54 protein-coding genes (1 of these 54 cut by a window edge) are annotated in these 56758 nt (G+C 68.1%); 16 read left to right on the top strand and 38 right to left on the bottom strand.

Translation table 11 applies throughout. The annotated features are described in order from the left end of the window. On the top strand, positions 1 to 666 hold the 3' portion of the coding sequence (locus ABD116_RS39470) for an FAD-binding oxidoreductase (RefSeq protein ID WP_343983174.1). The gene continues 618 nt to the left of window position 1, outside the view; 666 of the gene's 1284 nt are visible here — the last part of the coding sequence; the start codon falls outside the window, past its left edge; it ends in the stop codon at positions 664 to 666. On the opposite strand, the gene ABD116_RS39465 is transcribed toward ABD116_RS39470, so the two are convergent. Continuing rightward, positions 653 to 1600: a helix-turn-helix transcriptional regulator gene (locus ABD116_RS39465; RefSeq protein ID WP_343983171.1), complete on the bottom strand. Its 948-nt coding sequence runs from the start codon at positions 1598 to 1600 to the stop codon at positions 653 to 655. The two genes, ABD116_RS39470 and ABD116_RS39465, sit on opposite strands and share 14 nt — an antisense overlap. Positions 1601 to 1663: 63 nt before the next feature. Here ABD116_RS39465 and ABD116_RS39460 point away from each other — a divergent pair, with 63 nt between their 5' ends. Then, positions 1664 to 2800, top strand: a complete 1137-nt coding sequence (locus ABD116_RS39460) for an epoxide hydrolase family protein (protein WP_343983168.1) — start codon at positions 1664 to 1666, stop codon at positions 2798 to 2800. A 10-nt stretch (positions 2801 to 2810) separates the two neighbouring features. On the opposite strand, the gene ABD116_RS39455 is transcribed toward ABD116_RS39460, so the two are convergent. The 4 genes from ABD116_RS39455 to ABD116_RS39440 all read right to left on the bottom strand — a co-directional run bounded on the left by ABD116_RS39455 (position 2811) and on the right by ABD116_RS39440 (position 5526). Continuing rightward, the gene (locus tag ABD116_RS39455; RefSeq protein ID WP_343983165.1) at positions 2811 to 3059 is read right to left on the bottom strand and encodes a hypothetical protein; all 249 of its coding nucleotides are present in this window, start codon (positions 3057 to 3059) and stop codon (positions 2811 to 2813) included. Between the two features lie 74 nt (positions 3060 to 3133). Beyond that, positions 3134 to 3541: a nitroreductase family deazaflavin-dependent oxidoreductase gene (locus ABD116_RS39450; protein ID WP_343983161.1), complete on the bottom strand. Its 408-nt coding sequence runs from the start codon at positions 3539 to 3541 to the stop codon at positions 3134 to 3136. Positions 3542 to 3632: 91 nt separating this feature from the next. Continuing rightward, a complete protein-coding gene (locus ABD116_RS39445) occupies positions 3633 to 4541 on the bottom strand; it encodes a ribonuclease Z (RefSeq protein WP_343983157.1) in 909 nt (302 codons plus the stop codon). Positions 4542 to 4545: 4 nt separating this feature from the next. Continuing rightward, complete coding sequence (locus tag ABD116_RS39440; RefSeq protein WP_343983154.1) at positions 4546 to 5526, bottom strand: pyridoxal-phosphate dependent enzyme; 981 nt, start codon at positions 5524 to 5526, stop codon at positions 4546 to 4548. Positions 5527 to 5658: 132 nt separating this feature from the next. Here ABD116_RS39440 and ABD116_RS39435 point away from each other — a divergent pair, with 132 nt between their 5' ends. The 4 genes from ABD116_RS39435 to ABD116_RS39420 all read left to right on the top strand — a co-directional run bounded on the left by ABD116_RS39435 (position 5659) and on the right by ABD116_RS39420 (position 8954). After that, complete coding sequence (locus tag ABD116_RS39435) at positions 5659 to 6528, top strand: LLM class flavin-dependent oxidoreductase (protein ID WP_343983151.1); 870 nt, start codon at positions 5659 to 5661, stop codon at positions 6526 to 6528. Between the two features lie 68 nt (positions 6529 to 6596). Continuing rightward, the gene (locus ABD116_RS39430) at positions 6597 to 7595 is read left to right on the top strand and encodes a GDSL-type esterase/lipase family protein (protein ID WP_343983147.1); all 999 of its coding nucleotides are present in this window, start codon (positions 6597 to 6599) and stop codon (positions 7593 to 7595) included. 37 nt (positions 7596 to 7632) lie between these two features. Then, entirely contained in the window at positions 7633 to 8025 is a 393-nt protein-coding gene (locus ABD116_RS39425; RefSeq protein WP_343983144.1) for a hypothetical protein, read from the top strand. Next, positions 8022 to 8954, top strand: coding sequence for a hypothetical protein (locus ABD116_RS39420; protein WP_343983141.1), 933 nt, complete (start codon positions 8022 to 8024; stop codon positions 8952 to 8954). The genes ABD116_RS39425 and ABD116_RS39420 overlap by 4 nt, the downstream gene beginning before the upstream one ends. Here the strand turns inward: ABD116_RS39420 and ABD116_RS39415 are convergent. The 5 genes from ABD116_RS39415 to ABD116_RS39395 form a co-directional block, all read right to left on the bottom strand. Further along, entirely contained in the window at positions 8939 to 12331 is a 3393-nt protein-coding gene (locus ABD116_RS39415) for a CHAT domain-containing protein (RefSeq protein WP_343983138.1), read from the bottom strand. The genes ABD116_RS39420 and ABD116_RS39415 overlap by 16 nt on opposite strands. A gap of 50 nt (positions 12332 to 12381) precedes the next feature. Beyond that, positions 12382 to 13494 (bottom strand): hypothetical protein, encoded by a 1113-nt coding sequence (locus tag ABD116_RS39410; RefSeq protein ID WP_343983135.1) that lies wholly within the window; start codon positions 13492 to 13494, stop codon positions 12382 to 12384. A gap of 50 nt (positions 13495 to 13544) precedes the next feature. Continuing rightward, a complete protein-coding gene (locus tag ABD116_RS39405) occupies positions 13545 to 14714 on the bottom strand; it encodes an InlB B-repeat-containing protein (RefSeq protein ID WP_343983132.1) in 1170 nt (389 codons plus the stop codon). A 146-nt stretch (positions 14715 to 14860) separates the two neighbouring features. Next, on the bottom strand, positions 14861 to 17848 hold the full coding sequence (locus ABD116_RS39400) for a glycine--tRNA ligase (protein ID WP_343983193.1): 2988 nt from the start codon (positions 17846 to 17848) through the stop codon (positions 14861 to 14863). Between the two features lie 184 nt (positions 17849 to 18032). Further along, a complete protein-coding gene (locus tag ABD116_RS39395) occupies positions 18033 to 18389 on the bottom strand; it encodes a winged helix-turn-helix transcriptional regulator (RefSeq protein WP_343983129.1) in 357 nt (118 codons plus the stop codon). Positions 18390 to 18473: 84 nt separating this feature from the next. Here ABD116_RS39395 and ABD116_RS39390 point away from each other — a divergent pair, with 84 nt between their 5' ends. Further along, the gene (locus tag ABD116_RS39390) at positions 18474 to 19421 is read left to right on the top strand and encodes an NADP-dependent oxidoreductase (RefSeq protein ID WP_343983126.1); all 948 of its coding nucleotides are present in this window, start codon (positions 18474 to 18476) and stop codon (positions 19419 to 19421) included. Here the strand turns inward: ABD116_RS39390 and ABD116_RS39385 are convergent. After that, positions 19411 to 20364 carry a LysR family transcriptional regulator gene (locus ABD116_RS39385; protein WP_343983123.1) on the bottom strand — a complete coding sequence of 318 codons (954 nt, stop codon included), beginning with the start codon at positions 20362 to 20364 and terminating at the stop codon, positions 19411 to 19413. The two genes, ABD116_RS39390 and ABD116_RS39385, sit on opposite strands and share 11 nt — an antisense overlap. An 84-nt stretch (positions 20365 to 20448) precedes the next feature. Here ABD116_RS39385 and ABD116_RS39380 point away from each other — a divergent pair, with 84 nt between their 5' ends. Both ABD116_RS39380 and ABD116_RS39375 read left to right on the top strand, forming a co-directional pair. Beyond that, positions 20449 to 21267 (top strand): alpha/beta fold hydrolase, encoded by an 819-nt coding sequence (locus ABD116_RS39380; protein WP_343983120.1) that lies wholly within the window; start codon positions 20449 to 20451, stop codon positions 21265 to 21267. Positions 21268 to 21443: 176 nt separating this feature from the next. Then, positions 21444 to 22073: a superoxide dismutase gene (locus ABD116_RS39375; RefSeq protein ID WP_343983117.1), complete on the top strand. Its 630-nt coding sequence runs from the start codon at positions 21444 to 21446 to the stop codon at positions 22071 to 22073. A 126-nt stretch (positions 22074 to 22199) separates the two neighbouring features. Here the strand turns inward: ABD116_RS39375 and ABD116_RS41895 are convergent, their stop codons facing one another. The 10 genes from ABD116_RS41895 to ABD116_RS39320 form a co-directional block, all read right to left on the bottom strand. Next, complete coding sequence (locus ABD116_RS41895) at positions 22200 to 22544, bottom strand: DUF1905 domain-containing protein (protein WP_425552251.1); 345 nt, start codon at positions 22542 to 22544, stop codon at positions 22200 to 22202. 1 nt (position 22545) lies between these two features. Then, the gene (locus ABD116_RS39360; protein ID WP_343983114.1) at positions 22546 to 23340 is read right to left on the bottom strand and encodes an alpha/beta fold hydrolase; all 795 of its coding nucleotides are present in this window, start codon (positions 23338 to 23340) and stop codon (positions 22546 to 22548) included. After that, entirely contained in the window at positions 23337 to 24113 is a 777-nt protein-coding gene (locus ABD116_RS39355) for an alpha/beta fold hydrolase (protein ID WP_343983111.1), read from the bottom strand. Before ABD116_RS39355 ends, ABD116_RS39360 begins: the two co-directional genes overlap by 4 nt. Positions 24114 to 24209: 96 nt before the next feature. Further along, positions 24210 to 25460, bottom strand: a complete 1251-nt coding sequence (locus tag ABD116_RS39350; RefSeq protein ID WP_343983109.1) for an RNA polymerase sigma factor — start codon at positions 25458 to 25460, stop codon at positions 24210 to 24212. A 136-nt stretch (positions 25461 to 25596) separates the two neighbouring features. Beyond that, positions 25597 to 25974: a YciI family protein gene (locus tag ABD116_RS39345; protein ID WP_343983107.1), complete on the bottom strand. Its 378-nt coding sequence runs from the start codon at positions 25972 to 25974 to the stop codon at positions 25597 to 25599. An 84-nt stretch (positions 25975 to 26058) separates the two neighbouring features. Further along, positions 26059 to 27606 carry an LCP family protein gene (locus tag ABD116_RS39340; protein WP_343983105.1) on the bottom strand — a complete coding sequence of 516 codons (1548 nt, stop codon included), beginning with the start codon at positions 27604 to 27606 and terminating at the stop codon, positions 26059 to 26061. Positions 27607 to 27944: 338 nt separating this feature from the next. Then, positions 27945 to 28217, bottom strand: a complete 273-nt coding sequence (locus ABD116_RS39335; protein ID WP_343983101.1) for a hypothetical protein — start codon at positions 28215 to 28217, stop codon at positions 27945 to 27947. Between the two features lie 52 nt (positions 28218 to 28269). Further along, the gene (locus tag ABD116_RS39330; protein ID WP_343983098.1) at positions 28270 to 28944 is read right to left on the bottom strand and encodes an SDR family NAD(P)-dependent oxidoreductase; all 675 of its coding nucleotides are present in this window, start codon (positions 28942 to 28944) and stop codon (positions 28270 to 28272) included. Between the two features lie 10 nt (positions 28945 to 28954). After that, entirely contained in the window at positions 28955 to 29836 is an 882-nt protein-coding gene (locus ABD116_RS39325) for a magnesium transporter CorA family protein (RefSeq protein WP_343983094.1), read from the bottom strand. Positions 29837 to 29900: 64 nt separating this feature from the next. Beyond that, the gene (locus tag ABD116_RS39320) at positions 29901 to 30857 is read right to left on the bottom strand and encodes a GntR family transcriptional regulator (RefSeq protein WP_343983091.1); all 957 of its coding nucleotides are present in this window, start codon (positions 30855 to 30857) and stop codon (positions 29901 to 29903) included. 98 nt (positions 30858 to 30955) lie between these two features. On the opposite strand from ABD116_RS39320, the gene ABD116_RS39315 reads away from it, so the two are divergent. Further along, on the top strand, positions 30956 to 32164 hold the full coding sequence (locus ABD116_RS39315; RefSeq protein ID WP_343983088.1) for an FAD-dependent monooxygenase: 1209 nt from the start codon (positions 30956 to 30958) through the stop codon (positions 32162 to 32164). Here the strand turns inward: ABD116_RS39315 and ABD116_RS39310 are convergent. Continuing rightward, positions 32136 to 32765 carry an HD domain-containing protein gene (locus tag ABD116_RS39310; protein WP_343983085.1) on the bottom strand — a complete coding sequence of 210 codons (630 nt, stop codon included), beginning with the start codon at positions 32763 to 32765 and terminating at the stop codon, positions 32136 to 32138. The two genes, ABD116_RS39315 and ABD116_RS39310, sit on opposite strands and share 29 nt — an antisense overlap. Before the next feature lie 133 nt (positions 32766 to 32898). Between ABD116_RS39310 and ABD116_RS39305 the strand changes: the two genes are divergently transcribed. Then, positions 32899 to 33861: a GlxA family transcriptional regulator gene (locus ABD116_RS39305; RefSeq protein WP_343983082.1), complete on the top strand. Its 963-nt coding sequence runs from the start codon at positions 32899 to 32901 to the stop codon at positions 33859 to 33861. An 84-nt stretch (positions 33862 to 33945) separates the two neighbouring features. Here the strand turns inward: ABD116_RS39305 and ABD116_RS39300 are convergent, their stop codons facing one another. Next, a complete protein-coding gene (locus ABD116_RS39300; RefSeq protein ID WP_343983080.1) occupies positions 33946 to 34536 on the bottom strand; it encodes a TIGR03086 family metal-binding protein in 591 nt (196 codons plus the stop codon). Between the two features lie 124 nt (positions 34537 to 34660). Between ABD116_RS39300 and ABD116_RS39295 the strand changes: the two genes are divergently transcribed. After that, positions 34661 to 35248 (top strand): HhH-GPD-type base excision DNA repair protein, encoded by a 588-nt coding sequence (locus ABD116_RS39295; protein ID WP_343983077.1) that lies wholly within the window; start codon positions 34661 to 34663, stop codon positions 35246 to 35248. Between the two features lie 811 nt (positions 35249 to 36059). Here the strand turns inward: ABD116_RS39295 and ABD116_RS39290 are convergent. The 9 genes from ABD116_RS39290 to ABD116_RS39250 all read right to left on the bottom strand — a co-directional run bounded on the left by ABD116_RS39290 (position 36060) and on the right by ABD116_RS39250 (position 46255). Beyond that, on the bottom strand, positions 36060 to 37268 hold the full coding sequence (locus ABD116_RS39290; protein WP_343983075.1) for a YibE/F family protein: 1209 nt from the start codon (positions 37266 to 37268) through the stop codon (positions 36060 to 36062). 53 nt (positions 37269 to 37321) lie between these two features. Then, entirely contained in the window at positions 37322 to 38293 is a 972-nt protein-coding gene (locus ABD116_RS39285; protein WP_343983072.1) for a hypothetical protein, read from the bottom strand. After that, on the bottom strand, positions 38290 to 38526 hold the full coding sequence (locus ABD116_RS39280; protein WP_343983069.1) for a hypothetical protein: 237 nt from the start codon (positions 38524 to 38526) through the stop codon (positions 38290 to 38292). The genes ABD116_RS39285 and ABD116_RS39280 overlap by 4 nt, the downstream gene beginning before the upstream one ends. 59 nt (positions 38527 to 38585) lie before the next feature. Further along, positions 38586 to 39437 (bottom strand): MFS transporter, encoded by an 852-nt coding sequence (locus ABD116_RS39275; RefSeq protein WP_343983066.1) that lies wholly within the window; start codon positions 39435 to 39437, stop codon positions 38586 to 38588. Positions 39438 to 39580: 143 nt separating this feature from the next. Further along, positions 39581 to 40864: a metallophosphoesterase family protein gene (locus ABD116_RS39270; protein ID WP_343983063.1), complete on the bottom strand. Its 1284-nt coding sequence runs from the start codon at positions 40862 to 40864 to the stop codon at positions 39581 to 39583. Positions 40865 to 41006: 142 nt separating this feature from the next. Then, on the bottom strand, positions 41007 to 43103 hold the full coding sequence (locus tag ABD116_RS39265; protein ID WP_343983060.1) for an iron ABC transporter permease: 2097 nt from the start codon (positions 43101 to 43103) through the stop codon (positions 41007 to 41009). Then, positions 43100 to 44074 (bottom strand): ABC transporter substrate-binding protein, encoded by a 975-nt coding sequence (locus ABD116_RS39260; RefSeq protein WP_343983057.1) that lies wholly within the window; start codon positions 44072 to 44074, stop codon positions 43100 to 43102. The genes ABD116_RS39265 and ABD116_RS39260 overlap by 4 nt, the downstream gene beginning before the upstream one ends. Then, the gene (locus ABD116_RS39255; protein WP_343983054.1) at positions 44075 to 44899 is read right to left on the bottom strand and encodes an ABC transporter ATP-binding protein; all 825 of its coding nucleotides are present in this window, start codon (positions 44897 to 44899) and stop codon (positions 44075 to 44077) included. Positions 44900 to 44959: 60 nt separating this feature from the next. Further along, positions 44960 to 46255 (bottom strand): alpha/beta hydrolase, encoded by a 1296-nt coding sequence (locus ABD116_RS39250; protein WP_343983050.1) that lies wholly within the window; start codon positions 46253 to 46255, stop codon positions 44960 to 44962. A gap of 106 nt (positions 46256 to 46361) precedes the next feature. On the opposite strand from ABD116_RS39250, the gene ABD116_RS39245 reads away from it, so the two are divergent. Further along, positions 46362 to 47774 (top strand): M1 family metallopeptidase, encoded by a 1413-nt coding sequence (locus tag ABD116_RS39245; protein WP_343983047.1) that lies wholly within the window; start codon positions 46362 to 46364, stop codon positions 47772 to 47774. Between the two features lie 145 nt (positions 47775 to 47919). Here ABD116_RS39245 and ABD116_RS39240 read toward each other — a convergent pair whose 3' ends face one another. Continuing rightward, the gene (locus tag ABD116_RS39240; RefSeq protein WP_343983044.1) at positions 47920 to 49923 is read right to left on the bottom strand and encodes an oxidoreductase; all 2004 of its coding nucleotides are present in this window, start codon (positions 49921 to 49923) and stop codon (positions 47920 to 47922) included. Beyond that, entirely contained in the window at positions 49920 to 50465 is a 546-nt protein-coding gene (locus tag ABD116_RS39235) for a PadR family transcriptional regulator (protein ID WP_343983042.1), read from the bottom strand. Before ABD116_RS39235 ends, ABD116_RS39240 begins: the two co-directional genes overlap by 4 nt. A 148-nt stretch (positions 50466 to 50613) precedes the next feature. On the opposite strand from ABD116_RS39235, the gene ABD116_RS39230 reads away from it, so the two are divergent. Continuing rightward, the gene (locus ABD116_RS39230; RefSeq protein ID WP_343983039.1) at positions 50614 to 51090 is read left to right on the top strand and encodes a cation:proton antiporter regulatory subunit; all 477 of its coding nucleotides are present in this window, start codon (positions 50614 to 50616) and stop codon (positions 51088 to 51090) included. Between the two features lies 1 nt (position 51091). After that, positions 51092 to 52312: a cation:proton antiporter gene (locus tag ABD116_RS39225; RefSeq protein ID WP_343983036.1), complete on the top strand. Its 1221-nt coding sequence runs from the start codon at positions 51092 to 51094 to the stop codon at positions 52310 to 52312. A gap of 279 nt (positions 52313 to 52591) precedes the next feature. On the opposite strand, the gene ABD116_RS39220 is transcribed toward ABD116_RS39225, so the two are convergent. From ABD116_RS39220 to ABD116_RS39205, 4 genes are read right to left on the bottom strand one after another with little or no spacing between them, the layout of a single operon-like run. Further along, complete coding sequence (locus ABD116_RS39220; RefSeq protein ID WP_343983033.1) at positions 52592 to 53179, bottom strand: YdeI/OmpD-associated family protein; 588 nt, start codon at positions 53177 to 53179, stop codon at positions 52592 to 52594. Between the two features lie 47 nt (positions 53180 to 53226). Then, entirely contained in the window at positions 53227 to 53712 is a 486-nt protein-coding gene (locus ABD116_RS39215) for a methylated-DNA--[protein]-cysteine S-methyltransferase (RefSeq protein ID WP_343983031.1), read from the bottom strand. A gap of 2 nt (positions 53713 to 53714) precedes the next feature. After that, positions 53715 to 54257 (bottom strand): GNAT family N-acetyltransferase, encoded by a 543-nt coding sequence (locus tag ABD116_RS39210; protein ID WP_343983028.1) that lies wholly within the window; start codon positions 54255 to 54257, stop codon positions 53715 to 53717. 1 nt (position 54258) lies between these two features. Continuing rightward, a complete protein-coding gene (locus tag ABD116_RS39205) occupies positions 54259 to 55746 on the bottom strand; it encodes an AlkA N-terminal domain-containing protein (RefSeq protein WP_343983025.1) in 1488 nt (495 codons plus the stop codon). Between the two features lie 118 nt (positions 55747 to 55864). Between ABD116_RS39205 and ABD116_RS39200 the strand changes: the two genes are divergently transcribed. Beyond that, positions 55865 to 56605 carry an SDR family NAD(P)-dependent oxidoreductase gene (locus ABD116_RS39200; RefSeq protein ID WP_343983022.1) on the top strand — a complete coding sequence of 247 codons (741 nt, stop codon included), beginning with the start codon at positions 55865 to 55867 and terminating at the stop codon, positions 56603 to 56605. Positions 56606 to 56758 lie beyond the last annotated feature (153 nt).

The following is a 56758-nucleotide window of genomic DNA, read 5'->3' as shown; positions in this document are numbered from 1 at the left end:
TTCACCTACCCCACCGCCGAGGCCTTCGAAATCCTGCAGGCCTGGCGCGACCTGAACGCCACCGCCCCGCGCCAAGCAACCTTCACGGCGAGCATCAACGGCGATCGGGTCACCGTCGGCTTCGTCTGGGTCGGCGCCCCCGGCAACCCCGACGCACTGCTCGACGCCTTCCGGGCAATGGGCAACGCCACGAGCGAGTCCGTCGAGGAGATGTCCTACCTGACCCTGCAGACCCGCGACGACAACGTCCAGGGTCACCGCTTCCGCCGCTACTGGAAGGGCCACTACTTCAAGAGCCTGCCCGACGAGGCGATCCGCGCGCTGCTCCGCAACCCCGGCATCGGCGCGAGCCTGCAGGCCTACGGCGGCGCGATCTCCGAAGTACCGGACGAGGACGCGGCCTTCAGCCACCGCGACACCCTCTTCGAGTTCGTCACCGCCACGCGCTGGGAGGACGCCAAGGATGACGACGAGCGCATCGCCACCATTCGCGCGTACGCCGCCACCCTCGACCAGTACGCCGGTGGCGCCTACCTCAACACCTTGAACGGCGAGACCGTCAACCGCGCCTTCCCGCCCGCCAAGCTGGCCCGCCTGACCACGCTGAAGACCATCTGGGACCAGGCGAACATCTTCCACCTGAACCAGAACATCAAGCCGGCCTGACGGTTGCCGCGGTCAGCCGAGCGGCGAGCAGGTGTGAGCGCTCGATGAGTTCTGACGGCTCCAGGATCGTGAAGTCGTAGCCGAGGGAGCCGGTGTGCATCAGGAGGTCGTCGAGGGAGTTCGAGCCGACCTTGAGCAGGCAACTGCTGTCGTCGATCGACTCGACTGCGCCGACGGTGCTGGGGATTCGGTCGGCGATCTGCTCGGCGGGGGCCTGGATGACGAATTCGGCCTGGTAGCGGTAGCCGCCTGAGGCCACGCCCTGCATTGTGCGGTCGAGTTCGGGGGCGTCGCGTGGGGTGAAGCGGGGACCGGTGGGGATGCGCGGCTCGAGGCGGTCGAGGCGGAAGGTCCGCCAGTCGTCGCGGTCCAGGTCCCAGGCGACCAGGTACCACCTTCGCCCGGTGTGGACGAGTCGGTGCGGTTCCGTAGTACGGACTGTGGAGGTGCCGTCGTGGCTGCGGTAGTCGAAGCGGAGGCGTTGATGGTCGCGAGCGGCCGTCGCGACCGCCATCACCACCTCGGGTGAGACGGCGGCGCCGACCGATGGGGCGACGGCGACCGATTGCAGGAGTCGCACTCGGTGGCGCAGCCGCGACGGCAGGACCTGTTCGAGCTTGGTCAGTGCGCGGACCGACGACTCCTCGATGCCCGCCACGCTTCCGGTCGCGGCCGCGCGCAACCCGATGGCGACGGCGACCGCTTCCTCGTCGTCGAGCAGGAGCGGTGGCAGGGCCGCTCCGGCGCCGAGCCGGTAGCCGGCGACCCCCGGTACGGCGTCGACCGGGTAGCCGAGGTTGCGGAGCTTGTCGACGTCGCGGCGGACGGTCCGTACGCCGACGCCCAGCTCCTCGGCGAGCGCAGTACCGCTCCAGTCGCGCGGGGACTGCAGCAAGGAGAGCAGCTTGAGGAGGCGTGCCGAGGTTTCCAACATGTTCTGAAGTCTGTCATCCAGCTAGGACACAGGCTGACCTAACTGGGTGAGAGAGTCGGAGACATGAAGCCTTTCACCATCGACATCCCGCAGAGTGCCCTCGACGACCTCAAGTACCGGCTCGACCACGGCCGGCTGCCCGCGCCGCTGCCCGGTGACGGCTGGGACACCGGCGTACCGGTCAGTTGGCTGAGTGAGCTGGTCGAGTACTGGCGGACCGAGTACGACTGGCGCGCGGCGGAGAAGCAGCTGAACAGCTTCCCGCAGTACACGACCGAGATCGACGGTCAACTGATCCACTTCCTGCACGTGAAGTCGCCCAACCCGGACGCCTTGCCGTTGGTACTCACCCACGGCTGGCCGGGTTCGATCGCGGAGTTCCTGGACATCATCGGGCCGCTGACCGATCCCGAGGCTCATGGTGGCGACGCAGCGGATGCCTTTCATCTGGTGATTCCGTCGCTGCCGGGGTTCGGGTTCTCGGGGCCGGTGCACGAGAGCGGCTGGACCCGGGCCGGGATCGGGCGGGCCTGGGCGAAGTTGATGGCCGAGCTCGGGTACGAGCGGTACGGCGTACAGGGTGGTGACATCGGTGGGGCGGTCTCGCCGGAGGTCGCTCGATCGGCGCCGGAGCATGTCGTCGGCGTTCACACGAATGGTGGGCCGAACCTGCCGCCGATGCAGATGTCGGCGGAGGAGCTCGCGACGCTGACTCCGCTGGAGCAGGATCGGATGGCGCGGATCCAGGCGTTCCAGCGCGAGGAGTTCGGCTACATCCAGATCCAGATGACCCGGCCGCAGACGATCGGGTACGGGCTGGTCGACTCACCGGTCGGGCAGCTCGCCTGGATCATGGACAAGTTCCGCGAGTGGACGCATCCGCGCAGCGCGCTGCCGGACACGATCATCGACCGGGACCGGCTGCTGACCAACGTGATGATCTACTGGCTGACCGGTACGGCGAGCTCGGCGGCGTACGTCGGGTACGCGCAGAACTCGTGGGGCGAGCAGCCGGTCAATTCCGGCGTACCGACGGCCGTGCTCGCTTTTGCGCACGACGTCTGCATCCGGAAGTACTGCGAACCCACCAACAACATCACGCGCTGGACCGACGTGGACCGCGGTGGGCACTTCGCGGCGCTGGAGGAGCCCGAGATCCTGGTCGGCGACGTCCGTGAGTTCTTCCGCGACCTGCGGTGAGATTCTTCAGCTAGGCCGCTGGATCCGGATTGATGCCGAGGGCACGCAGAATGTACGTGCCCTCGGCAAGCTGTTGCAGTCCCCTGCGCTCGTCGCCCAGAGCCAGCGCGGCCCGGCCGAGCGCGAGGTGGCTGTAGCCCTGCGACATCCAGTCCCCGAGCCGGACCGCCATCGCGAGCGCGACCTTCTCCCTGGCCAGCACCGCCAGCCAGTCGACGGGCCCAGTTTCGACCCGGTTCTCCAGAACACTCAGTGACACAGCTGAAGCTTAGAGCCACGGCATCTCGATCACTTCACGGCCGCCGCTCGACGTCGGCGGCCGCGGTGCTGTTGCTACTGGCGCTCGAGGATGACGATCGGGATCACCCGGTCGGTCTTCTTGGTGTATTCGTTGTAGTCCGGCCAGACCTCGGCCATCTTCGGCCAGATGGCGGCGCGCTCCTCGTCGGAAGCGATCCGTGCCTTGGCGGCGAACTTGTCGCCCTTGATCTGGACCTTCACGTTCGGGTCCGCCACGAGGTTGAAGTGCCAGCCCGGGTGCGCCTGCGCGCCACCAGCGGAGGAGACGACCGCGTAGCCACCGTCGACCTCACGGAAGATCAGTGCGTTCTTGCGCTCCTCGCCCGACTTCCGGCCGACCGTGGTCAGAATGAGGATCTCCGCGCCGTGGTCGCCGAAGTCGTATCCTTCGGCGCCATCAGTGGCTTCGTAGCGCTCGATGTGCTCTGCTCCGTACAGCATTCAGTTCTCCTTGCTCGCGCGGGTAATAGAACTTAGAACCATCATCCGGCACCGGTTGTTCCCGGTCAGCCACCGGGGGTCAGCAGGCGGATCAGCGGCGGGCCGGTACCGGCGTACGGGCCAGGTCCGTGGCGACGACGATCTCGCCGTCGAACTCCTCGGCCGCCTCCGCGTGGAACGGGGTGAGATCGGTGTACCGCTGGGAGAAATGGGTGAGCACGAGCTTGCGTACGCCGCACTCCTGCGCGACCCGGGCCGCCTGGCGCGCGGTCAGGTGGCCGAAGTTCCTGGCCAGCTCGGCCTCCGACGACAGGTAAGTCGACTCGATCACCAGCAGGTCGGCCCGGTCGGCGAGCCGGAAGACGCCGTCGCAGAGTCGGGTGTCCATCACGAACGCGAACCGCTGACCGGCACGGGGTTCACTCACTTGCTCGATGGTGACCGTGCGGCCGTCGACGACCAGCGATCCGGCCTGTTGAAGACGGCCTACGGCGGGTCCGCTTACGCCGTACCGGCTGAGCTCGCCGGGCAGCATCCGGCGGCCGTCGGGCTCGATCAGCTGGTAGCCGAAGGACTCGACGGGGTGCTCCAGCCTGCGCGCCCAGAGTTGGCCGAAGCTGCCGACGGAGAGCAACCCGTCCTCCTCCACCGGCTCCTCCCGCAATTCGGCCCGCTCGTAGAACGAAGCGGCGTACCGGAGCCGGGTGAAGTACTCCTGCCCGGACTGCGGGTAGTGCGCGTGGACGGGGTGCTGCACGTCGTCGAGCGACAACCGCTGGATGACACCCGGTACGCCGAGGCAGTGGTCGCCGTGGAAGTGGGTGACGCAGAGTCGCGTGATGGCGGTCGCGGACACACCGGCGTACAGCATCTGCCGTTGCGTACCCTCGCCCGGATCGAACAGGAAGCCTTCGGAGTCCCAGCGCAGGAAGTAGCCGTTCTGGTTCCGCTCCCGCGACGCCACCTGACTACTGGTGCCCAGCACAACCAGTTCTCGCACTTGGTCAGGCTAGTGCCTTGATGAGCGTTGTCGAGGAGATATTTCCGCCGCAACTGACGACGGCTACTCGTTTGCCTTGGAGTTGGTGCTGTCGGGCTTTGGCGGCTGCGAAGGCCATCGCGGCTGAGCCTTCGACGAGCTGATGCTCGGTGTCGATCACCATTCTCAGGGCGTTCCTGATCGCGTCCTCGCTGACCAGGACCCAGTCGTCGACCAGCCGGCTGCAGAGGTCGAAGGTGATGCTGCCCGGTTCGACGCTGCCCGCCGTACCGTCCGAGAGTGTTTCCCCGCCCTCGATCGCGATGATCTGGCCGGCCGCGACCGACGCTGCCATTGCTGCGTCGACCTCGGGCGAGGCGCCGTAGACCTTGATGCCGGGCAGGTGCTTCTTGAGCACTGCCGCGACGCCGCTGACCAGGCCGCCGCCACCGACCGCTACCACTACCGCGTCAATTGGCTTGTCTGCTATCTGTTGGAGGATCTCCAGTGCCGCCGTGCCTTGGCCTGCGATGATGTCCGGGTCGTTGTAGGGCGAGACGTAGGTCAGGTCGTGCTCTGCCGCGTAGGCGCGAGCCTTCGGTTCGAGTACGCCGGAATCGTTGCCTTCGGCCCGGATTTCCAGACCGAACCGCTTGAGCGCGCTGACCTTGCTGGGCGACGCGTTCTCCGGCAGATACACGATCCCGCGACCACCGAGCGCCGCCAGCGCGTTCCCGACACCGAGCGCGTGATTACCGGTCGACGCGGTCACCACCCCACGCTCCCGCTGCTCATCGGTCAGCGTGAGGATCTTCGCCATCGACCCCCGCGCCTTGAACGACCCGGTCCGCTGCCGATGCTCACTCTTCACCAGCACCTCGGCGCCGAGCTCGTCACTGAACGCGTCGAAGGTGACCAGCGGGGTGGGCGGCAGATGCTCGCGCAGCCTCGGCGCGAACTCCTCGGCCTTGGCCGCGATCTCGGCGGGCGACGGCGCCTGAGTCATCCGGATCTCCTCACATCAGCGGGGGTACGTCGGAACTCTCGCCACGCTATCCGGCTCGGCCCAGCCGCCGCTCGACCGGCCGGGGACACGGCTTCGGGGGAAACTGTCGGTGGGGTCGGCGAGGGTGGAGCGATGACTGGTTCATTGCGTATCGGACTCGTGTTCCCTCCGTCTTTGCCGCCGGAGACGCTCCGGTCGGTCGCGGTGTCGGTGGACGCCGCCGGGCTGGACGACTTCTGGGTGTCAGAGGACTGCTTCAAGGAGAGCGCCGTCGCGAGCGCAGTGGTCGCCTTGGCTGCCACTGAGCGGGTGCGAGTGGGGATCGCGCTCCTACCGGTGGCGCTGCGCTCGGTGGCCCAGGCGGCAATGGAGTTGGCGACGATCGACCGACTGTTCCCCGGGCGGTTCGTGGGCGGGATCGGGCACGGCGTACAGATGTGGATGGGGCAATCCGGCGTACAGGCCGACGCGCCCCTGACCTTGCTGCGGGAGTTTGCTCTTGCGTTGCGGCGATTGCTGGATGGCGAGTCCGTGACGGTGTCGGGGCGGTACGTGAATCTGAGTGAAGTGGAGCTGGCGTATCCCCCGCTGCAACCGCCGCCGCTGCTGATCGGCGCCGCCGGCCCCCGTTCCCTCGCCGCCGCAGGCGAACTAGGCACCGGCACCCTCCTCTCCCTCGGCCTACCGCCCACCGCCGTGAAGGAGTCAGCCGAAATCACCCTGGCCGCAGCGGACGGCCGACCGCATGAGGTGTTCGCCAGCCTGCCCGTTGCAACAGGGCCGGACGCGCGTGCCCGGGTGGATGCCGAGCTGGCGAACTACGGCATCCCCGGCGGCCCCGACACAGGCGCCGCCGGCTCCCCGACCGCCATCGCCGACCGCTTCCTGGAACTGGCCGCCGCCGGCGCAACCGGTATCTCCATCCAACCCTGCGCCGACGAACCCGACATCGCCGCCTTCGCCCGCTTCATCGCCGAGGAGGTCAGACCACTCCTCGGCTGACCTTGCCGCCACCGCGCCGGGATAGGCGAGAATGCGGGAACTGTCGGTTCGACTCGAGGTGGTGCGCAGTGGGCAGTGATCCGCTTTGGACCGGCTACCGATACCGAGCCGTTGACGACGACGGCTGGCTGACCTTCTGGCGCCTGGACCCCCGCGACCAGCCCTTCGAACTCCACGACTGGCTAGGCCGCCCCGACCGCCCCGGCCACCGCCTCTGGCTACGCGCCGCCACACCCGCCGGAGTACGAGCCTCCTGGCGTACGTCGGCAACCTCCGTAACCCTGGAGATCCGCAACACCCCCACCATCTACGCGGAGTCCGCCCCCGTCGACTTCCTCCTCAACGGCGAGCTCCACTACCGCCAACCCTTGGACTTCGGCGAACAACAAATCACGGTCCCCCTCCCCGGCTCGGGCGATCTCGAGATCTGGCTACCGCAGGCCGGCGCCATCAGCGTACGAACCGTCTCCTTCACCGGGGAAGCCGAACCACTCCCACCAACTGGCCCCCGCTGGATCACCTACGGCAGCTCCATCACCCAATGCACCGGCGCGAACGGCCCCTCCGAAACCTGGCCCGCCCTGGTAGCCCGCCAACACGGCTGGGACCTGGTCTCCCTAGGCCTAGCCGGCGAATGCCACCTGGACCCCATCGCCGCCCGCACCATCCGCGACACCCCCGCCCGCCTGATCTCCCTCTGCCTAGGCATCAACATCTACGGCGGCGAAACCTACAACGGCCGAACCCTCCCCGGCCAAGTAGAAGCCTTCCTCCGCACAGTCCGAGAAGGCCACCCCCACACCCCCATGGTCGTCATCACTCCCCTGGTAGCCCCCACCCTCGAAGGCAAACCCAACGCCGTAGGCCTAACCCTCGACGACATCCGAGCCTGCGTATCCCTAGGCGCCCGCACCCTCGCCGACCCCGACCTCCATTTGGTCGACGGCCGCACCATCCTCACCCCCGAAGAAGCCCGAACCCTGTACGCCGACGATGTCCACCCCACCCCCGATGGCTACCACCTGATAGCGACCCGCCTGGCCCCACTCCTGACCCTCCCGCTCTGACCACCCGGCGATGGCTGCTGACGGAGATAATGCGGGCATGGCTGGGGACGAGTACAGAATTCTGCGCGACCAGAGGGACGCGCCGGATCGGGTGCCGCGGGTGGAGTTGCCGATGGGTTTCGAGGTGTTGCGGGCGGCCGACGTACTCGAGGAACTGTTCACGACGGAGAGCCGGTTGGACGCGGTCGCGCTGGTGGTCGGAGATGAGGTGGTCGGCGGTACGAGCCGAGATCACGTCTTGGTGCCGGTCGAGGAGGAGCGTTCGGTCGGTACCGGTGACGGAGCGACCTTGCCGGGCTACTCGGCGACGTACGACTTGCTGAAGTTCGTCTGTGCGGAGTGCGGGCGGGTGACGTACCGGCTTCAGGTCGATCCGCGGGACGAGCCGCGGTGCGTGGACGGACACGGAGCATTGGAGCTGGAGCGATGAACCTGGACGCCGCGGCCAAGCCCTTGGGGGACGTGTTCGGCGGCAGATTCGGGCTCGTGAACTACCTTCCGTTCTATGGCGCCGCCTTGTTCCTGTTGGTGGTGATCTGGGCCGGCGCACCAGGTGAGTTGCGGTTCGGTCGGGCCTGGTCCATCGCCGGTGGGCTCGGGCTGGGCGAAGTACTGCTGCTGACCGTTGCGCTCACCGTGATCGGGGCAGCGACGCAGCCCTTGCAGTTGGGGTTGGTCCGACTGGTGGAGGGATATTGGCCGCGGCGGCTCGACCGGCTGGGTGGCCGGCTGCGGAGGCGGCACGAGGAGCGCCGGGAGGCGATGGTCAGGGCTGCCGCGTTGCCGGAGCGGCCCGAGGCACTCACCCAGGACGACCTCAATCGGATCGGAATCGCCGCGACCACGTTGGCCAAGCGTTACCCGGCGAAGGACGCCGTCCGGGCGACGGCGTTCGGCAACGCGTTGGCGGCAGCCGAGGCGTGCGCCGGAGCACGGTTCGGGTGGGATGCGGTGGTTGCCTGGCCACGGCTTTACCCGGTGCTCGGTGAGCGGGTCCGTGAGATCGTCGACGACCGGCGCAACACGATGGACTTCTCCGTGCGACTGTGTGCGGTCTCGCTGGTGACCGGTGCGCCTGGGCTGGTGCTGCTGCTCAGCTCAGGATGGTGGCTCTTCCTGGCGCTGGTGCCGGTCGCCATCGGCCTGTTGGCCTACCGCGGCGCTGTGGAGTCGGCGATGGCGTACGGCGAAGCGATCGAGGCAGCGTTCGATCTGCACCGGTTCGACCTGCTCGCCGCACTGCACCTGCCATTGCCCGCCGATCAGGAAGCAGAACGGAAGCTGGCCGCCGAACTGTGCGCGTCCTGGCGACAGGGCGCGACCGTGTCGACCGCGTACGAGCATCAAGGACCGAAGTGAACGTGCGATGCCCACCGCATCGGGTCGTCCGGGAAGCGGCGGCGCACGGTCGCAACGGCGGCATGCAGAGCTGACGCCGGGTCCACCGCCGGTACGGCGTCGTACACCTCGGCCACGAGGTCGACTGACCGGGCATCGCTGACCGGCCAGACGGTTCCGATGACCTGCGGGCAGCCTGCGAGGAAGAGCGCACCTGCAAGGTGCAGAGACTCATCCGGAACGCCGACGTCGCCACGGGCGGTCTCGCAGGCAGACAGGAAGGCGAACCTCGGCACGACCCCGATCCGGATGAGCTCGACGACCGTGAGTGGATCGTCAGCCAGGATGAGCCGCCCATCGGACGGTACGTCGGCGTCCTGCCTGCCGTGGCAGGCGAAATGCACGACGTCGGCCTGCTCCATCGCCGCCACCACCTCCCGCCAGGTTGCGTCCGGCCCGGACAGCACCCGAGGTGCCGGCAACCGGCCCGCGGCCACCTCGCTCTCCCGCTCGGCATGCGGGAGAGCCGACAGGCCCGGCGTTTCGGGCATCGCCACGATCAACGCGGACCGCCACTCCCGGACCAGGCGGCCCCGCGCGGCGACCAGCGCCGTCAGCGTCGGGGTGTACGACGAGATCACCCGATCTGGGACCTCGCCCGCCGCGTGCAGTGGGAGCGCCATCATCGGCCCCGTCAAACACCACCACAGCCGGCCTACCCGCGTCGGCTCCAACGCCGCCAGCACCGGCCCGGCAATCGTCTCCCACAGCCAGTCACAGGTCTGCAGTACGACGACCCGCGACCTCAGCCGGCCGGGCTCGCGGATCGCACAGTCGAAATCCTCCGCGTGCCGGGTCACCTCGGGCAGATCGATGGCAGGCAGTGGTACCACGGTGAGACCTGTATCGGTCACGATCAACGCATCGCACCGGTAGCGGCTCACGTTGACCACGACGACCGGTCCGTCGACCGCCACGTCGCGAAATTCCCCGTACTTCGATCCGCCGGCGGCCCGCAGGCGCGCAGTCAGTTCGTCCCAGCGCCGAGCGAGTTCGCGGCGTCGCGGGCCGGCCCAGTACTCCCGTCTGTCGGTCAGCCCGTTCAGCTGGTCATGCAGTTCCGCGAGTTCGGGGTCCGCCTCGGCGCCCGGAGACATCAGCAGTACGCCGCGACCGGTCTCCAGGAGCTCGATCGCCAACTCCGGTCGGCCTTGGTTCAGAGCGGCAGCCGCGGCCTGGGACGGCAACCCGGCCAGCTCGGCGAGCAGCCGACGTCGCTCCCGGTGCTCGAGACCGCGCCAAACCAGCTCAGGCAGTAGCCCGACCGCCGCGCTGAAGCCCTCGAGCGCCGTGCTCCAGTCGCCCAGGTCGGCCGCCAGCTCACCCCACAGCTTCGCGATCTGGGCCCGGAGGAAGGTCGGGACAGCACTGTCGGCGACGACGTTCCGGCTATGGCCGATGGCTGCCCGAGCGGCCTCGTGGTCGCCGTTGGTTCGGAACTCACGTACTCGGACGCTGGCGAGACCGATCACATACCGGTGGAGCTGTGGGTCGTCGGCGGCTGCTGTGTCCAGCGACTCGCGACAGGCCCGCTCGGCCTCGGCCAGGTCCGCGGGATCGAGGCTCACGTCGTACCTGGCGAGCAGGCTGGTGGCCAGCAAGCTCAGCGAACGCGGGCGGCCCGAGTGGTCCCGGGAGAGCGCGCTGACCGATTCCTCTGCCGCACTGATGACCCGATCCAGCTCAGCCTGGCCGGTACCGGGAGATGGTTGGGCTCTCAGGTACGCGGTGACGTAGTTGTGCAGGTAGACCACTCGATCCGGATGGCCGGTATCGACGGCGTCCAAGCCTCTCCGCGCGACCGCGATCGCCTCGGCGGCCAACTGCTGATCGTCGGCGTCCTTGAGGGACTGGCCGAGCTCGAGGCCGTAGTCGGCCAGCCGCTCGATGCGGTCCCGTCCGCTGTCGGTGTTCGGATCGGCCGCCATCGCACCGTAGTAGATCGCGTTGTACAGGTCGGACCGCTCGCCGAAACGGGCGAACCGGCGCTGGTGCGCGAGGCCGAGGTCGCGCGCACCCTCACGATGACGTGCGCTGTCCTCGTAGAGCAGGTCGAGGGCGCCGCGGTACAGCAGGATCGCTGAGTCCAGGTCTTCGGCATCGTTGCGCCACTCATACCTCCGCAACAGCACCCGGGCGAGTTGCTGCATCCGGCTCGGGCTCTGCCCGGCCCGCACTGCCTGTTCCGCCGCGTCGTACGCGTCGTCCAGGTCAGCCACGCTGCCGGTGCGGTCCAGACGCGAGATGAGGGCCGCCGAGAGGTTCACCCGCGGCCCCGGTTGCTGGTCCGGTGGCGCGAAGCGAATCGCGATGTGCGCGATCTCGACGGCCTCGTCCAGCCGTGTCAGGTCCCCTGTGGCCAGGGCAAGGTCGCGCAACGCGACGGCGCGTCCCTCGAGGTACATCCACCGGCGCTCATTGTTCGGTGCGGCTCGTTGGGTGGCCTGGAAGAAGGCCGCGACGCTCTCGGCCAGATCGTGGGAGCTGGATTGCTGCACACCACGGGCCAGCAGTGCACGGCCGAGGACGTAGGACGCCTCCGCCTCGAGCGCCGGGTACGGGTCGGCCAGGACCTGCGCGGTTCGGCCGGCCTCGATCGCCGCGTCGATGTCGGCCGGCACACCGAAGCGTTCGAACCGGGTGCGGAGGACCACTGCGATGTTCGCCGCCATCTGGCTGCGGTCAGCAGGATCGGGCTTGATCGCTGCGATCTCCGAGAACAGGGCTTCGGCGACGTCGAGCCCCAGGCGCCGGGCACGCGGCTCTTCCATGAACATCGCGGCGACCGTACCGGCTAGTTCGTCCGCCTCTTCGAGGCTGCGATGGAGGTACAGACGAGGAACGAGGTTGGCGGCAGCAGCATCTGGGCCGTGCTCCGCGGCAAACGGCAAAAGCTCCTCGACCAGCTCGGCGGCGGTGGCGTCGACGGCCCAGCGGGCGTCACGTTCCGCACCGGCGTCCTCGTTGTGCGTCTCTGGCGGCGGCTCGCGGTTGAGCATCGGGTCATACGCTTCCCAGGTCAACTCGCCGCGACTCGCCAGACCGTCGAACTCCAAGGCGATCCCCCGGTCGACGTCATCAGCTCCGGCCTCGTACCGGCACCAGTAGTACTCCGCGATCGCCTTCGCCAGCTCGACGTCCACCCCAGAAGTCCACACAGGAAGGGCGAAGTCACTCCGGAGAACGTCGCCCATCGCGTCCTGCACCCGGCCGTCGACCTCCTCGGACAACAGCTCGCCTGGGTCTTGCGACCGCTCGTACCGGGAGATGACCCCGCGGATGAACCGCAGCGAGCGATCACGACCGCTCCTCGATCTCCGCCCCCGACGCCCGACCACACGGCAAGTATGTCGGCCCACTGCCGAGCCGGGGAATGGCCAGCGACCGGCTAGCTCAGTTTCTTGGTGAGGGCGGCCAACGTGCTGGCGACTCGGGCCCGGTTGCCGATGGCGACGTACAGGTCGTAGGTAAGGCGGTCACCGGCGTCGAGGGCAGTGGTGGTCTGGTAGGTGACCTGCAGGTTCGCTTCGCCGAGCATGGCGTTGTACGGGGCGGGTGGGCGGGTTTGGGCATAGTAGTAGGCACCGGCCTCGCGGGCCGCGGGTGGGAGGAGCATGCCCAGGCAGTAGCCGCCGTCTGCGGTGCAGCGCATCAATGGCAGGTTGCTTGCGTACGACTCGGGTGCTCGTTTGACCAGCTTGTTGGTAGCTGGGTCGTACGAGTAGACGTTTACGAAGTCGCGTTGCAGGTAGGCGACCAGCACGCCGTCGAAGTTGTCCTGCACCGTGTCCTCGGAGGTGAGGTCGGCCGACAGACGGATCACGTTGGTGGCGAGGCCGTGGTCGGGTGCCAGGGCGACTCGAGTCCGCAGCCAGTACGGCGACAAGCCTTGCGTGTACGGCGATCTGGCCGGCTGCAGGTCGGCGCCGTGGCAGCCGTCGTAGCCGGCGTGCTGGTCGGCCCAGGTCATGTACATGGCCGGCCGCTGCTCGGTACGGATCGTCGCCGCGCCCTCCTGCTCGAAGGTGTACAACGCGCTCGTACTCGACTTCGCATGGAACGGCGGCGCCTGCCCGTCGGAATCGATCCGCGCCCCGGCCTGCGTCGGGTTGTAGCACTCACTCGCCTGCTTGCCGTTCCCCCACCCGTGGAAGGCGTACTGGAACGCCGACCCGTACCCACCACTGGCAATGAATTCCTTGCCATTCACAGAAACCGAAGCGACCGCCCCGGCCAACGCCGCCGACGACGTCACCGCCAACCGGTTGCGCCCATCAACCAAACTCGAAACGGTCACGTCGTCGAAGGCACGATCCCAGTTCTGCCGCGTCGCACAAGCAGCCCGATACGTCGACACGAAGTCGTAGTACGCCGGACTGCTCGCCGGCGGCGGAGTGCACCGACCATCCTGCGCCGCTACGGAATCCACCCGCGGCACCACCACCCCAGCCATCGCCACCGCCCCAACAGCCACCACCACAACCGGCTTCCACCAACGCATCGAACACCCCTTCCCGAGACTCGCTTCAGGTTTCCTTGGTGAGGCTGGTACTACGTCGCGCGCCAGACTGCGGTGAGTGCGACGGCCCCGCGTGGGGTGGTGTGCAGGACGGTCGCGCTGTTCTTGTAGAGGTACGGCTTCCAGCCGCTCGGCTGGTGGCCGGCGGCGTACCAGCCGGTCTTGCTGGTGTCCTTCGGGTTCTGGTACCGGGTCTTGTCGTCGAAGGATCGCTTCGCGGTCCAGCCGGCGAAGGTGTGGCCGGAGCGGGTGAAGGTGTTCTTCCGCAGCGCCGTCGACCGGCCGTAGAGCACCACGGTGGGTGACATCGATCCGGTGCCGCCCGCGGCGGCGTACGTCACCGTGAACTGGAAGTTCTCGAGGCGGTAGAGCCGGCCCGCGCCGATGTTGAACCCCAGGTAGTAGGTGCCGCGCTGGTGGGTGAGGTGTTCGCTCTCGGAGCCGGAGGTGTGCTCATAGGTGCGCACCAGCTTGAAGGACCAGTTGTAGACGAAGATGCGGTTGGTCTTCTGCGTGCCCTTGGGGCTGGTGATCACGTAGACGTAGCTCTGGTCGCAGTCGATACCTTGCCCGAGGCCGGTCATCGCCAGCTTCGCCGACTTCCCGGTCTCCTTGAACGCGCTGTTGTAGGCGTAGTACTGGTTCAGCGTGCCGCCGGCGTACCGATTGTTGACCGCGTCGTAGCACAGACCGGTCGTTGTATGCGGCAACTGTATGGTCTTCTCGATCGCGAGCGTGCCGGGGTTGATGATCCGAACCGCCCGTGCCTGGGTGGCGCCCTGGACCGAGTCGTCGTTGGTCCACGCCGGGATCATCAACCGCTTGGTGTCGGCGTTGTAGGCGATGTCGTTGCCGTGGCCGAGCAGGTTCGTGTGGTGACCGGAGCGGATCCGGAAGGTCGCGATCTTGGTCGGCGTCGACGCGTACAGCTTGGTCTTGATCAGCTGGGTGGAGTCGTAGACCTTGGTGCCGGACTTGGCGTGCTCCGACACGACGCTGTACCAGTACGTGCCGTCGGTGACCCCGCCGTTGAGCGCCGTGTACTTCGCCGAGGTCGGTTTGGCGGTCCCTGCCGGCGTCGGCCCGGTAACCTTCGGCAAGGCAGCACTCGCGGTCACTGCGCCACCGATGGTGAGCGCGCTGACAGCGCCGAGCGCAACCACCGTCCGCGCCAGCCGTCCGTTCCCATACCAAGCAAACATGAAGTCCCCTTCGCCGGTGCAGCACTTCCCAGCGAAGCCGCACATGCCCGAACGATAAGGGCCGACGAAGGTCAACAGCAGTCAGTTTCTTTGTCGCGCGGGCCCGAGCCGGCGTGGGGAGTACTTCGCCCACGCCGGCTGTTCGGTCAGTTTTCTTTGGTGAGGCTGGTGCCTAGGGCTTGCCAGTCGAGGACGGGGGATGCGAGGTCTCGGATGGTGGCCAGTAGGCCTAGGCGGGCGGCCTTCAGGTCTGGGTCTTCGGCCATTACCAGGATTTCTTCGAAGAAGGTGGTGATGGGGGCTACCAGGGGCTGGGTGGCGGTGACGAAGTCGGCCAGGTTGGTGGGGGCGGTGCCTACCTTTTGGACGGCTTCGTGGAGGGCTACCTCGGCCGGCTCGGTGAGTTTGGTGGAGTCGTACGACGCGGTGACGTCGGCGGGGACGATGCGGCGGGCTCGCTGGAGGACGGCGACCAGGTTGGCGAAGTTGTCGTTGGTTACCTGGCGTTGTAGTTCGGCGAGGGTTTCGTCGGCTGCCGCGGGAGCCTCGGCCAACGGTAGTACAGCAGCGACCTGGAGGTGGTCGTCGCCGCGGTCGATCAGTTGCTGCTCGTAGCGGCGGACGGTGAAGTCCGCGGCGTCGGCCAGCACGGCATCGGACACCTCGATTCCCTGCGCGGTGATCTGGGCTGCAGCAGCGGCCAGACCGGTCGACAGGGTGATCGCCCGCAGCGAGGGGTGCTCGCGCAGGATGGCGACGACGCCGGCGGCGGCGCGGCGCAGGGCGAAGGGGTCGGAGCTGCCGGTGGGCTTGGCGCCGATGGCGAACAGGCCGGCCAGCAGGTCGAAGCGATCCGCCAACGCCAGCAGGGCGCCTGGGACAGTGGACGGGACCGGGTCGCCGGCGGAGCGTGGGAGTTCCATGTCGAAGAGAGCCTGAGCGACGGCTTCGGTTTCGCCGCTGCGGCGGGCGTACTCGCGAGCCATCGTGCCGGCCAGGCTGGTCAGTTCGACGACCATCTGCGAGCCGAGGTCGAACTTCGCCAGCTCCGCAGCCCGCTGCAAGGCCACCAGGTCGTCACCGGACAGCTTCACGACAGACGCAAGAGACAAAGCAACAGCAGCGATTCGGCCCGCGCGCTGAGCCATCGAGCCGAGCCGCTCCTCGAAGGCCAGTTTCTCCAGGCCCTTCTTCATCGCCTCGGGCGTGCTCTGCAGGTCCGCGCGCCAGAAGAAGGCAGCGTCCTCGTAGCGAGCACGCAGTACACCCTCGTTGCCGTTCCGGACGATCGCCTCGTTGACCGAACCGTTGGCCACGGCAACGAAGTGCGGCAGCAGCTCACCCGAGGCGCCACGCACCGGCAGGTAGCGCTGGTGCTTGCGCATCACGGTGGTGAGGATCTCGGCCGGCAGGTCCAGGTAGTCGGCCGAGAAGTTGCCGAGGATCGGCGTCGGCTCCTCGATCAGGTTGACGATCTGGTCCAGCAGGGCCGACTCGGCCTCGAAGTCGATGCTGCCGTTGACCTCACGAGCCAGCAGCTCCGAGGCCTCGACGATCCGCTGACGCCGCTTGGCCGGGTCGGCCTCGATGCCGTGGATCCGCAGCAGGTCGAGGTATCCCTCGGCCGACGCGATCTCGACGGTCGGCTGCGCGGCGGTACGAAGTACGCGCGTCGTACGCCCCGCCGACAGCGACGAGACGGACACCGGTACGACCTGGTCACCGAGCACCGCGACCAGCCAGCGGACCGGCCGGGTGAACGACAGCTTGGCGTCGTTCCAGCGCATGTTCTTGTCCGACCGCAGCCCGCTGACGATGTCGGCCAGTACGCCGCTCAGCACCTCAGCGGCCCCACGCCCCGGATCGGGCTTGGTCACCGCCACATACTCGACCCCGTCGACGACAAGCTCGTGCAGCTCGGAAGGCTCGACCTTCTGCCCCCGGGCAAATCCCAAGGCCGCCTTCGTAAGGTTGCCCTCGGCATCAAACGCCGCGGCCTTCTTAGGCCCGCGGGAAACCTTCTCCGCATCCGGCTCACTCGCCTGGACCGCGGCCACGAAAGCAACCACCCGGCGCGGCGTCGCGTAGGTGGTGACCTCGCCATGCCCGAGCCGAGTCGCGGCAAGCTTCTCTTCCAATGCCTTACGAACGGCGGCGGCGGTCTTGGTGACCTCCGACGGCGGCATCTCCTCGGTACCGATCTCGAACAGCAGCTGCCGAGTCCCACTCATCACCGGGAACTCAGCCGGCGCCGGGACCGCCGGAGGCAACGAGGCGATACCCAGCGGGTGCTCGAGCTCGGTACGCCGCTCCGCCCACAACTGAGCCACCTCGCGCGCCAGCGTCCGCATCCGGCCGAACGCCTTCGCGCGCTCCGTAGTACTGACGGCACCGCGGGCGTCCAGCACGTTGAACGTGTGCGAACACCGCAGCACGTGGATGTGCGCCGGCACCGGGAGCCGCGCGTCGAGCATCCGGCGGGCCTCGGCGGCGTACTCCTCGAAGAGCCGCTTCTGCGACTCCACGTCGGCGTCGTCGAGGTAGAAGCGGGACATCTCGTACTCCGCCTGGCCGAACGCCTCGCCGTACGAGATGCCCGGCGCGTAGGCGATGTCCTTGAAGTGCGAGACGCCCTGCAGCGCCATCATGATCCGCTCGATGCCGTAGGTGATCTCCACCGACACCGGGTCCAGCGTCATCCCGCCGGCCTGCTGGAAGTAGGTGAACTGGGTGATCTCCAGCCCGTCCAGCCACACCTCCCAGCCGAGTCCCCACGAACCGGTCGCCGGGTTGGCCCAGTTGTCCTCGACGAACCGGACGTCGTGCGCGTCGATGTCGATACCGAGTGCCTCGAGGCTGCTCAGGAACAGCTCCTGCGGGTTGCCCGGGTCCGGCTTGAGCACGACCTGGAACTGGGTGTGCGTCTGCAGCCGGTTCGGGTTCTCGCCGTACCGGGCGTCGTCCGGCCGGACCGACGGCTCGACGTAGGCGACCCGCCACGGCTCCGGACCGAGGACGCGCAGGATGGTCGCCGGGTTCAGCGTGCCGGCCCCCACCTCGGTGTTGAACGGCTGCACCACCATGCAACCGCGTTCGGTCCAGTACTTCGTCAGCGCGAGCAGCGCGTCCTGCATCGTGAGCACGAACAACTTCCTCAGGTTCGGTCGAGATTCGGGGGGATCGAGAGCCGCAGTCTATGAGACCGCGACGAGAGTCACATCACGGATGACCCCCACGGGGTGACTTCGCCCAGGCAAGCTGCCGTACTTCGGTAGTGCTCGTTCCTGCCGGGTGCGATCGCGCGCTGGCGGTTGAAGGTCAGCTGATCTCGTGGAGGTGGGCTTCGACCCAGCTGCGGAGGCCGCTGAGGGGGGCCGAGACGCTGTGGCCGAGGTCGGTCAGTGAGTACTCGACGCGGAGCGGGACCTCGGCGTAGATCTCGCGGTTGATGAAGCCGCTGTCCTCGAGCCGGCGCAGGGTGTTGGTCAGGACCTTCGGACTGATGCCCTGCAGCCGGCGCTGGAGCTCGCCGAACCGGACCGGACCGTCCTCGAGCGCGCCGATCGCGAGGGCGGCCCACTTGTTCGCGAGCAGGTCGAGGACGTCGCGGCAGGGACACTGGAGGGCATACACATCGTGCTTGTCGTGCACTCCGGTCGAGCAGATGACGGTCACGGCTACCCTCCTGAGCTGGTCACTTTCCAGAAGATAGTAGCAGCCCTTGCGGGAAAGTACGGTCGCGCAGATAGCGTCCGCGGCATGCGAGCCATCACACAGAACACACTGGGCGGACCCGAGGTCCTGCACGTCGCCGAGGTCGAGCGACCCGAACCACTACTAACCGAAGTCCTGGTCCGCGTGCACGCGGCCGGGGTGAATCCGGTCGACTACAAGACCCGCGAGGGCGGCGGCATGCAGGGCGTGCTCGGCACGCCGCCGTTCATCCTCGGCTGGGACGTGTCCGGCGTGGTCGAAGAGATCGGGTTCGGCGTGCACACGCTGGAAGTCGGCGACGAGGTCTACGGCATGCCGTGGTTCCCGCGGGCGGCTTCGGCGTACGCCGAGTACGTCACCGCTCCGGCCCGTCAGTTCGCGAAGAAGCCTGCCAACCTCAGTCATGCCGAGGCGGCCGCGCTTCCGCTGGCCGGACTGACGGCTTGGCAGATCCTCACTGCGGCGGCTGAGCTTCAGCACGGGCAACGAGTGCTGATCCACGCAGCGGGTGGTGGCGTCGGGCACCTGGCGGTTCAGTTGGCGAAGAACCTCGGTGCGCACGTGATCGGGACGGCGAGCAAGGCCAAGCACGATTGGCTGCTGTCGATCGGCGCCGACGAGGTGATCGACTACCAGACGACCGCTGTCGAGACGGCGACCGGTGACCTGGACCTGGTGGTCGACCTGATCGGTAGCGAGACCACGCTCGACCAGTCGATCAAGGTGCTCAAGCCGGGTGGGCTGCTGGTCGCAGTACCGTCCGGTACTTCACCTGAGCTGCTCGCCAAGGCTGCGACGGCCGGTGTGCGGGTGCGGCCGTTCCTGGTCGAGCCGGACGGACATGCGCTCGGGGAGATCGCAGTACTGGTCGAGCACGGCGAAGTACAGGTAGAGGTCGAGCAGACCTTCCCGCTGGCCGACGCCGCCGAAGCACACCGCCGGATGGCGACCGGCCGGACCCAGGGCAAGCTCGTGCTCGACGTCACCGCCTGACCCGGCCGGCTTGCGAGGCCTCGGGTTCGGGCAGCCAGGCGCCGGCGGGAATCGTCAGCCAGTCATCGGTGGCGAGTTCATCGACCCCCGCGTTGAGGGCGTCCAGGGCGGGGTGGGTGAGGTCGGCCCGCCAGATCATCGACCACGGATAGAGGACCACCGGGTCGACGACGGGCCGCAGTACCGCGCCCGGAACCGGCGGCTGGGTGCTCATCGTCAGGATCGGGGAGTTCCGGTCGCGGATGTGCTGGGCGAGCTCGTCGGCGCCCTGGACGTGTGGATGCGCGAGCGTCGGGTCCACATCCCAGGGCGCCAGGAGTTGCAGGATGGCTTGATCCCAGGCGGGGGTGGCGTGATTCCCTGCCCGGTAACACAATCCGGTCCCCTTCAACTCCTGCAGCGGGATCTCGGCCAGCTCCGCGAGTGGGTTCTCCTCAGGGAGCAGGACCGCCAGCGGCTCGTACCGGACGACGCGTTGCCTGAGGCCTTCGGCCGCCCCCGGGTTGCGGCCGAAGGTGACGTCGAGGCGTTCGGCGAGCAGGAGCGGTACGGCGGCCTCGGTGCCGGTGTGGAAGCGGACGAAGAACTCCAGCTCGGGTGCGTTCCGTCGCGCGGCCGCGAGGACGAGCGCAGGAGTCAGGCCGGGGCCGACCACGTCGACGGTCATCGACGGGGCGAAGCCGCGCAGCTCATGCACGGTCAGATCGTGCAGGCTGATCAGCTCGCGGGCCCTGACGAGCAGCTTCTGCCCCGACGGCGTCAGCTCGACCCGGCGGGTGGTGCGATCGAAGAGTCGCGCGCCGAGACGATCCTCCAGCCTGCGGATGTCCCGGCTCAACGCTTGCTGCGCGATGAAGAGCCGCTGGGCCGCGCGACTGAAGTGCAGTTCCTCCGCCACGACGACGAAGTACCGCAGCAGCCGGATCTCCAGATCGTCGGGCACCCGTTCTTATTAACACACCAGGCGTGTCAATCACCGGCCAACAGGTGTTGGAGTCCGGCAGGCGTCCTCCCGCATGGTCGAGACATGACTACACAAACCGCTGTGACCCTCGATGTCGACGATGCCCGCCTGTACTACGAACTGCGCGGCACCGGTCCGCTCGTGGTGCTCGTCGGGGCCCCGATGGACGCCGACTCCTTCGCGCCGCTGGCCGAGCTGCTGGCCACGGACTACACGGTGCTGACGACCGATCCGCGCGGGATCAACCGCAGTCCGCTCGACAACCCCGATCAGGACTCGACTCCTGCGCAGCGGGCGGCCGATCTGGCTGCACTGATCACCCACGTCGGCGCGGGGCCTGCCATCGCGCTGGGGTCGAGTGGCGGAGCTGTGAGCGTGCTGGCGCTGGCGGAGCTCTTCCCAGATGCGGTGCGGACGGTGATCGCACACGAGCCGCCGCTGCTGAAGCTGCTCGACGATCGGGTCTCGCAGCTCGGGCTGTCCGAGGAGCTGCGGGCGACCTATCTGTCGGGGGACGTGATCGGCGCGTGGGAGAAGTTCTTCGCGCAGGCGAACATCGAGGTGCCGCCGGGGATGATCGAGGGGATGTTCGGAGGCGAGCGCGACCCGCAGTCGGTGACCGACGAGCGGTTCTGGTTCGGGCACGAGCTGGGGCCGAGCGTCGGTTGGGAGGCCGATGTGGACGCTCTGCGAGACGGGCCGGTCCGGATCGTGGTCGGGATCGGCGAGGAGTCGGGTAGTCAGCTGTGTGAGCGGACCTCGACGGCGCTCGCGGCGGGTTTGCAGGTCGAACCGGCCCGGTTCCCGGGCGGGCATACCGGCTTCGCCGACGACCCGGCGGCCTTCGAGCCGGTACTTCGGGCGGTGCTCGCCAAGGGGTGAGACGGCCAGAGGGTGAACTGTTGTGAGGCGGCCTACGGAGCTGTGGACGGACGGGGCAGACTAGGAGCTAGCCGGCCGGGTACAGGTGGGCATGAAAGTGCCCGCTTGACCTCAACACTGGTTGAAGTCTCAAGGTAGAGCCACCGGCCCTCCTGGGCCCTGACGAAGGAGCAGAGTTGACCACGAAGTACACGCTTCCGGACCTCGGCTACGACTACGGCGCGCTGGCGCCGAGCATCGCCGGCGAGATCATGGAGCTGCACCACTCCAAGCACCACCAGACCTACGTCAACGGCCTGAACGACACCCTGGAGAAGCTGGCCGCGGCCCGCGAGGCCGGAGACTTCGGCTCGATCGTCGGGCTGGAGAAGACGCTCGCCTTCAACCTCGGCGGTCACGTCAACCACTCCATCTTCTGGAAGAACCTCTCCCCGGACGGCGGCGACAAGCCGGACGGCGAGCTGGCTGCCGCGCTGGACGAGTCGTTCGGCTCGTTCGACGCCTTCCAGGCCCACTTCACCGCTGCCGCGACCACCATCCAGGGCTCCGGCTGGGCCATCCTCGGCTGGGACGCGCTGGGCGGCGGCCTGCTGATCCACCAGCTGTACGACCAGCAGGGTCAGCTGCCGGCCGGGCAGATCCCGATCGTCATGCTGGACATGTGGGAGCACGCCTTCTACCTGCAGTACAAGAACGTGAAGCCGGACTACGTCAAGGCCTGGTGGAACGTCGTCAACTGGGCCGACGCCCAGGCGCGCTTCGACGCCGCCCGCACCAACGCCGGCGGCCTCATCACCGTCGCCTGACGAACACCTGACAGTCCGAAGAACCCCGGCCCGTCCGGCGGTTCTTCGGACATCGGGCGGCGCCATCGTCCCTCCGGCGGAGATCGGGCGCCCCACCTCCTCCTGGTGGCGAGGTGACGCCCAGCGTCACCAGCCCACAGGGCTCAGCGTTGGCCGCGGCCGGAGGCCAGCCGGTCTACTGCTTTGGTGATTCGGTTCGCTCGGGTCTCGGGCTTCTTCGCTTCTTCGATGCCGAGGACGAACCAGCTGCGCTGGCTCGTCACCCCCGGCCACCCTGGCCGCCTCGCGGTGTTTGACGTTCAGGGCGACCATGTACCGCCCACCCATCACCGCCACCGTGTTCCGGTACGTGTACCCGTTCAGCGTGATCACCACCGGCGGCTTCTTCCCCCGCCCGAGCGCCTCGATCACCTCCGCCGGCACCTCGATCCCGGTCACCGTCGTCCCGGCGATCGTCGTCGTGAACTTCATCTCAGCCCCCGAAGAACTCGGTCAGCACCGGCCCGATCGCCGACGCCTTGATCATGTGGTTCTGCCCCGGGATCTCCCGATGCACAGCCCCCGGTACCGCCTCCGCGACCGCCTTCACCGACGCCCGCATCCACCCAGGACTCTTCCCGCCACCCACCACCAGCACCGGCACCTCCACGCCCGCCCACTGCGCCGCATCCAGCGGTTTCCCAAAAGCGTTCTCCCCAACCACCGCAGCGTCGTACGGGAGCGTGTGCGCCACCGCCTTCAACCCCTTCCACGCCGGCATCAGCTTCATCAGCGTGACGACGAAACCGGGCAGCCCGATCCCCTTCGTCATGAAGTACCTGATCGCCTCCCCCGGCCGATCCGACAACGCCTCCAGGTCAGCCACCCAGCTCCGCGGGATCGCCTTCCGGCTGTCGTCGACCACGTACGGCGCCTCGAACACCACCAGCTTGCTGATCGGCACCCCCGCGGCTGCCGCCCGCAACGCGAGCGCCGCCCCCGACGAGGAGCCATAAACATAAGCCGACCCACCGGCAGCCTCGATCACAGCGGCAAGATCCTCGATCTCCCGCGCCACCTCGTACTCCGCTGCGTCGCCGCTGTCACCCCGCCCACGCCGGTCGTAGTTGTAGACCGTGAACCCGGCCGCGGCCAGCACCCCGGCCAGCTCCGGCATCGGCCCCTGCGCGCGACTGCACAGCGCGCCGTCCACCAGGATCACCACTGGACCATCGCCGGCCCGGTCGTACGCGATCGTGGTTCCGTCTTTCGAGGCTGTCGTCTTCATGCCCAGAACTCCTTCAGCGCGGGAGCCAGTACTGCGGGGTCGACGTTGTGCTGCTGCTCGGCCAGTACTACGTGACTGCCATCCTGCAACAACTCCGCCACCGCCTTGTTGCTATCACTCATCCACGGCCAGGCGACTCCCCCGGTCAGCACCCGGGCCGGCTGCTTGATCGACTTGATCGCCTCGACCGGGATCGAGTAATCACCCATCACCGTCGCGTCGTAGGCGAGCGTGTGCGCGATCGCCTCCTGCGCCGGCCACCAGGGCGACGCCTTCGCCTGCGCGACGAACTCGGCCGGCATCCCGACGACCTCGGCCATGAAGTACTCCGCCGCCTTGTCCCGCCGGCCCTCGGCGACGAACCCGCGGTAGATCGACGCGGTATCGGCCACCGGGCGGCCCTCGGCCCCTTCGAGGAAGTACGGCGGCTCCCACAGCGCCAGCTTGTTCACCGGGCGACCGGCCGCCGTCGCCAGCAACGCGAGCGCGGCGCCGGACGACGTACCGTACAGATGGGCCGAGCCACCCGCGGCGGCGAAGATCGCGTCGAGGTCCTCGAACTCGCGCTCGATCGCGTAGACCTCGGCGTCACCGCTGTCGCCGCGCCCCCGGCGGTCGTAGTTGTAGACGGTGTAGCTCTGCGCCAGCAACGCGGCCAGCGGTGCGTTCGACATCCGGTCGACCGACCCACCGCAGACCAGGACGACGGCGGGGCCTTCGCCGAGGCGGTCGTAGGCGATCGAGGTGCCGTCGGCCGAGGTGACTTTCTGCATGATGTGCTCCTTCACAGCGGCCGATGCCTCTCATCTGGCCTTCACCGCTGCGTCGAACAACCAGCCCCCAGATCGACAGGGTCCGCGAAAAGACTTCTAGCAGGCTGCGGCGCGGTCGAGGAGGAAGGTGCGTTCGCGCTCGTTGCGGGTCAGGCCGGCTGCCTTCTCGAACTCGGTCCGGGCTTCGTCGAGGCGGCCGAGTTTGAACAGCAGGTCGCCGCGGACGCTCGGCAGCAGGTGGTAGTCCTTCAGCGACGGCTCGTCGGCCAGTGCGTCGACGGCGGTGAGTCCGCGTTCGGGGCCGAAGGCCATCGAGATCGCGACCGCCCGGTTGAGCTCGACCACCGGGGAGGGGGCGACTTGGGCGAGTACGGCGTACAGGCCGGCGATGCGGGCCCAGTCGGTGTCGTCGGCCTCGGCTGCCCGGGCGTGACAAGCCGCGATGGCTGCCTGGAGGAGGTACGGGCCGGGGGTGCCTTCGAGGTTCCAGGCTCGGTCGATGCTCTCGAGGCCGCGGCGGATGAGCAGGCGATCCCAGCGGCGGCGGTCCTGGTCGAGCAGGAGAACGGGCTCACCTTGCGGGCCGACGCGGGCGTTGGCGCGGGAGGCCTGGATCTCCATCAGCGCGACCAGACCGTGTACTTCGGGCTCGGCCGGCATCAGTTCGGCGAGCAACCGGCCGAGGCGGAGCGCCTCGTTGCACAGCGACGGCCGCATCCAGTCGTCACCGGCGGTCGCGGAGTAACCCTCGTTGTAGATCAGGTAGATGACTTCCAGTACCGACGACAGCCGGTCGATCAGGTCCTGGCCGGTCGGTACCTCGAACTCGACCTCCGCCTTGGCCAGATTGCGCTTGGCCCGGACGATCCGCTGCGCGATGGTCGCCTCGGGCGCGAGGAACGCGCGGGCGATCTCGTCGGTCTTCAACCCGCCGAGCAGCCGCAGCGTGAGCGAGACCCGCGCGTCGGTCGTCAGTACCGGGTGACACGCGGTGAACACGAGCCGCAGCAGGTCGTCCTCGATCGTGTCCTCGAGGATCGCCTCGACATCGTCCTCGACGCTGTCGCCGTCGATCTCGAGCTCGTGCCCCATCTCGGCGAGCTTGCGCTGGTACGTCTCCTTGCGCCGGATCAGGTCGATGGCCCGCCGCTTGGCGATCGCCATCAGCCACGCACCCGGATTGTTCGGTACGCCGGACTCCGGCCACTGCTCCAGCGCCGCCACCAGCGCATCCTGCGCGAGCTCCTCGGCCAGCCCGACATCCCGCACGATCCGGGCCACCCCGGCAATGATCCGAGCCGACTCGATCCGCCAAACAGCGTCGATCGCCCCATGCGTCTCAGTCACCGTCACCCACCCGATAGAACCCCACCGTCGCCCCAACAGCAAGCCAGAAATCGCGACCTCGAACACCCACCGGCGACCTTGAACACGCTATTTCATGTCCCAGGTCGCCGTTTGGTGTTCAAGGTCGCCGGTTGGGTCAGCTGGTGAAGATGCCGGCGTCGGGGGCGAAGTCGGCTTCTTCCACCACCCGGCGGACCTCTACCTCGTTGTCGAGGGCTTCGGCCAGCCGGGCGGCCCACTCGACTGCTTCGTCCTTGGTGCGGACGTCGACGACGATGATCCCGCCGACCAGCTCCTTGGTCTCCGCGAACGGGCCGTCGGTGACGGTGCGCTTGCCGTCGGCCACCTTCACCCGGGCGCCGAGCGAACTGCGGTGCACGCCCTCGGCGAACAGCAGCACGCCCGCCTTCGACAGGTCGTCGACGACCTTGCCGACCGCCTCGCCCACCTGCTGGCTCACCATCCGACCGGCCTCGGTGTCGTCGTCCGCCTTGTTGATGATCATGTAACGCATCGGTCCAACTCCCTCGTCCTGGAGATCCTTTGATCTCACGTCGACCGGGTCACCGCCAGATCGACACTCGCGAGGAAGAAGTTTTCAGCTCGGCTGATCGCCCTCGGGGTGGTACGCACAAGCATCGGCCAGGTCGACGGTCGCCGGCGGTGGCGTCGTCTTGCCGGCGCCGGGCCGGGCGAGGGTCTTCGGGTCCTTGGTGGCCGGGGTGCTGGGCGGGGTCGTGGTCGCGGGAGTTTCCGGCTTCGGCTCGAGTGCCTTGGCGACCGTCTCGCGGAGGCCCTCGTAGTCCGGGTGGAGGTACTTGAGCTTCAGCTTCGACACGTCCAGCGAGACGTTCGAGACCGTTCCCGACTTCACCTTGAGGGCGAGCTGGATCAGGGCCGGCAGGAGTTCCTGCGGGATGTCGGTGCGGAGCAGGTTCTTGCCCGCCTTCGCGATCGCCTGGTACTTCGTGACGAGCGTGCTCGGGTTGGCCGCGTCGACGATCGCCTTGATCGTGCACCGCTGCCGGATCTGCCGCTGGTCGTCGTCGGCGCCGTACCGTCCCCGCGCGAACCACAGTGCGTGCGGCCCGTCCAGGTGCTGGTTCGGCCCCGGCTCGATCCACTCGTTCGGCGGGATGTGCGCGCTGCTGACGCCGCCCATCGCGACCCGCTCGTTCACGTTGACCGTGATGCCGCCGAGCGCCTGGACCAGCTGCGAGAAGCCCTTCAGGTTGACCTGCAGGTAGTAGTCGATCTTCAGCCCGGTCGCCTCGCCGACGGACTGCTTCACCACGTCCGCGCCCTCGTTGTCCGACGGGCCGAGGATGCCGGGATGCGCGTCGGGGATGTTCTGGTACATCGCGGTCAGCATCCACTCCAGCCGGCCCTCGAGGCTGAGCCCCTCCTTGCCGAAGCCGTCCGGGTAGAACTTGTGCAGCGGCGAGTCCTTCGGGAACGGCATGAAGGTGAGCTGCCGCGGCATCGAGATCAGCGAGGTGTCGCCGGTCTTGGTGTCGATACTGGCCACGATCACGGTGTCGGTACGGACGCCAGGCCGGCTCGGCGCGTCGTCACCGCCGAGCAGCAGCAGGTTCAGTCGCGGGCGGTTCTCCCACGGGTCCTTCACGTTGACCGTCTTCGGCCGGGTCGCGCTCTTGCTCTCGCCCTGCGAGACGAACACGTTCTGGACCAGGTCGCGCTGGGCGAGCACGTTCTCGACCGCGATCGCGGCGGGCGCGGCGATCGCGAAGCAGAGCATCCCGACCAGCAGTGCGCCGACGGCCCGGCCGCCCGGGGCAGCCGTTGCCGGACGCAACAACCGGTGCGAGCCGACGATCACGACGATCCAGCCGAACGCGATCGCGCCGATCACCACGCTGGTGATCAGCAGCCGGCTCGGTACGACGGCAGCCGACAGCACCTCTTCACGCCGGGTCAGCCCGACGTACACCCCCAGCCCGATCAACCCGAGCGTCAAAGTCAGTACGAAGGCGCCCAGCCGCTTGCGCCCACCGATGATCAGCCCGATTCCCGGCAGCAACGCACTCAGCAACGTCAACCCCAACGACCGGGGCACCGACCGGGCCCGCCGAGCAATCCGCTCCGCCGCCCGCCGGTCCCGCCTGGTCTCGCTTGCCTTCCCCACCACCCGCTCACCGTCCCCCCGGCTCGCAGCGTCCCCAGTCCCACCAGCATCCCCAGCGGCACCAAATCCGGGGGCACCGCTCACCCCAGCGGTGTCGCCCACTCCGTCATTGGAGCCCACTCCCCCAGAGTCGGCCGCGCGGGCGAGGCCCGCAAGGTCGGCTTCGTCTCGGGTACGGCTCGACTGCCCATCGACGGCGGGATCAGTGCCGGGGAGGGGCGTGCCTTTGGCGCGCTTCGCGCGTGAACGACGCCCCATGACCTCCCCTGTCCACCGGTGGATGTGTGACCAGTACCCCGGTCGCACACCTCGTTAGACGCCGAAAACGGGCACAAGGTTTACCCCTGGCGGAAATCCACCTGCCCCTGCGGCACGCGCGAGGGCTCCAGCGGGCGCAACAAGCCGGCGGCGAACCACGCCTCGACGGACTTCGCCTCCTTCGTGTTCGGCACGTAGACGACGCGTGCCATCCAGTCGTCGGAGTTGTTCCGCCGCCACTCCAGGATCAGCCCCGGCCACGGGCCGCGCTCGTACGCCGTTCCGAGAACCCAGCAGTGCCGGCGACTCCGGTCAGGCGGCGGTTCACGCGGATAGCGCCTGTTGCTCCCCATGGGTTCAGCATCGCACATGCATTCGATTACAGCGCAAATCGAAGCTCGCGGGTCAGACTGGCAGGTGGGCTCCGGTGACGCCGGGGGTTTCGGCGAGCACGCGCAGTACGGTCGCGATCCGGGCCGGCGGGGTCCACTTGGCGGTGTTCGCGTCCGGCATCGCGCGGCGGTTGGTGGGGGTGTCGATGGTGCCGGGGAGGATCGCGTTGACGCGGATGTGGTCCTTCGCGTATTCGACGGCGAGGGCGTCCACGAAGGCGAGGACGGCGGCCTTGGCGGTGATGTAGCCGGCCGCTCCGGAGAAGGGCTTGAGGGCGGACATACTCGAAGTACAGGTGATCGATCCACCACCCGCGGCGATCAGCAACGGCAGGACCGCCTGAGTCACCAGGTACGTCGGCCGCAGGTTGAGCCGCAGTTGCGCCTCGAACTCCTCCACCGGCGTCTCATGCACCCGACTCCCGGCCGCAAACCCACCCACCAAGTTAACCAACGCCCGCACCGGCGCACTCTCATCGGCACCAGCAACCCGCGCAACCTCAGCAACACCCACCGGATCACTCAAGTCAGCAACAACCGTGTGCAGCCCTTCAGGACTCCCGAGCTCACCCAACGATTTGTCAGACCGCCCGGGCACGACAACCCGCCAGCCTGCCGCCAGGAACTCGGCAGTCACCGCCGAACCAAGCCCGCCGGTGCCCCCAGCAACAACCACAGTCCCAGTCATATCCGGGAGCCTAGTCGGGGAGGGCTAGGGTGCGGCCGGCGTCTCGGGCTGCGGCGATGGTTTGGGACAGGGTGTTTTTGAGGCTGGCGGCTTCGTCGGCGAAACCTTGGACGACGGAGGTGTCGCCTACTGGTTCGGTGCGGGCCAGGAGTTCTATGTAGCGGTCGCCGTCTTCGAGGGCTGCTTCGGCTCGGAGGGCGGCGTCGGCGGAGCGGACTCGGTCGGCGTAGTGCTCCAGGAGTTCGACTTTGCGTTTGATGGCGTCGACGGAGCGGTTGAGGGCCCGGCGCTGGGGGCCCAGGACCGCCTCGAGTTCGGCGGTGGCCATGCCGCGGGCTACCTCACGCTGGCGGGCGCGGAGTACGGACTGTTCGTGGAGGACCTGGCCGATGTCCCAGAGTTGCTCGGGGAGGACTAGCTCATTCTTGACGTCGTCGAGGAGGCCACGTTTGGTGACCGTTGCCTCTAGCACCGATTTGACGGCGCGCTGGCCGCGGGCGAGCAGCCGGCCGGACTCCTCGTCGAAGTCCTCGGCCAGCAGGTACTTCCCGTGCTGCAGCCGGACCGCCTTCTGTTTGCGGTTCTCGACCGCGGAGCCGACGCCGACCGCGCCGGTGGTGACGACACCGACGATGGCGAGCACGAGGGCTGCCCACGCCGCGACGGCGGTCGGCAGGGTGAGCGCGAAGATGATCAGCGCGAGGATCCAGCCGCCGACGCAGACGGCGAGCCAGACGAGCAGCGAGCCGAAGGTCGCGGCCGGTTCGGTCGACCAGGAGGTCTGCCGCTTGGGCTTGGGGCGGCTCGCGGGCACGAACAGCTCGGGTTTCCGCTCGAACAGCCGGCGGACCTCCACCGGCACGTCCGGCGCGAACACCGGTTCCGGGCCCATCGCACCTCCCCTGTCCACGCTGCTGTCCACCTACCGTCCAGGCTGATTGCGAACCTGCCGATACTCAGCGTAGCGGCGTCCGCAGCCGTTGCAGCTTGACCGCGAGCCCGTCGAGCACGATTCCCAGCCCGAACTCGAACAAGTCGTCCAACTGGAAGTCGAACTCGAACCCATCCGGCTCCGCCAGCGCTCGGAACCCGGCGAGATCCTGCTCGACGATCAACTCCGCCAACCGCCCCGCCTGCTGGTCCGCCCACTCGTCGGCGGTCATCCCGGTGTCCTGCTCGGCATGCGCCTCGCTCTCCAGATTGAGCGCGACCCCACGGACATAACCGAAGACGGTGATCGCCGCATACATCGACGTGTTCGCGTCGACACCGAAGCTGCGGACAGCACGCAGTACGGCGTCCGTGTGCGGCAGCAGATTGGGCAACACCTGCGGCCGCCCGATGCTCACCGCACTCGCCAACCACAGATGAGCCTTGTACGCCGCCCACTGTGCCCGAGCCGCCGTCTCGATCACCGCCCGCCACCCAGCCGGCTCCCGCCGCGGCATCGGAAACTCCCCGATGGCCACATCAACCATCTGCAGCACCAACGCCTCCTTCCCACCCACATACCGGTAGAGCGCCATCGTCGAAACCCCAAGCTCAGTAGCCACCCGGCGCATGGACAAAGCCCCAAGCCCCTCGGCATCAGCAATCCAAATCGCAGTCCGCACAACCTCCTCCTGACTCAAGGACCCGGAGGTGGGGTGGAGAACACCGAAGCCGCTGCGGGTGGATCCGACGGCGGAGCCGGGTGGGCGGGGAGCTGGGCCGACTACGGTGCCGACTCCGGGGAGGGAGTGCACCAGACCTTCTTGTTGGAGGGCAGTCAGGGCTTTGGTGGCTGTGGCCATGGCGACGCCGTGGGTGCGTACTAGTGCACGGGTGGACGGGATGCGGTCGCCTGGCTGGAGTTCTCCGGCGGTGATCTGCCTGCGGAGCTCCGCTGCGATCTCCTGGTACGGCGCTGCCATCGGTCCTCCGAACTAGTGCACCCCGGCACGGGACGCCAGATGATGTGACGCTGTCTCGTGTACACCGTACGTGCACTACCCCTACGGAAGGAACCGCCATGAAGATCCTCATCTCCGGCGCCGGGATCGCCGGACCCGCACTGGCCTACTGGCTGGAAAAGGCAGGCTTCGAGCCGACCGTCGTCGAGCTCGCCCAGGCGCCGCGGCCGGGCGGGCAGACTGTCGACATCCGTGGCATCGCTCGCGAGGTGGTCGAGCGGATGGGCGTGATGGAGGCCGTCAAGGAGCGGCGGATGCATGAGCGCGGGTTGGCGTACGTGCGGGCCGACGGCCGACGGTCGGCCGCGCTGCCCGCGGAGATCCTCGACGGCGGCGGGCCGGTGGCCGAGATCGAGATTCTGCGCGGTGATCTGTCGGAGATCCTGCTCGACGCGACCAGCCAGAAGATCGAGTACTTGTACGGCGACTCGATCACCAAGCTCGTCCAGGACGACGACGGTGTCCAGGTGACGTTCCACAGCGGCAGCGAGCGCCGTTTCGATCTGGTCGTCGGTGCGGACGGCGTGCACTCGCGAGTCCGTTCACTTGCCTTCGGCAACGAGGCGGAGTTCGTCGAGCACCTCGGCGGCTACGGGTCGTTCTTCACCGTCAAGACGCCCGAACCGCTCGACGGCTGGATGAAGATCTACTCCGCGCCGGGTGGCCGCTGGGTCGGGATGCGGCCGGACCACGACCCGCAGTACGCGAAGGCACTGCTCAGCTTCCGCTCACCGCTGCTCCCCCGGCTCAAGCCGGCCGAGCAGAAAGCCTTGCTGGCGAAGACCTTCGCAGGGGTCGGATGGCACGCGGCCCACGCCATCGACGCGATGGAAGGCGCCGACGACTTCTACTTCGACAGCACGAGCCGCGTCGTAGTACCGGAGTGGTCGCGCGGGCGGATCGTCTTGCTCGGAGACGCCGGCTACTGCGGTTCCCCGATGGCCGGCCACGGTACTGCGCTGTCGCTCGTCGGCGCCTACGTCCTCGCCGGCGAGCTGACCGGGTACGACGGCGATCACGCCCGCGCCTTCCCGGCGTACCAGCGGGAGATGCAGCCGTACGTCGATCAGCGCACCGAACTGCCACCCGGCGGACTGAAGATGGCGATGCCCATGACCGCGACCGGCATCCGGCTGCGCGACGCCTCCACCCGGCTGATGACGTCGCGCCCCTTCCGCCCGCTGCTCGCCAAGCTGGCCGGCCAGCCCGACGCCATCGCCCTCAAGCCGTACCCGGCGATCACTCAGGCCAGGACGACCCAAGGATGATGTCGACGAAGTTGGTGCGCTCGAAACCTGGCACGAACCGATCGAGCACATCCGCCTTCACATTGCCGAAGGTCGTCGCCGGCCGGTGCTTGATCCCGTCGTTGAACGCCTGCAGGATCCGGTTCTTGAAGTCCGGCCGCGGGTGCGCCGCCACGATCGCGGCGCGCTCGCCGGCCGAGATCCGGTCCAGCCCCAGCCCCAGCACATCCGCCTCGACCCCGGCCGTGACGAGCGCGATCTCCGGCGCCATGTGCGCGGGGATCTCCGGCGTCGTGTGCAGCGCGATCGCCGTCCAGACCAACTGCGTCTCGTCGTCACCGATCCCGTGCCGGCGCAGGAAGTCGACGGCCGCGTCGGCGCCGTCGATCTCGAACCGCTGCTGCGATTCCCGGTACTTCGAGGTCAGCCCGAGATCGTGGAACATCGCGCCGACGTACAGCAGCTCCGGGTCGTACTTCAGCTCCTTGCCGTTCAGCGAACCGAACAGGAACACCCGCCGGGAGTGGTCGTAGACCAGGTCGTCGGTCACGTCGCGGACCAGCTCGGTCGCCTCCTCGGCGAGCTTGCTGTCCGGGATCTCGATGCCTGCAATGCTGGACATTCGTCCTCCTTGTGGATTGAGGTCCAGCCTCGCGCGGGCGGCACCCCGGCGGTCGGGGCGATCCGGACGGGTATCCCTCGCATCCGGACACCTGACCGAGCGGCCGCGACGGCCGGCACCGCATACTCGGGGAGTGCCTGATGTGCTGGTGGTCGTCTATGACGGGGTCCGGCTGCTCGACGTCACCGGGCCGCTCGAGGTGTTCGCGGTCGCCAACGAGCAGGGCGGCGAGTACCGCTCCCGCCTGGCCTCACCCGACGGGCGCGATGTGGTCGCCAACACGGGCACCCGGCTCGGGGTCGACCTGAGCCTGTCGTCGGCGGATGCGCGGGGCGCGACTCTCGTAGTACCGGGTGGTCCCAATTGGCTGCACACCATCAGCGACGCGGGCCTGCTCGACCAGATCCGGCGGCTCTCGGGTCAATCAGCCCGTACTGCGTCAGTCTGCGCCGGGGCCTTCGCTTTGGCCGCGGCCGGATTGCTCGACGGGCGCCGGGCCACCACGCACTGGGAGCTCGCGGACCAGCTGGCGCGGCGGTTCCCGTTGGTCGAGGTGGACAGCGACGCGATCTTCGTCGAGGACGGGCCGGTGATCACGTCGGCCGGGGTGACGTCGGGGATCGATCTCGCGCTGGCGCTGGTCGAGAAGGACCTCGGCGCGGAGACGGCGCGGCTGGTGGCCAAGCAGATGGTGGTGTTCCTGCAGCGGCCGGGTGGGCAGTCGCAGTTCAGTGTGCGGCTGAGCGCCGGCCAGGCGCGGCATGAGCTGGTGCGGAAGGTGCTTGATGCGATCACCTCGGACCCGGCGGGTGATCACAGTCTCGAAGTACTGGCGTCGCGGGCCGGGGTGAGCGGCCGGCATCTGACCAGGTTGTTTCATGACGAGGTCGGTACTACGCCAGCGCGGTTCGTCGAGAAGGTCCGGGTGGAGGCTGCCCAGCTCTTGCTGGAGGCAACGACGGACCCACTCGACGTGATCGCTCGGCAGGTCGGGCTCGGGTCGCCGGAGACGCTGCGGCGGGCCTTCACCCGGGTGCTCAACACGACGCCGGGGCGGCATCGGGCGCGGTTCAGCGGCGTACCGAAGGACAGGTAGTGCATCGCGAGACGCTGTACACCTTTGGTCGGCTCCCGCTCAGGTGCACTGCTTAGGGCGACGGACGTCCTGTTGTTAAGTACGTCAGTCGAGGGGGGAGATCCAGTCGGGGTTGCGGCCCAAGAGGGCTAGCAGGGTGGCTAGGTCGGTGGCGTCGCCGGGGACTTTGAGGCTGCGTTCGAAGGCGGCGCCGGGGCCTCGGGATGCCTCGGTGTCGGGGATTCTGCGGGCCAGAGTCAGGGCCATCTCGACCATGTCCTGGGGTGGGTCGTAGGGGGTGTCGATGGCTCGGGCGAGATCCCAGGCGTGGACCACGCAGTCCAGCTGGCGGAAGGTGAGGGCGACCCGGCGGGGGAAGGTGCCGAACTCGCGGACCTCCATCGGCTGGTCCAGCGCGCCGCCGTCGGCGAAGGCCTCGGCCACCCGAACGTTGGAGCGGCGGTAGGCGCCGGCCGGGTTGTCGCCCAGCCGCCCGCCGGTCCAGGTCTGGACCGGGGCCGAGCCGTCGCGGGCCGCCGCGGCGAAGCCTTCGTTCTCGCTGACGATGTGCCGCAGCAGGCCGCGGACCGTCCAGTCGGGGCAGGGAGTGGGAAACCACAGGTGCTCTGGTCGCACCTGCATGACTACTTCGCCGAGTACCGCGCCGGCTCGCCGATCCAGATCCCGGATGTCCATCCGCGTTCCTCCACGTCGTCGCCCTGCCCTCGCTGAGCATAGGCCGGTCGGCTCGCGGTCGCCCCCTTTGCGGCGTGGATCCGGGGCTGTGCACGGGATAACCCGCAGCCGGTAGCCTGACCGCATGCCCGGGACGCTCTACATCACAGGTGACAAGGCCGCCGACGGTCTGCTCAACAAGGACGGAACCGCCCTGCTGATCGGCATGCTGCTGGATCAGCAGGTGCCGATGGAGTGGGCGTTCGGCGGTCCGGCCAAGCTGAAGGAACGGCTCGGCCATCTGGACGCGAAGAAGATCGCCGCGATGGACGTCGAAGAGTTCGTCGCGATCTGCTCGGAGAAGCCGTCCATCCACCGGTTCCCGGGGTCGATGGGCAAGCGGATCCACCAGGTCTGTGTCGTGCTCGCCGACGAGTACGGCGGCAAGGCGGCGAACATCTGGAAGGGCGTCGACACCGGCGCCGAGCTGTACGAACGACTGCACGCACTGCCCGGGTACGGCGAGGAGAAGGCGAAGATCTTCGTCGCGATCCTGGCCAAGACGCAGGGCGTCGCGCCGGACGGCTGGCGCGAGGCGGCCGGGAAGTTCGGCGATGACGTGCCGCGTTCGGTCGCCGACATCGACGGCCCGGAGTCGCTGGCCAAAGTCCGCGAGTGGAAGAAGGCCCAGAAGGCCGCGAAACGCGACAAACAGGACAACGCGGTCGGCTGACCAGCAGACTCGGTTCATGCCCGCCGCCCGCGAGTCCGCCGAGGTCGATGGCGTGCGGCTGGCGGAGGCGCTCGACCGAGGGCCGTTCAGCCTCGCCCTGCGGCTGGCGGTGCGCGAGAGCGGGCTGAGCCTGGAGCGGCTGCAGTTCAAGCTGCGGGAGCGCGGTACGCCGGTGAGCAAGACTGCCCTGAGTTATTGGCAGCACGGGCACAACCAGCCTGAGCGGGCCGAGTCGCTGCGGGCACTGGCGGTGATCGAGGAGATTCTCGGGCTGGACGCCGGGGCGTTGGCCGCGTTGGTCGGGCCGCCTCGGCCTCGGGGGCGTTGGCTGGTACAGAAGCCGGGAGCCCTGCGGCCCGATCAGGCCTGGGCGCGGCCCGACGGGCTGGCCCGCGCGCTGGAACGGATGGGGAGCAGTCTCGACGCGTTCCATCAGTTCGCGCAGCTCGGGCTGCATCTTCAGCTCAGCGTGGACGCCGAGCGGAGGCTAGAGTCGATCAGCTATCACCTGGTCGCCCGCGCCGATGTCGACGGGATCGACCGCAAGATCGTCGCAATCCGCAGCGACGCCGGTACCGCCGAACCGCTGGACATCACGAGCACCCGCGGCTGCCGGGTCGGCCGTCAACGCCAGGACGCCGCCACCGGCTTCACCACATTCGAACTGCTCCTCGACCGCCCGCTGCGCGTCGGCGAACTCGCAGTACTCCACTACAAGGTCCGTACCGACCTCCCGGACACCCTGCACAACCAGCGCGTGCAGCAGTCGACGCGCGACTTCTCGATGCAGGTGTCGTTCGCCCCGGCGGTACTACCGGCCCGGGTCTGCCGCAGCTACCGTTCCTCGGTCAGTGACCGCGGCACCGTCAGCGACCTCTCCGTCGGCGCCAGCCACACCGCCGCCTTCGCCGTCCTCGATCCGGCTCCCGGCATCCACAGCCTCGGGTGGGACTGGTTCTAGCACTGCCGCGGCCAGGGCTGTGGTGATCGGTACTGCTGCCACGATGCCCAGGCCGCCGACCAGTGCCCGTACTACCTCGACCGCTACTCGTTCCGTCGACAGGACGTAGCTCTCGGGGACGCCGCTGATGCTGAAGAGCATGAGCATCGGGAGGGCGGCGCCGGCGTACGCGAGGACGAGCGTGTTGACGACGGCGGCCACGTGGGCGCGGCCGACTCTCAGCCCGGCGCTGAACAGCTCGCGCCGTGACGCCGTCGGCTTGGCGGCGGCCAGCTCCCACACCACAGCTGTCTGGGTGATCGCTACGTCGTCGAGCACACCCAGTGCGCCGATCACCAGGCCGGCGATCAGTAGGCCCTTGAGGTCGACAGTTGGTACGTACGAGGCGACCTCGGAGGCGCCGTCGGAGCTGAGGCCGCTGATCCGGGCTGCCCGGAGGAAGACCTCACCTAGTACAGCCGTCAGCATCAGCGCGCCGATGGTGCCGAGGAGAGCGACCGAGGTGTGGATGCTGATGCCGTGGGTCAGGTACAACGCGAGCACCATGATCGCCGTACCGCCGACAACCGCCACCAGCAACGGATCCGAGCCCGACAGGATCGACGGCAGCACGAACTGCGTCAGCACGACGGCTGTCACTGCTAGCGCTACTAGCGCCGCTACTCCACGCCAGCGGGACAGGGCGATCACGGCCACTGCGAAGAGCGCGGCCAGTAGGAGAAGGGGTCGGCTTCGGTCTTGGTCGACGTACAGGTAGCGGTCGGCCGGGTCGGCTTGCTCGACGACGCCTAGGAGGATTCGTTGGCCGGTCTCGACTTTTGGGACCAGGGGGTGCTTGACCGCTCGGGCTGTCACGACGGTTCCCTTGCCGACGCCGTCGGTGACCTTGACCGTTGCCCGGTCGCACTCGTCGGGTGCTAGCGGGCAGGGCACGACGGCGGTGACGATGCCTTTGGCCTTGGCGCTTTGCAGGGCGTCGACTTTGAGGTCGCCTCCTGGTCTGAGCAAGACGAGGAGGACGATCGTCAGGCCTAGCAGGGGCAGGAGCAGGGCTAGCACCAGTACGCGGGTGCGCCGCGCTATCCGGCCGGCTGGACTGTGATGGTGGCCCACTACCAGGCCGCCGGGGAGGAACCCACGACGAGCTTGCGTGGCTGCCCGCTCCCATCAGCCGGTACTGCGAAAACGCCCGGCTCCCCGTTGTCCTGCTTGCCGTAGGCAACCGTCTTGTCGTCGCCCCAGGCCGGCTGGTCGTCGATGTGGGCCGTCTCGCCCAAGGCGATGTCCTGTTGACCGGCCAACGTGAGCACATGCAGGCGCCAGGTCTTGCCGTCGCGGAACTTGTAGGCGATCCGGGTGCCGTCCGGGGACAACGACGGGCATTCCACGTTCTCGCGTACTGCCGTCAGCTGCCGGCTCTTCAGGTCGCCGCGCATCAGCCAGGTCTTACCCTTCGACGCCATCGTCGCGTAGAAGGTCTCGTCGTCCTGGGCGAACGTCACACCCCAGTAGTTCACGTCAGTCGACTGGTACGGGCGGCCGTCAAGGTATGCAGCGAAGTCCTCGAGCGACCCGTAGTGGGTGCTGGTTTTGAGGTCATAGATCCCCGCGGTCGTCGAGAACGCACCGGCCATCAGGTAGCTGTCCCCCGACCTGAAAACCGTCCAAGCGACTAGGCGGCCTGACGGAGAAACCCTTACCCTGCTGGGGTTTCCCCAGAGTTGAAGGGTTTTGACCACCTTGCCGGCTGTGTTGATCAGGTCGACTTCTGATGCCATTGGTACGGCGGTCGCTCTGAGGCAGGCCATGGTGCCGCCGCTTGCGTAGACCCGTTGGCAGGTCGGTCCGGCGCCGATCGGAGTCGGGGCGCCGCCTCCGAGGGCGATTTGCCGGACTCGGTTGCTGCCTGGCTCGACGTACAGCATCGTGCCTGATCGGTCGAGCTGTAGGCCGCTCTGGGCAGCCGCTTGCTGTGTGGTTGCGACTCGCCAGCCGAGGTAGCCGATGCCTGCGGCAACGAAGACGGCGATCGCCAAGGCTCCGGCGACGATCCGGCGACGGCTCAACACGCCGGCGCCTGTCATGCCGCGCCCACCGCAGGAGCCGGCTTGGCCTCACGGCAGAGCCAAGCACCGGCCGCGATGGCCGTCGCCAGCGCTGCCGCGAAGAGCGCGAAGGTCAGAGTCGGCTCGACCGCAGCTGCCATCGCGCCGAACGCTAGGGCGCCGGCTGCTCTGGCTAGGGCTTGGGCGGTTTGGACTACTGCCATGCCGGTTGCGCGCAGTGGGGTGGGGATGAGCGGTCCGGCGTACGCCATCAGTACTCCGTCGCTGGCGGCGTAGAAGAGGCCGTGGAGTAGGAGGATCGCGGCTGCGATCAGGCGGCTTTGGTGTTGGTGGCGATGAGGAGGTAGGCGGTCAGGAGGAGCGCGTGGCCTAGGAGGAAAAGCTTCCAGCGGCCGATGCGGTCTGCGAGGCGGCCGAAAGGGATGGCGGCGAGCATGAAGGTGAGGGCCGTGCCGAGGGGTAGGAGCGGGAGGATCTTGGGTGGGAGGCCGGCGGTGCGCTGCACGGAGAAGTACAGGAACATGTCGCCGACTGTCACCAGGCCGAGGAGGGTGGCGGCGATGATCAGGCGGCGTAGTTCTGGGGCGGTTGCGGCTGCTAGGCCGGCGCGGATGCTGACCGCCGCTTTGGTGACGATGGTGCGGGGCTGGGTGACGAAGAAGATCAGGACGAGCACGCCGATGGTGGCCAGACAGAAGCTGGTGGTGAAGACGACGTCATAGCCACCGGGGATCGCCGCGATGATGGCGAACCCGAGCAACGGTCCAAGCAATGCGCCCGCCGTATCGAGCGCCCGATGGACGCCAAAGGCGCGCCCGAGGTCCTCCACTGGTGTCGACAGCGAGATGAGCGCGTCGCGCGGCGCCGTACGAATACCTTTACCCGCCCGGTCGACGGCGATCACCGAACTCAGCCCGGACAGCGACCCACCCACAGCCGGCAACCCAAGCTTCGTCACCGCCGACAACCCGTACCCAGCAATAGCAACAGCCTTCGGCCGTCCAAGCCGATCAGCCACATGCCCACCGGCCAACCTCAACAACGCGGTTGCCCCGGTGTAGAGCGCATCCAGCGCCCCCAGCTGCAGAAATCCAAGTCCGAGCCCGTACATCAGATAGAGCGGCAGAATCGCCGTCACCATCTCCGCGGAGGCATCCGTCACCAGGCTCACCAACCCGAGCGCCACGACCGTGCCCGAAACTCGCCGCGCGGCGCGGCGCGTGGGAGGCGGGGAGCCGGCAAGTGAGGGAGGATCCCCGGCGGTGGTGCGGGCGGCGTCGGCCGCCCGCGTGTTCGACAGGTACATCATTTGGGGTGGCAGGTGCCTTGGACGGAGTCGGTGAAGGTTCGGCCGGCTACTGGGACGAAGTCGGCTGTGTAGCCCGTCGCGGTGAGGGTTAGTTTGCCGACGCCGAAGGTGTTGTAGTCCTTCTTTTCGATGGTGGCTTTGGTGGTGCCGCCTGCGCCGTAGAGGGCGCGGCCGCCGGTGCCGATGAGGAGTTGGCGGACGCCGTTCGTGGTGTCCTTGGTGCCGTCGGGCTTGGAGGGTGCGAAGCGGATGTAGTTGTGGTCGTGGCCGCTGATCACCAGGTCGGCTTTGTAGTCGTACAAGGCCTGGAAGAAGGGCTGGACCGACGTGTTGTCGCTGTAGTTGCCGGCGGCGAAGCGGGAGTGGTGCCAGTACGCCGCAGTACAAGGCTTGGTGCTGGCCGCGAGGTCGGCGCGCAGCCACTGGACCTGGGCACTCGTGGAGGTCTTGGCGATGTTCGAGTTCAGCGCGACGAAGTGCCAGTCACCGACGTCGTAGCTGTAGTAGCCCTTGGTCCGGTCCCCCGCCCGGCCGGTCGCCTGCCCGACGCCGTTGAAGTAGTCGAAGTACCCCTTGGCGTTGGCCGTCACGTACTCGTGGTTGCCCGGCGTCGGGAACGTCTTGCTCTTGAAGACTCCCCATTGCGGGTTGTAGCTGTTGTTGTACTCCGACAGCGTCCCGCTCTCATAAGCGTTGTCCCCGGCCGTGATCACCGCCGTCGGATTCATCGCCTCCACCAGCGGGCGGGTCTGGTTGCAGGCCGAGCCGCAGATGTCACCAGCGGCCGCGACAGTCACAGTCGCCAGGACACCGGCCTGGTAGGCGTCGACCCGATAGCTACTGGCCGACGAGGTGAAGTTCGGCTTGACCGTCACGCAGTTGCCGGCGAAAGCCCTGGTGTAGAAGGCCTTCCCGGCCCAGTTGGTTGCCTTGAGCGTGTACTGCCCACCGGCTGAACCGGTCACCGTGACCGTGTCCTTGCCGGCCAGAGTCAGCTCCCGGAAGCGAACCCGGACCCACCGAGAGTCCGTGCTCGCGCACACCTGCTGACTGGTCCCGGCCTTCGCCAAGGCCGGGACTGCCACCGTCTTCGCGCCGCTCTCGGCGAGCTGAAGCTGCTCACCCGCGACGATGGTGTCTTGCTGGGGTTCTACCGATGCGGCCACAGGCCGAGCATCGCCACTGCTGGAGGAGTTGGTGGCGACGATGGTCAGGGCACCGGCGAGCAGTCCTCCGGTGACGAGGGCCGCGATCGTGGTACGACGGGACGGTCTGTTCATGGTTCCACCTCGGGCGGTAGGGGGTGAACAGCAAAGTAGCGGGCTGAACACAATCAGCAACCACCCCGAAAAGCTCTACCCGATGTTCACTGAATGAACACCGCGTGAAGCACGCCGCGGAACCCGTTTTCCAGCGGACTGTTCAGAGTTTTAGCGCACGCGTCCGCCACAGCAGGTACACGAAGTACGGCGCCCCGATCAGCGCCGTCAGCAGGCCGGCCGGGATCTGCGCCGGCGCCAGCAGCGTCCGCCCGAGGCTGTCCGCGACACTGACCAGTACTGCGCCCAGCAACGCCGCAACCGGCAGCAACCGGGCATGCCGTCCACCCACGAGTGCCCGGGCCGCATGGGGAGCGACCAGCCCGACGAACCCGACCACCCCGATCGCGGAGACGGCCGCGGCAGTCATCAGCGCGGCGCCGACCAGCGCGACGAGGCGGGTGCGCTCCAGCCGTACGCCGAGAATGCGCGGGATGTCGTCGTCCAGCGAGAGCAGGTCGAGCTCGCGACGGGCCAGCACGATCACCGGCGTCAGGACGAGCAACGCGATCGCCACCGGGATCACCTGCGGCAGGGTGCGTCCGTAGGTGCTGCCGGACAGCCAGGTCATCGCGAGGCTGAGGTTCCAGGGGTCGGTGTAGACGATGACGAAGGTGATGATCGCGGTCGTCGCCGACGAGACGCCGACCCCGATCAGCACCAGCCGGTCCGAACTGAGCCCACCCCTCCAGGAGACCAGATAGACCAGCGCAAAGGTGGCCAGTGCGGCCGCGGCGGCGACGCCGGACAGGAGCCAGATCCCGGCTGCCGGTACCGCCATCAGGACGACGACGGCGCCGACACCGGCACCGCCTGTGATGCCAAGGATGCCCGGCTCCGCCAGCGGGTTGCGGCAGACGGCCTGCACGGTCGCGCCCGCGATCGCCAGCGCCGCTCCGCAGAGAACGGCCGACAGGACCCGCGGGAAACGCGTGTCGAGGACGAAGGTGATCGCCCGCCCGGATCGGCCGTTGAGCCAGTTGACGATGTCGCCGGTCCGCAGGAAGGCGTCACCCGCGAGCATCGCGAAGACGAGCGCCGCCACCAGCAGCACGATCAGCGCAACGAGGACGATCCAGAACGTGCGCACGGGCCGCAGACCGCCACCGACTCCACCGGCCTGTTGCCGGCTCGGCCCGGAGTCGCGGAACCGGCGAGCCAGCCAGACGAGCACGATCGCGCCGACCAGCATCGTCATGATGCCGGTCGGGATCTCCACGCCCGCTTGGCCGCCGAGGATCGCTCGCAGTACGACGTCCGACGCGATCACCACCAGGATGCCGGCCAGTCCGGACAACGGCAGCAGCACCCGGTGGCGCATGAGCCCCGGGACGAGCGGAGCGATCAGCCGGACGAGCACCGGTGCGACGAGCCCGACGAACCCGACCGGGCCGGCGACAGTGACCGCAGCTGCGGACAACAGCACGGTGACGAGCGTGATCCACACTCTCGTACGGCGTACCCGGACGCCCAATACGGAAGCCGTATCGTCGCCCAGGGCAAGGATGTCCAGCTTCGACGCCAGCATCATCGCCCCGAAGATGCCGACGGCAACGACCGGCGCCATCTGCTCGACCGCGACGAGGTCGGTCTGGACGAGCGTCCCGGCGCCCCACGCGAAGGTGCCGATCGTCTCCTCGCGATACAGCAACATCAGCAGGGTGGTCACCCCGGCCAGCGCCATCGCGACGGCCGACCCGGTCAGGATCAACCGGGTCGGCCCGGCGGTACCACCGGCCGACAATCCCAAGACCAGTACCGCCGCCGCCAATCCGCCGACGAACGCGATGCCACCCGACGGAAGGGCCGGGAGCGTGATCCCGAAGGCCGCGAAGATCACGACCGCCAGGTAGGCGCCCGCGTTGACGCCGAGCGTGTCCGGCGAGGCGAGCGGGTTCCGGGCGAGTGACTGCAGACCAGCTCCAGCGACACCCAGCGCAAGGCCGACCAGTACGCCGGCCAGCAACCGAGGCAGCCGGGACGCGACCAGCACGTTGGCCGAGTTGTCCGTGCCTTGGCCGATCACCAGCTTGAGCAGGTCGCCGGCGTTCACCGACGACGTGCCCTGGGTGAGGTGGACCGCGGCCAGCACCACGATCGCGACGACCGCGATCGCGAAGACGCCCGCCACCCGCACCCGGCGTACAGGCTCCAGGGGCGCGGTGGCGAGGTCGGGCCGCTGGGCGGTCAGCTGGGTCAAGAGGTGACTGCCTGCACCGTCGCGTCGATGAACTGCTCGGTCGACTTCGGGCCGCCGAACATCCAGATCCCGTCGGCCAGCCGGTGCACGTTGCCGCTCTTCACGAACGGCAGGTTCTTCCAGATCGCGTTCTTGGCCAGGTCGCCGTCGAACACGTCACCGCCGTCGCCGTTGTTGGCGATGTAGAGGAACTCGCCGTCCTTCAGCTTGGTCAGGCCCTCGATGTCGGTCTGCGCGAGGCCGTAGTCGGGATCGCCGGCGCCGGTCCAGGCGTTCTTCAGGCCGAGCTCGTTCGTCACCGCGCCGAGCAGCGAGCCGGAGGTGAACATCCGGATCGAGATCGTGCTGCCCTGCTTGTAACCGTCGGCCATCGTGTACGGCGTACCGGCCTTGCCCGCGTCGGCGAGCTTCTGCTTGCCCTCGGCAAGCTTCTTGTCGAAGTCGGCGAGCGCGGTCCTGGCCTGGTCGGTCCGGCCGACCGCCTGGGCGACCAGTTCGAGGTTCGTCCGCATCTGCGGGATGGCGTTCTTGGCGTCCGCGCCCCGGATGACGAGGACCGGCGCGGCCTTCTCCAGTTGGGCGATGGTGGCCGGCGACTCGTCGGTGGTGGTGATGATCAGGTCGGGCGTGAGCGCGACGATCGCGTCCACGCTCGCCTCACCGCGGGTGCCGACGTCCTTGGCCGACGCGTCGAGCTTCTCCGCGCTCACCCAGGTGTTGTAGCCCTTCACGTCGGCGACGCCGACCGGCTGGACGCCGAGGGTGATCAGGTTCTCGACGATGCCCCACTCCAGGCCGACCACCTTGGTCGCGGGGGCCTTGAGATCGATCTTCTTGTTCCGCGCGTCGGTGACGGAGACGGGCTGGTTCGCGTTCGAACTGTTCGCCTCCGGGGTGACGTTCTCGCTGCTGCCACAGGCGGTCAGTACCAACGCCAGGGTTGCGGCGGTTAGGGCGGTGACTCTTTTCATCTATGACCTTTGCTGGAGGGTTTGGCGTTGCAGGTGTTTGCCGACGGGCCGGGTGGTGACGAGGCCCGTCGCGGGATCGGTGCCGACCTCGATCCGGATCCCGTACGTCTCCGAGAGCGCATCGGCTTGCAGGACCTCGGCCGGCGTACCGGTCGCGCGGATCCGGCCCTGGTCGAGCAGTGCGATCCGGTCGGCGACGGCCGCTGCCTGGTTCAGGTCGTGCAGGACGACGCCGACGGCGACACCGTGGTCGTCGGCGAGGTCGCGCATCAGGTCGAGGATCTCGATCTGATAGCGCAGGTCGAGGAAGGTGGTCGGCTCGTCGAGCAGCAGGACGCCGGTGTCCTGGGCCAGACAGGTGGCGAGCCAGACGCGCTGGAGTTCGCCGCCCGACAGTTCGTCGACCGCGCGCTCGGCCATCGCGGCGACGCCAGTGACGTCCATCGCGTGGATGATGGCGCGATTGCCGTCCGGGTCGTCATGACGCCAGCGGCCGCGGTACGGGTGTCTTCCGTACCCGACTACGTCCCTCACACTGACGCCGTTGGGCGTCGGGCGGGACTGAGAGAGCAAGGTCACCCGCCGGGCGAAGTCCTTCGAGGTCAAGCTCAGCGCCGACTCCCCGTCGGGGAAGGTGATCTCGCCTGCGTCGGGCTTGTGCAGCCGGGCCAGGGCACGCAGCAGCGTCGACTTGCCGCTGCCGTTCGGCCCGACCAGCGCGGTGACCTCGGCGGCCGCGATCTCCAGCGACGCCCCGTCGACCACCTGCTTGCCGTGATAGCCGAGAGACAGCGCACTCCCGGTCAGCCCCACTGACTCCCGCATGGACCGAAGGATAGCCTCACCTAAGTAGCACTGTCAGCTTCACAACCAGCGACGGGGCGACTACGCGCTGAGCAGTTGATCGGCCAGCCACGGGTAGGCGTAGCTGAAGGCCTGGGTGGCGAACTGCCAGTTGTGGCCGCCGGGCTGGACGGTCAGGGTCGAGGTGATGCCGACCTTCTTGCCGGCGGCGATGAACTCCCTGGCCACCCGGATGTGGGTGAGCTCCTCGGTGCCGTCCAGGTACTGGCCGGTGATCGGCGGGTACGGGCCGTGCTTGGCCATCACGGTCAGCGGGGCGTGCGCGTTGTACGCCGCTTGCGAACCACCGAAGAGATTGGCGACCGTCTGAGCCTCGTCGCCGGTGTTCGGGGCCTCGTCGCCGGAGATGTCGACGAAGTGCCGGAACGCCTCGGGGTGCTCGGTGACGAGCCCGATGGCGCAGGTACCGCCCATCGAGAAGCCGGCGATCGCCCATTTGTCTGGATCCGCCGAGGCGCCGAAGTGCTTCTCGACGTACTGCGGAACGTCGAGCACGAGGTGGTCCTCGGACTGCCCGTGCGGGCCGTTGACGCACTCGGTGTCGTTGCCGAATCCGCCGGTCGGATCGACGAAGACCAGGATCGGGCCGGCGCCGTGATGGCGGGCCGCGTAGTGCTCGGCGGTCTGGACGGCCTGGCCGATGCGGATCCAGTTCTCCGGCTTGGAGTGCTCGGCGGCGATCATCTCGACGGCTGGGAGGGCAGGCCGTTCCTTCTGGAACCACGCCGGGGGCAGCCAGACCAGCTCGGGCCGGTGCTTGAAGCCGCTGGGCGTCGCCGGAATGGTGATCTTGACGAGCTTGCCGGTCTTCTGGGCTACCGGGTCCGGCTTGGTGGTCAGCTGGTGGAGTGACACCTCGCCGGGTACCTGCTTGTTCTCGATCCCCGCGACAGCATCGCCGACTGTGGGGAAGTACCCGACGAACTGGTTGACGCCGTTGGCGCAGACGACGGCGGCCAAGGTGGCGGCGACGGCTGCTGCTCCTCGATGGCGCCAGTTCACTGTCCTTGCTGTTGCCGCGTGCCCGGTGACCCGCCGGGGCGCGTTCCAGCCGACGATCAGTACCAGTAGCGAGCCGACCACGACGCCGAACCACAGCCACACCGATAACGGCAGCGGATCGGTGACGCCTGCCGCCGGCAGCACCACTCGGGCAGTGAGCAAGCCGGCCGCCGCCGCGCCGATTGCGATGACCGGCAGCTTCCTGGTTCGCCAGCGGCTGTCCCGCCACCCGACGGCTACCAGCAGCGCTATGACAGCGACGCTCTCGAGGGTCCACGGCAGCCATCCGCTCAGCAGCGATACCTCTAATGCCACGTCATCCTCCATAGGCCCCCGGACCCCTGCCCCGAAGGTAGACGCCCTGCCGACTAGTTTGGTTGCCGCACGCCGTGCGAGTCGTTGAACCCTTTGAGGAGGAGTTATGGGACGTGCCGTACGTCGCCATTCGTTGATTGCCGGTGCGTTGGCTCTGGGGCTGGTTGCCGCGGTGAGTCCGGCGGCGTCAGCAGCGCCGACCTCACAGTTCTCCCCCGGCGCTGCTGGGGACGGGGATCCGTACTTCCCTGACATGGGGAACGGCGGGTATGACGTGAGTCACTACGACATCAAGCTCGCGTTCAGCCCGACGACTCATGCGATCAGCGCGACGACGACGATCTCGGCCCGGGCGACACAGAACCTGTCGCGCTTCGACCTCGACTTCCTCGGGCCGCTGAAGATCAGCAAGCTCTCGGTCAACGGGCGGAGTGCGGCCTTCAAGCGGACCGGCGCGCAGGAGCTGGTGATCACGCCGCCGCACGGGTTGCGGCGCGGGAGCAAGTTTGTCGTCTCGGTGTCGTATGCGGGCGTACCTCGGAAGATCGATGACCCTGCTCTGGGGATCTCGGGCTGGGCCGCGACGAAGGATGGCGCGGTCGCGCTCAACCAGCCGATCGGCGCGGCGACGTACTACCCGGTGAACGACACGACGCGCGACAAGGCGACGTACAGCCAGACCGTGAACGTGCCCAACGGCCTGACGGTACTGGCGAACGGCGAGCCTGGTCCCGTCACCAAGCGCGGCGGGCGGACCACCTTCCGGTGGAAGATGAACCAGCCGATGGCCAGCGAACTCAGCATGCTCGCCATCGGGAAGTACAACGTCACCCGCGGCAAGCTGCGCGACGGCCGCCCGAACATCACCGCGATCGGCCAGTCGGTCGACACCGTCGCCGGCCAGGGCAAGGTCTTCAACAAGACCACCGCGCAGGTCGTCGAATGGGAGCAGTCGCTGTACGGCCGCTACCCGTTCGCCTCGACCGGCGGCATCATCGGCGACGTAGGCGTCCACTACGCGCTCGAGACCCAGGGCCGCCCGGTCTACGACCAGCGCAGCAGCAAGGTCAGCGGCGACCTACTGGCCCACGAACTGGGCCACCAATGGTTCGGCGACTCCCTCACCCCCGCCCGCTGGTCGGACATCTGGCTCAACGAAGGCTTCGCCACGTACTCCGAATGGCTCTACCAGGAAAAGTTCAACGGCGTCCCCGCCCAGAAGACCTTCGCCCAGGCCTACGCAGCCGAAAAGGACTGGACCGGCAAGGTAGCCAACCCCGGCCGAGACCAGATCTTCGACGACCTCGTCTACACCCGAGGCGCCCTGACCCTCCACGCCCTCCGCCTGAAAATCGGCGACAAGGCCTTCTTCACCCTCCTGAAGACCTGGCCCACCACCCACCGCCACTCAAACGTCTCAACCCAAACCTTCATCAAGTACGTCGAGCACCAAACCCACCGCAACCTCGCCCCGTTCTTCCAATCCTGGCTCTACCAACCAGGCAAACCCCAGCTCTGAACCCACACCCCGCCGTCCGAGCCCACATCATGTGGGCTCGGACACCCAGCGGTGACCTTGAACACCAAACGGTGGGCTCGGACAAGGTATTGCTTGTTCAAGCCCACCGTTTGGTGTTCAAGCCCACCTGATGTGGGTTTGCCACCTACAGGGTGGCGGCTAGTTCGGTGCCTTGGAGGATGGCTCGTTTTGCGTCCAGTTCGGTGGCTAGGTGGGCGCCGCCGATCAGGTGGGTGGTGGGGGTGGCGAGGGTGCGGACCGACTCCTGGCCGGCGCAGATGACGACTGTGTCTACGGCTAGTACGCGGGGGTTTTCGTGGTTGGGGCCGAAGGTCAGGTGGAGGCCTTCGTCGTCTACGCGTTCGTAGTTGACGTTGGTGAGGAGCTCTACGTGCTTGTTCTTCAACGCGGCTCGGTGGACCCAGCCGGTGGTTTTGCCCAGGGTGGCGCCGATCTTGCCGGGCTTGCGTTGGAGTAGGTAGATCTGGCGGGGCGACGGTTCGGGGTGGGGTTTGGTGAGGGCGCCTCGGGTTGTGCGAGGGTCGGCTACGCCCCATTCGGCTTGCCAGGCGGGGAGGTCGAGGGTTGGGGAGTCGACCGTGGTGAGGAATTCGGTGACGTCCACGCCGATGCCGCCGGCGCCGATGACGGCTACCGTTTTCCCGACCGGGCGGCCGTGGCGGACCACGTCGACGTACGAGAGGACCTTCTCGTGGTCGATGCCGGGGATGGACGGGATGCGCGGAACTACGCCGGTGGCGAGGATGACCTCGTCGAAGCCATCCAGGTCGGCGGCCTCGGCGCGGTGGCCGAGGTGGAGTTTGACGCCGGTGAGTTCGAGGCGGCGTTCGTAGTACCGGATGGTTTCGGCGAATTCTTCCTTGCCGGGGATCCGCCGGGCGATACCGAACTGGCCGCCGATCTCGTTGTCCGCTTCGAAAAGCTCGACGTCGTGCCCGCGTTCGGCTGCGGTGACAGCAGCCGACAGGCCGGCCGGTCCGGCGCCGACCACGGCAATGCGGCGGGTACGCCGAGTTGGCAGCAGCACCAATTCGGTTTCCCGGGCGGCGCGTGGATTCACCATGCAACTCGCGTGCTGTCTGGCGAACACGTGGTCCAGACAGGCCTGGTTGCAGGCAATGCAGACGTTGATCTCGTCCGCCCGCCCAGCCGTTGCCTTGAGCACCCATTCCGGATCGGCCAGGAACGGACGCGCCATGCTGATCAGATCAGCGTCCCCACGAGCCAGCACCTCCTCACCAACCTGCGGCAAGTTGATCCGGTTCGACGTCACCACCGGGATGGACACATGCGGGCGGAACGCCGCCGTGACCGACGTGAACGCAGCCCGCGGCACCGACGTCACGATGGTCGGCACCCGCGCCTCATGCCAGCCGATCCCGGTGTTGATGATCGACGCGCCCGCCGCCTCGATCTCTTTGCCCAGGGCAACAACCTCGGCCCAGTCCTGGCCGCCCTCGACCAGATCCGCCATCGACAGCCGGTAGATGATCAGGAAGTCCGGCCCGACGCGTTCGCGGATCCCCCGGACGATCTCGACCGCGAGCCGGCGCCGGTTCTCCGCGCTGCCACCCCAGCGATCGCGCCGCTTGTTGGTCCGCTCGACCAGGAACTGGTTGATGAAGTACCCCTCGGACCCCATCACCTCGACCCCGTCGTACCCGCCCTCGCGAGCCAGCGCGGCACAGTCGACGTACGCCGCGATCTGCCGCCGCACCCCGCGATCCGACAAGGCGCGCGGCTTGAACGGATTGATCGGCGCCTTCAACGCCGACGCCGAGACGCTGAACGGGTGATAGGCGTACCGCCCCGCATGCAGGATCTGCAGCGCGATCAACCCACCCTCGGCGTGCACGGCGTCGGTGACCTGACGATGCCCCCGAGCCTCCCGGCGACTGGTCAGCTTCGAAGCGAACGGAGTCAGCCAGCCGGTCCGGTTCGGCGCATATCCGCCGGTGACGATCAGCCCGACACCGCCGCGCGCCCGCTCGGCGAAGTACGCGGCGAGCTTGGGCAGATCCTTGGCCCGGTCCTCGAGACCGGTGTGCATCGAGCCCATGATCACCCGGTTCTTCAGGGTGACGTGGCCGAGGTCGAGCGGGGCCAGCAGGTTCGGGTACTCGCTCATGAGGTGCTCTCCGATCGCATCGCCTGGATGACCTCGTCGCACCAGCCGAGGAACGACTCCTCGGCGCGGACGCCGCCGCGGAGTACGAGGTACTGGTGTAGTTCACGGCCGTTGAGCTTGTCCGGCTTGGGGAAGTCGCGGCGTTGGATGCCGCGGTAGGTCTCCAGCCGGGTCGCGTGCTCGGCGCGGTGCCGCTCGACTTCACGCAGTACCGCCGCAGTGTCGCCCAACGATGCGCCGCGGAGCTTCACCGCCAGCCCGTCACGCAGGATCGCGGGGTCGACCGGCTCAGCCAGCCAGCGCGCGAGCTCGGAGCGTCCGTCCTCGGACACCTCGTAGACCTTCTTGTCCGGGCGGCCGTCCTGGGCGACGTCGGTGTGGGTGATCCAGCCGGCGTCGTCCATCCGGCGCAGTACCCGGTAGATCTGCTGATGGGTCGCGGGCCAGAAGAAGCCGATCGACCGGTCGAACCGCCGGGCCAGTTCGTAGCCGGACCCGGCGCGCTCGGTCAGCGAGACGAGGATCGCGTGTTCGAGGGCCATGCCGCCGACCATACCTATGCAACGAGTTGCACTGCACCTGATTGCAACGCAGTTCACACCGGTTCACCGTGGGCGGGGATATCCAACCGGTTGGTCGGATGAGGGAGAATGGTTGCAGACGCCAGCTATTGCGGAGCGGAGAAATTCCATGGAGCACCCGACCAGGACCACGTTGCCCGGGATCGGCACCCGGTACGACCTCATCACCGACGGCGGCAAGCACGTCTCGGTGGTGGTGCACACGGACGGCCGGCGATTCCTGGGGTTCCACGATCCCGAGGACGACGACAGCTGCCTGGGCAGTGTCCCGCTCGGCCCGGCCGAGGCGAGCGCGCTCGGCCAGCTCCTGATCCCCGCGCCGATCGAGCCGCTGCGCGGTGACATCGAGATCGACCTGGTCACCGAGCAGATCCCGATCACCAGCCGGTCCCCGTACTCCGGCCGCACCCTCGGCGACACCCAGGCCCGCACCCGGACCGGCGCGTCGATCGTCGCCGTACTACGCCGTACCGGCGCCGTGCCCTCCCCGACACCCGACTTCAGGTTCGCCACCGGGGACACGATCGTCGTGGTCGGCACCCGCGAGGGCGTCGACGCCGTCGCCGAACTGATCACGGGAGGCTGAGATGCACGACACGACCGCCATGCTGATCGAGCTCGGCGCCGTACTGCTTGCCCTCGGCATCCTTGGGCGGTTCGCCGGGCGGATCGGGTTCTCGCCGATTCCGCTGTATCTGCTGGCCGGACTGGCCTTCGGGCATGGCGGGTTGCTGCCGCTGGATGCGTCGGAGGAGTTCGTCGCGACCGGCGCTGAGATCGGGGTGATTCTGCTGCTGTTGCTGCTCGGGCTCGAGTACACGGCGGCGGATCTGGTCGGGACGCTGAAGACGCAGTACCTGTCCGGTGTGGTCGACTTCCTGCTGAACGCGTTGCCGGGTGCTGCTGTTGCGTTGCTGCTGGGGTGGGGACCGGTGGCGGCGGTCGCGCTGGCCGGTGTCACCTGGATCTCGTCGTCGGGGGTGATCGCGAAGGTGGTCGGGGATCTCGGGCGGCTCGGCAATCGCGAGACGCCGATCGTGCTGGGGATCCTGGTGCTCGAAGACCTGTCCATGGCCGTCTACCTACCGATTTTGACGGCGTTGCTGGCAGGTGTCGGGTTGGCGGGTGGCAGTGTGACGTTGCTGATCTCGCTGGGGACGGTGAGCGTCGTACTGTTCGTCGCCTTGCGCTACGGGCGGGTGATCAGTCGGGCGGTCTCGTCGGACAACCCCGAGATGTTGCTGCTCGTCGTACTGGGGTTGACGCTGCTTGTCGCTGGGGTCGCGCAGAAGCTGCAGGTGTCGGCGGCGGTCGGGGCGTTCCTGGTGGGGATCGCGTTGTCGGGTGAGGTGGCGAAGGGCGCGCGTAACCTGCTGAGCCCGTTACGGGACCTGTTTGCTGCCGTCTTCTTTGTTTTCTTCGGGTTGAGCACCGATCCGGCGGACATTCCGCCGGTACTGGGGATCGCGCTGGCGCTCGCGGTATTTACCGCACTGACGAAGATCGCCACCGGCTGGTACGCCGCACGCAAGGCGGGCGTCAAGTCAGCCGGCCGCTGGCGCGCAGGCGGCACCCTCGTCGCCCGCGGCGAGTTCTCCATCGTCATCGCCGGCCTAGCCGTCGGAGTCGAACCCCGCCTCGGCCCACTCGCAACCGCCTACGTCCTCATCCTCGTAGTCCTCGGCCCCATCACCGCCCGCTTCACCGAACCAGCAGCCCGCAAACTAACCAACCTCCGCAAACCCCGCACCCCAGTCGGCCCGCCGCTAACCGAACGCCTCAACGACCCCGCCAACACCAGCAACTGACCCCATCCCCCGCCCCCCGTCCCCCGTCCCCCCATCGCATCTGAGGGGTTATCCCCTCAACCGATGGGTTGCCCCCCGAGATTCTGGCTAGGCAACCCACCATCTGAGGGGATAACCCCTCAGATGGTGGCCTGCAAGCCGGGGCGGGACGCGCGTGTGGCGGGTTTGGGGGGCGGTTGCGTGGGGGCAGTTCGGCGGGACGGTCGCTGGTCCAGCAGCGCGGGTGGTGGCGGGAGTGGGTGGTGGTGAGAGTGGGTGGTGGTGGGAGTGGGTGGTTGATCATCGGGGGTGGTTGGCTCGTTGGTTGAGCGCGGCGAGGGTGACTGTTTGGGTTATGCGGGTGGAGCGGGTTTCGGGGCGTTTGGCCAGGGCTATCCATTCGAGGATTCGGCGCTTGGAGGATGGGGGGAAGGTGGCGAAGTGGGTGGCTGCCGTGGGGTTGTGGTCGAGTTCCAGTTGGAGGTCGGCGGGGATTACGCCGTTCTGGGCTTCTGCCAGGCAGTCCCAGGTGCCGGTTCTCTTTGCGAGGTCGATCAGTTCCTGGCCGGGCGGCGCCAACAGGCCGGCGGCGAGTAGCCGGTCGGCGCGGTCTCGGTTGACTTGGCTCCAGGTGCTGCGGGGGTTGCGCGGGGTGAAGGTTTGGTAGGTGCTGGTGGCGTCGCGGCGGAGGGTCTTGCTGTCTATCCAGCCGAAGCACAACGCGTGCTCGACCGCCTCGGCCAGGTCGATGCCGGCGTCGCTTCCCCGTTGGACGACCAGCCAGACGGCCTTCTCGGTACGACCGTGCTCGGCCAGCCAATCGCGCCATTCCGCGACGGTGGCGGGGGCGAAGGCTTCGGCGTCGGTTACTACCTGCTTGGTGGTCATGGAGACAGCATGCGGGTGATAAGTGCTCATCAAGTGAGCACTTAGATTTAGAAGAGTACGTCGGCTCGTTCGTGGTCGAGGAGGGCTTGTTTGCGGTCGAGGCCGCCGCCGTAGCCGGTGAGGTTGCCGGTGGAGCCGATGACTCGGTGGCAGGGGACGATGATGCTGACCGGGTTCTTGCCGTTGGCGAGGCCGACCGCGCGGGAGGCGCCGGGGACCAGGCCGAGGGTGGCGGCGAGCTGGCCGTAGGTGATGACCTCGCCGTAGGGGATGTCCTTCAAAGCGGTCCAGACTCGTTGTTGGAAAGGGGTTCCGGTGAGTTTGAGGGGTACGTCGAAGGTGGTGCGGTCGCCGGCGAAGTACTCCTTCAGCTGCTGCTGGACCTCGGGAAGGATGGAGTCGTCGCGCAGGCCGAAGGTCTCCAAAGCGGGGCGGTGCCGGTGCTGTTCCATGTAGAGGCCGGCGAGTTCGCCGGTGTCGGCGGCGACCAGGGTGAGCGGGCCGACCGGGCTGTCCATTACGGCGTACGACATGGTCAGCCCGCCCACTGTGCGCGGGTGATCCGGTAGAGCACGTGCCGTTGCAACGGATGCCCGGCAGCCAGCCTGGGGTGGTCGAAGTCCTCGACGTACGTCATGCCGATCCGCTCCATCACCCGCTGGGACGGTTTGTTCGTCGTCGTGGTGAAGGACAGCACCTCGTCGAGCCCCAGCGGTCCGAACGCGTGCGCCAGCGAAGCCCGCGCGCCCTCGGTCGCATAACCGTTGCCCCAGGCATCCTTCACCAGCCGCCAGCCGATCTCGACGCACGGCGTGAAGGACGCCTCGAAGCTCGGCACCGACAGTCCGATGAAGCCGATGAACTGGCCGGTCTCCCGTACTTCGGCCGCCCAGAACCCGAATCCGCGCTCGTCGATCGCCGCCGTGAGCCGGTCGACCATCGTGTCGCTCTCGGCGCGGGTCAACGCGTTCGGGAAGTGCTCCATCACGGCCGGGTCGGCGTTCAGCGCCGCATAGGTCTCGCGGTCACTGTCCTTCCACTGTCTGAGCAACAGGCGGTCGGTGGTCAGCGCAGTCATTTCACTCCGTCGGTATCTTGTTGATGGCATGATCGCCGGTCGCCCACAGGTACTGCACCGCGTACGCCCGCCAAGGCCGCCAAGCCCGCGCATGTGCGATCAGCGCTTTCGGCGCCTCGGGCAACCCGAGGTCGCGCGCCGCGTACTTGATCCCCAGATCGCTTGCCACAAAGGCATCCGGGTCACCGAGCGCACGCATCGCGATCGACTCGACGGTCCACGGCCCGATGCCGGGCAGCGCCGCGAGTTGCTCACGCGCCTTGTCCCAGTCGCTGCCCGCGCCGAGGTCGATCTCACCGGCCGCGAGGGTCGCGATCAACGTCGTCAGCGTCGTACGCCGTGACTTCGGAAAGGCCAGCGTCTCGGGATCGAGCCCGGCCAGCGCCTGCATGGTCGGGAACAAATGGGTCAGATTGCCCAGCGGGTCGTCGACCGGTTCCCCGTACGCCTGCACGAGCCGACTCGCATGAGTCCGCGCGGCCGCCGTCGACACCTGTTGACCGAGCACAGCCCGTACGGCGAACTCCGCGCCGTCGACCGTGTGCGGCACTCGTCGCCCGGGCGCCTTCTCGATCAGCGGAGCGAGTACAGGATCTGTCTTGAGCAGGTCGTCGACGGCGACCGGATCCGCGTCGAGGTCGAGCATCCGGCGGCAGCGGCTGATCGCGATCGAGAGGTCGCGCTGATCGGTGAGCGAGAGCTGGCACGCGATGTGGTCGGGCATCGGCCGGAGCGCCACCACGCCATGACCGTGCGGGAGCCGCAGGGTCCGGCGATAGGCGCCGTCGTGCCACTCCTCCACCCCCGGTACACCGGTCGCGATCAGGTGCCCGAAGAGGTTGTCCGGCGTCAACGGCTGACGGAACGGCAGACGCAACGCGATCGTGCCCGGCGCGGTGGGAGCGTCGCCACGCTTGGCCCGGGTGCGCAGCTCGCTGGGTGACAGCGCGAAGACCTCTTGCACGGTCTCGTTGAACGTCCGCACGCTGGAGAATCCCGCAGCGAAGGCGACGTCGGCCATCTGCAGCGAGCTGGTCTCGATCAGCAGCCGCGCGGTCTGCGCTCGCTGAGCTCTTGCCAGAGCCAGTGGCCCGGCTCCCAGCTCAGCCTGCAGTTGGCGTTGGACTTGGCGGACCGAGTAGCCGAGCTGGGTCGCGAGGCCTGGTACGCCGTCGCGGTCGACCACGCCGTCGCCGATCAGCCGCATCGCGCGGGCGACCAGATCGGCGCGATCGTTCCACTCCGGGGAGCCCGGGCTCGCGTCAGGGCGGCAGCGCTTGCAGGCGCGGAAGCCGGCCTGCTGGGCCGCGGCGGCGCTCGGGTAGAACCGCATGTTCTTGACCTTGGGCGGCACCACCGGGCAGCTCGGGCGGCAGTAGATTCTGGTGGTCAGTACGGCGGTGAAGAACCAGCCGTCGAAGCGGGCATCCTTCGACTGGACCGCTCGCACGCACCGCTCGACACATTCGTACACGTGCTCAGCATCCATGGCCGCACCGACAGTTTCTAGCGGTTTTACGCCATCGAGGTTCAGCGGAAAAACGACGTCAGGATCCGGGGTCGTATTTCCGCCAGCCCGGGCGGTCCGCGACGGGTGGACTGGGGACATGACAGAACTCGAGAACAAGATGGCATTGGTGACTGGTGGGAGCCGCGGGATCGGCGCTGCGGTGGCGGTCGCGTTGGCGGTGGGTGGGGCGGATGTGGCGATCACCTACCACCGTTCGCCGGATGAGGCCGCGGCGGTGGTGAAGGAGATCGAGGCGGTTGGCCGGCGCGGGTTTGCGATTCCGGCGAATGCGGCCGATGCGGGGGCGGTGCGGGAGGCGGTCGGTACGGCGTACGAAGTACTGGGTGGGTTGGATGTGTTCGTCAACAACGCCGGCGTCGGGACGATGGGGATGATCGGCGATGTGACGCTCGAGGAACTGGATCGGGTGCTCGCGGTGAACGTGCGCGGCCTGTACGTCGCTGCGCAGGCCGCGGCGGGTGTGCTGGCTGATGGCGGACGGATGATCCACATCGGCAGCTGCATCGCCGATCGGAGCACCGGGCCAGGGATGAGCCTGTACGCGATGAGCAAGTCGGCTGTCGTCGGGATGAACCGAGGACTGGCCAGGGAGCTCGGTGCTCGCGGGATCACGTCGAACGTCGTCCAGCCCGGCCCGACCGACACCTCGATGAACCCCGCCGACGGGCCGTTCGCCGAAGCCCAGCGGGCGTTCCTGGCACTCGACCGCTTCGGCACTGTGGACGACGTCGCTGCGGCAGTCCTGTACCTGGCCGGGCCGGGTGGCTCATACGTCACCGGCACCGAACTGAACGTCGACGGCGGCCACGCAGCCTGACCCACCTCGCCTACGGGCGCGCCGTCGCCGGCGAGCGAGGTCGGCGGGCGCCGTCGGCGGGCAGGGCCGGCGGGCATGGTCGGCCGGCGCCGTCGGCGGGCAGGGCCGGCGGGCATGGTCGGCCGGCGCCGTCGGCGGGCAGGGCCGGCGGGC

The sequence above is a fragment of the Kribbella koreensis genome, from assembly GCF_039525325.1.
Taxonomy (GTDB): Bacteria; Actinomycetota; Actinomycetes; order Propionibacteriales; family Kribbellaceae; genus Kribbella; species Kribbella koreensis.
This window is presented reverse-complemented; position numbering and strand designations above follow the sequence as displayed.

Bases quoted from the DNA above. Each gene is read 5' to 3' on its own strand.
- ABD116_RS39465 (WP_343983171.1), bottom strand. From the start codon at position 1,600: ATGTTGGAAACCTCGGCACGCCTCCTCAAGCTGCTCTCCTTGCTGCAG.
- ABD116_RS39260 (WP_343983057.1), bottom strand. From the start codon at position 44,074: ATGAAAAGAGTCACCGCCCTAACCGCCGCAACCCTGGCGTTGGTACTG.
- ABD116_RS39330 (WP_343983098.1), bottom strand. From the start codon at position 28,944: ATGACTGGGACTGTGGTTGTTGCTGGGGGCACCGGCGGGCTTGGTTCG.
- ABD116_RS39255 (WP_343983054.1), bottom strand. From the start codon at position 44,899: ATGCGGGAGTCAGTGGGGCTGACCGGGAGTGCGCTGTCTCTCGGCTAT.
- ABD116_RS39360 (WP_343983114.1), bottom strand. From the start codon at position 23,340: ATGAAGACGACAGCCTCGAAAGACGGAACCACGATCGCGTACGACCGG.
- ABD116_RS39310 (WP_343983085.1), bottom strand. From the start codon at position 32,765: ATGTCCAGCATTGCAGGCATCGAGATCCCGGACAGCAAGCTCGCCGAG.
- ABD116_RS39450 (WP_343983161.1), bottom strand. From the start codon at position 3,541: ATGCTGTACGGAGCAGAGCACATCGAGCGCTACGAAGCCACTGATGGC.
- ABD116_RS39320 (WP_343983091.1), bottom strand. From the start codon at position 30,857: ATGGCAGCGCCGTACCAGGAGATCGCAGCGGAGCTCCGCAGGCAGATC.
- ABD116_RS39245 (WP_343983047.1), top strand. From the start codon at position 46,362: ATGGGACGTGCCGTACGTCGCCATTCGTTGATTGCCGGTGCGTTGGCT.
- ABD116_RS39400 (WP_343983193.1), bottom strand. From the start codon at position 17,848: ATGCAGGACGCGCTGCTCGCGCTGACGAAGTACTGGACCGAACGCGGT.
- ABD116_RS39285 (WP_343983072.1), bottom strand. From the start codon at position 38,293: ATGACAGGCGCCGGCGTGTTGAGCCGTCGCCGGATCGTCGCCGGAGCC.
- ABD116_RS39280 (WP_343983069.1), bottom strand. From the start codon at position 38,526: ATGGCGTACGCCGGACCGCTCATCCCCACCCCACTGCGCGCAACCGGC.
- ABD116_RS39420 (WP_343983141.1), top strand. From the start codon at position 8,022: ATGAACCTGGACGCCGCGGCCAAGCCCTTGGGGGACGTGTTCGGCGGC.
- ABD116_RS39215 (WP_343983031.1), bottom strand. From the start codon at position 53,712: ATGTCGTACGCCGTAATGGACAGCCCGGTCGGCCCGCTCACCCTGGTC.
- ABD116_RS39300 (WP_343983080.1), bottom strand. From the start codon at position 34,536: ATGGACATCCGGGATCTGGATCGGCGAGCCGGCGCGGTACTCGGCGAA.
- ABD116_RS39240 (WP_343983044.1), bottom strand. From the start codon at position 49,923: ATGAGCGAGTACCCGAACCTGCTGGCCCCGCTCGACCTCGGCCACGTC.
- ABD116_RS39335 (WP_343983101.1), bottom strand. From the start codon at position 28,217: ATGGGGAGCAACAGGCGCTATCCGCGTGAACCGCCGCCTGACCGGAGT.
- ABD116_RS39460 (WP_343983168.1), top strand. From the start codon at position 1,664: ATGAAGCCTTTCACCATCGACATCCCGCAGAGTGCCCTCGACGACCTC.
- ABD116_RS39315 (WP_343983088.1), top strand. From the start codon at position 30,956: ATGAAGATCCTCATCTCCGGCGCCGGGATCGCCGGACCCGCACTGGCC.
- ABD116_RS39355 (WP_343983111.1), bottom strand. From the start codon at position 24,113: ATGCAGAAAGTCACCTCGGCCGACGGCACCTCGATCGCCTACGACCGC.
- ABD116_RS39225 (WP_343983036.1), top strand. From the start codon at position 51,092: ATGCACGACACGACCGCCATGCTGATCGAGCTCGGCGCCGTACTGCTT.
- ABD116_RS39325 (WP_343983094.1), bottom strand. From the start codon at position 29,836: ATGGGCCCGGAACCGGTGTTCGCGCCGGACGTGCCGGTGGAGGTCCGC.
- ABD116_RS39220 (WP_343983033.1), bottom strand. From the start codon at position 53,179: ATGACCACCAAGCAGGTAGTAACCGACGCCGAAGCCTTCGCCCCCGCC.
- ABD116_RS39345 (WP_343983107.1), bottom strand. From the start codon at position 25,974: ATGCGTTACATGATCATCAACAAGGCGGACGACGACACCGAGGCCGGT.
- ABD116_RS39210 (WP_343983028.1), bottom strand. From the start codon at position 54,257: ATGACTGCGCTGACCACCGACCGCCTGTTGCTCAGACAGTGGAAGGAC.
- ABD116_RS39405 (WP_343983132.1), bottom strand. From the start codon at position 14,714: ATGTTTGCTTGGTATGGGAACGGACGGCTGGCGCGGACGGTGGTTGCG.
- ABD116_RS39410 (WP_343983135.1), bottom strand. From the start codon at position 13,494: ATGCGTTGGTGGAAGCCGGTTGTGGTGGTGGCTGTTGGGGCGGTGGCG.
- ABD116_RS39390 (WP_343983126.1), top strand. From the start codon at position 18,474: ATGCGAGCCATCACACAGAACACACTGGGCGGACCCGAGGTCCTGCAC.
- ABD116_RS39440 (WP_343983154.1), bottom strand. From the start codon at position 5,526: ATGACTCAGGCGCCGTCGCCCGCCGAGATCGCGGCCAAGGCCGAGGAG.
- ABD116_RS41895 (WP_425552251.1), bottom strand. From the start codon at position 22,544: ATGAAGTTCACGACGACGATCGCCGGGACGACGGTGACCGGGATCGAG.
- ABD116_RS39230 (WP_343983039.1), top strand. From the start codon at position 50,614: ATGGAGCACCCGACCAGGACCACGTTGCCCGGGATCGGCACCCGGTAC.
- ABD116_RS39380 (WP_343983120.1), top strand. From the start codon at position 20,449: ATGACTACACAAACCGCTGTGACCCTCGATGTCGACGATGCCCGCCTG.
- ABD116_RS39200 (WP_343983022.1), top strand. From the start codon at position 55,865: ATGACAGAACTCGAGAACAAGATGGCATTGGTGACTGGTGGGAGCCGC.
- ABD116_RS39235 (WP_343983042.1), bottom strand. From the start codon at position 50,465: ATGGCCCTCGAACACGCGATCCTCGTCTCGCTGACCGAGCGCGCCGGG.
- ABD116_RS39270 (WP_343983063.1), bottom strand. From the start codon at position 40,864: ATGAACAGACCGTCCCGTCGTACCACGATCGCGGCCCTCGTCACCGGA.
- ABD116_RS39425 (WP_343983144.1), top strand. From the start codon at position 7,633: ATGGCTGGGGACGAGTACAGAATTCTGCGCGACCAGAGGGACGCGCCG.
- ABD116_RS39435 (WP_343983151.1), top strand. From the start codon at position 5,659: ATGACTGGTTCATTGCGTATCGGACTCGTGTTCCCTCCGTCTTTGCCG.
- ABD116_RS39295 (WP_343983077.1), top strand. From the start codon at position 34,661: ATGCCCGGGACGCTCTACATCACAGGTGACAAGGCCGCCGACGGTCTG.
- ABD116_RS39205 (WP_343983025.1), bottom strand. From the start codon at position 55,746: ATGGATGCTGAGCACGTGTACGAATGTGTCGAGCGGTGCGTGCGAGCG.